A 56,629-nucleotide genomic window follows, 5' to 3' on the forward strand; every position below is an offset into this window, starting at 1 on the left:
TCGAGGCAGAGCATGGCGACCACGTCACCGCTGTTCTCGGAGGTGGTCATCCGGTCGCCCGGCCAGGGCGAGACGGACTGCTCGTGCCGCACGCCGTGGGCGAAGTCGGGCCGGACGTTGAAGACGCCGGTCTGCACCAGACCGGGGCGCACGCAGTTGGCGACGATGCCGTACGGCGCGAGCTCGTACGAGAGGTACTCGGTGAGCGACTCCAGGGCGGCCTTGGCGGCCGCGAACAGCCCGGCCCGGGGGATGATCCGGGTGGTGGTGGAGTTGGTGATGGTGATGAACCGGGCGCCCTCGCGGTCGCGCATCAGCGGGAGGGCGTACTTGGCCAGCAGCCAGGTGGCCCGGGCGTTGGTGTCCTGGACGAACTGCCACTGGCCGAGGGTGGCGTGCTCCAGGCTGCTGAACTTGGTGGCGGCGGCGTTCGCGACCAGGATGTTCAGGCCGCCGTGGCGTTCACCGATCTCCCGCATCAGGTCCTCGATCGCCTCGGGCTCGCCGAGGTCGGCGCGGTGCAGGCTGACCGTGGTGCCGCGGTCGGCCAGTTCGGCGGCGAGCTCCTTGGCCGGGCCCTCGCGGTCGACGTAGTTGACGGCGAGGGTGGCTCCCCAGTCGGCCAGCTTGCGGCTGATGCCGGCGCCGATGCCGCGCGAGCCTCCGGTGACCAGGGCCACCCGGCCCTTCAGCGGCTGGTACGGGCTTCCCATCAGTTCTCCCCCTTGGTCGTGGTGGTGGTCGGTGCGGCGGCGCGGCGCAGGATCAGCACGCCCATCCGGCCGATCGCGTGGGTCCGGCCGTCCTCGTCGAAGACCCGGCGGGTGGTGTCCACCAGGCCGAGCCGGTCGTCGATCTCGACCGCCCGGTCGGTGCTGGTGGTGAACCAGAACGGCGTGTCCGGGTAGAGCGGCCGGACGAAGTCCCAGCCGAGCGTGCGCATGCCGACGATCGCGGCGGGCGAGCCGTGCCGGACGACCCAGCCCGAGGTGATCGAGTGGATGAATCCGCCGGGCACGATCCGCCGCCGGCGGTCGGTGCCCTCGGCGAAGCTGTCGCTGTCGTGCACGGGGTGCTTCTCGCCCATCAGGTCGAGCAGTCGGTCGAGCAGGTCGCTGCCGAAGACCACCGGGCCGAACCGGCGGACGGGGGCCTCGGCGAGGTCCTCCCAGTACTTCACGTCGCCCACGGCTCCCCCGTCAGGTCCTGGTGCGGGCGGCGCGCATGACCAGCCGGCCGCCGTCCACGGTGAAGGTCTGGCCCTGGATGTAGTCGGCCTCGTCGCCGGCCAGGAAGGCCACCAGGCCGGAGACGTCCTCGGGCAGGCCCCAGCGGGTGCCGGAGCCGTCCGTGCCGAGCTGGTCGGCGACCGCGTCGGTCATCTCGGTGCGCACCTTGCCGGGGGCGACGGTGTTGATCCGGATGCCCTTGCGGCCGACCTCCATCGCCAGGCCGCGGGTGAGCGCCTCCAGGCCGCCCTTGGAGGCCGCGTAGGCGGTCTGCCCGGGGCCGGGGATGCGGACCGAGTTGGAGGAGATGTTGACGATGCGGCCCCAGCCCTGGTCCAGCATCGCCGGGAGCACCGCGCGGCTGGTGAGGAAGGGCCCGGTGAGGTTGGTGCGCAGGACGCCCTCCCACTGGGCGGTGCTGGTCAGTGCGAGCAGCCGGTCGTCGATCACCGCCGCGTTGTTCACCAGGACGTGCAGGGCGCCCTCCCGGTCGAGCACCCGGTCGACCAGGGCCCGTACCTGGGCCTCGTCGGAGACGTCCGCGCGGTGCGCGTGCGCCCGGCCGCCGGCCGCCTCGATCTCCTTCGCGACGGCCTCCCCGGCGCCGCTCGCCGTGCGGTGGACCAGGTGGACCGTCAGGCCGTCGGCGGCCAGCCGGCGGGCGATCGCCGCGCCGATGCCGCGCGAGCCGCCGGTGACCAGGGCGACCCGGGGCCCGGCCGAGGCCGTTCCGGTGCGGGTGGCGTCAGACACTCGCGTCCGCCCCGATCACGGCGAGAATGGATTCGACGCTCCGGTTGTGCTTCTCCGCTCCCTCGTTCCAGGCGTCGAGGTCGAAGTCGGCGCCGAGCCGGCGGGTGATTTTCCGGCTGAGCTGGAGCAGGTCGAGCGAGTCGAGGCCGAGCTCCTCGACCACGGAGTCGGCCGGTTCGACGACCCGGTCACCGAGGCCCGGCTTTACGTCCTTGATCAGCTCGACGAGGATCTCGAAATTGCTGCTCGACGTGTCCGTCATGACATTCCTCCGAAGAGTTCGGGTAATCCTTCCGCGGTACGCAGCAATGCCAACAGGCCCGGAATACTTGCGCAAGCGCCGTCCGGCGGTCCCTTCCCGGACGGCGGCTTCGCAGCCGCCCCACCCCGGGGAGGAAAGCGCGGGGTCAGCCGCCGGAATTGTTTCCACCGGATTCCGGACGCATTGAATCAGAGCGATCCGGACGGTCGCTTTCGACATCCGCCGATCCGTAAAGATAGGGCAAATGCCATTGACCTCAGCTCATGCCCCCACCTAGCGTGGACGGGCCTGCCGGAGAACTGCGGCAGGGCATTGCGGAACGTGCACGACCAGTTTCCCGCCGGCTCCGCGCCGCACGGTATTTACCACTCCGTGACCGGCCGCCGGCTCCCGATCGCCGTGACACTGAATCGTCGGCCGCGCGCCGCGCGGCCTCCGAGCTGGACAGGAGGAGTCCGGTGGGGCGCAGCAAGGACTCCGTGGCAGAGTCGGCCCCGCACTACGAACTGGCCCAGTGGCTGCGGTCGCTGCGACGCACCGCGGGGCTGACGTACCGGCAGATGGCCGAGCTGATCGGCCGGCACGGCTGTTCCGCGGTGACGCTCTCCCGGGCCGACGGCGGCACCCAACTGCCGCGCCGCACCGTGGTGGAGGCGTACGCGGCCGCCTGCGGGGCGTCCCGCCGGGAGGCCCGGCTGCGGTGGGAGCGGGCGGCGGTCCGAACGGGCGGCGGGCGCGACCGGCCGCGGCCACCGACGCCGGGTCCGGCGCCCCGGGGGCGGCGGCTGGAGTTCGTCTACGAGCCCGCGCACCTGCTGGAGGCGATGCACCGGCTGCGGCTGACGGCCGGCCGGCCGTCGCTGCGAGAGTTGCAGGACCGGGCGCGCAGCCGGGGGCTGGGGCCGCTACCGCGCAGCACGCTGGCGGACGTCCTGGCCGGGGTGCGGATGCCCTCGGAGGCGCTGCTGGTCTCCTACGTCCGCGCCTGTGGTCAGCCGGACCACGCGGTCGGCGCCTGGCGGGCGGCCTGGCTCCGGGCGATCGGCCGGTCCGCGGCCGACGGGCCGGGCGCGGCCCGGTCTCACCCCGCCGGGGTGGCGGCCGGGGACGCGGCGGCTGGCGCGGGCGGCGCGGCGGCGGCCACGGCCCTGCGGTAGAGGTCGCCGACGGTCTTGTCGAAGGTGGCGCTGTACGAGGTGTCGTCGCTGTCGCCGCCCTGCTGGTAGCCGCCGATGACGCCGATCACCCGGCCGTCGGTGGCGTCGATCCAGGGGCCGCCGCTGGTGCCGCCGGGGAACGAGGGGCAGTCGATGCGGCGCTGGTGGGCGCTCTGCCGGGTGGTGGCGTTGGCGCACAGGATCGGCGCCTCGGATTCGTCGGGGTAGCCGTACAGCCGGACCCTGGTGGTGGCGGAGGCGTCCAGGCCCAGGGTGTTGCCGCCGACCACGTCCTCGATCTCGCGGCCGCCCAGTGGCGCGACCTGGAGGACGGCGTAGTCCTGGTCGGCGTCCCCGTCCTCGTCCCAGCCCTCGGTGGTGAACACCTTGAGCACCTGCCAACTGCCGTGCGGTGCCTTGCCGTCGCGGTAGCCGGGGACGAAGTGCAGGCCGCTCGCGCCGGAGACGCAGTGGGCGGCGGTGAGGATCAGGTCCCTGCTGTCGCTGTGGATGACGCTCGCCGTGCAGGAGTGGTGGCCGGCGGCGATCGAGCCGGCGAAGAGCGCGCCGACCCGGTCGGCCTCGTCCCCGGCCTGCGCGGTGTCGGTGCTGCCGTCGCCGCGGTAGAGGGTGGCCTTCTCCCCGGTGTGGTCGGTGCCCGTGGAAGGGATGGTGACGGAGCGCGGGGCCGGGTCCGTGGTGCCCGGCACCTCTCCGGGGGCCTCGGCGGAGGGGGTGGCCGTCGGCGGGGGCGACGCCTGGGCCGCGTCCGCGGAGAGATCGGCGGAGGCGGCCGCGGTGGCCGTCTGGTGCCGGCCGGAGGTGGTCGCCCTGGCGGCCAGCGTGCCGGCGCCGGCGATCGCCCCGGCCAGGCCCACGGCGATCGCGGCGGTCACGGCGACCGGCCGGTTCACCCGCCGCCGGCGCCGCTTCCCCTGACTGGCCATCAACTCTCCCCACTCCTGCCCGGTGTGCGCGTCGGCGCCGCCGGTCCTCGCATGTCACGGCCGGTGCGCCGCGTACATTCAAAATATGGGCTGCCGGGCTGGGAGAAGTGTGATTCACCCCTGGGAGACACGTGAGAATCGGCGCGGGCCGGGCCGCTCACGCAAGATCACCGTAGCGCCCCGCCCGGGGCGTGATCCGGGCGGGGCGCACCCCGGGACGGGGGCGCGGGCAGCCGCGGGCCGGGACGGGCGCGGCTCAGGCGAGCACGTGCGCCGTGGACTCGGCGTCCTGCCCGGTGGCCTCGCCGGGGGCCGGCCGGTGGTCGATCAGCAGGAACGCGATGACCGCCGCGGCCAACAGGATGCCCATCGCCACCGCCGTGGCGACGGCGTAGCCGTGCACCGCGCCCTGCGCCTGGACCAGTGGATCGGCCGCGTCGCGGGAGGCCAGGTACGTGGTGGTCACGCTCGCCGCGATCGTGTTCAGCAGCGCGATCCCGATCGAACCGCCGACCTGCTGGGACGAGTTGATGGTGGCGGAGGCGGCACCGACCTCGTTGGGCGCGACCCCGAGGGTGGCCAGGCTCATCGAGGGCATGAACACCAGTCCCATACCGAGTCCGAGCAGGATCTCGGCGGGGAGCACCATGGTGCCGTACGGGCTGTCGACCTTCATCTGGGTCAGCCAGGCCATGCCGCCGGCGGCCAGCAGCAGGCCCGGGACGATCAGGTTGCGGGACGGGATCCGGGTCATCAGCCGGGCCGCGATACCGGTCGAGCTGATGATGATCGCGCCGACCATCGGGAGGAAGGCGACGCCCGCCATCACCGGCGAGTAGTGCTTCACGACCTGGAGGTAGTAGGTCAGGAACAGGAAGAGGCCGAACATCCCGACCACCGCCAGGCCGACCGACAGCGCCGCGCCGCCGCGGTTGCGGTCGGCGACGATGTGCGTCGGCAGCAGCGCGTGCGGGGTGCGCCGTTCGACCAGGGTGAAGATCGCCAGCAGGGCCACGCCGCCCAGCAGGCAGGTCAGCACCAGCCAGTCGCTCCAGCCGCGGGACTCCGCCTCCGACGTGCCGAAGACGATGGCCAGCAGGCCGCCGCAGCCCAGGAACGCGCCCGGCAGGTCGAGCCTGATCCGGTGGCTCTTGTCGATGTGGTCGCGCTTGAGCATGTAGGAGGCGCCGACGGCGGCCGCGATCGAGACGGGGACGTTGACGAACAGGCACCAGCGCCAGTCCAGGTACTCGGTGAGCAGGCCGCCCGCGATCAGGCCGATGCCCGCGCCGGCACCGGCGATCGCGCCGAAGATGCCGAAGGCCGTCGCGCGCTCGCGGGGGTTGGTGAAGGTGTTGGAGAGCAGGCCCAGCGCCGAGGGCGCGAGCAGGGCACCGAAGGCGCCCTGGAGGGCCCGGGCCGCGAAGAGCATCATCGGGCCGGCGGCGAAGCCGCCGAGCGCGGAGGCCGCGGCGAAGCCGAGCAGGCCGATGGTGAAGGTCCGTTTGCGGCCGAAGAGGTCACCGATCCGGCCGCCGAGGAGCAGCAGGCCGCCGAAGGCGAGCGTGTAGGCGGTGATCACCCATTGTCGGTTGCCGTCGGATATGCCCAGGTCCTGCTGCGCCGACGGCAGCGCGATGTTCACGATGGTCGCGTCGAGGACGATCATCAGCTGGGCGATCGCGATCACTGCCAGCGCCCACCAGCGGCGTGGGTCCGCCGCCTGGACGTCTGGGGTGGGCTGAGAGGACACCGTGGGCCGCCTTCCGGAGGGAACTGGGCTTGGGCGCGCGCAGCGCTCCTTACCAGGGAAGCTCTCGGACGGGCGATGGGCAAGGCGATTTATCTGGTTTTGATAGAGAATGTCTATTTTTGGGACCATAGTCCTAGTTCCGGTCCCGGCCCCACCGGGTACGCGCCGGGCCGACCCGGGACACGAACCCGGGACACCACGGGCCCGGAACGCGCGACGGGCCGCCCCGGCGGCACCGGAAGGTGCCGGGGCGGCCCGTCGACTGCGTCACAGCGCGCTGAGCTCCGCGACCAGGTCGTCCAGACCGAGCGAGCCCTGCGAGAGCGCCGCCATGTGCCAGGCCTTGAGGTCGAACTCCTCGCCGCGCCCCTCGGCCGCGGCCCGGGCGTTGGCCCGGCCCTGGAGCCAGGCCCGCTCGCCCAGCTTGTACCCGATCGCCTGGCCCGGCAGTCCGAGGTAGCGGATCAGCTCGCTGTCCAGGAAGTCCGTCGACAGCCCGCAGTACTGGCCGAAGAACTCCCGGGCGTCGTCCGGCAGCACCGGCAGGCCGGGCTTGAACGGGGAGTCCGCCGGGAAGTCGAGCCCGACGTGCATGCCGATGTCGACGATGACCCGCAGCGCCCGCATCATCTGGGCGTTGAGGTAGCCGAGCCGGTGGCCGGGGTCGGTCAGGTAGCCGAGCTCGTCCATGAGGCGCTCCGCGTACAGCGCCCAGCCCTCCAGGTTGGCGCTCACGCCGCCCAGGGTGACCTGGTACGTGGAGAGCCGGTCGGCGACGTACGTCCACTGCGCGATCTGCAGGTGGTGGCCGGGGACACCCTCGTGGTACCAGGTGGAGACCAGGTCCCAGACCGGGAAGGAGTCCCGGCCGAGCGTCGGCAGCCAGGTCCTGCCGGGGCGGGAGAAGTCCAGCGAGGGGCCGGTGTAGTACGGCGCGGCGGCGCTGCCGGCCGGCGCGAGCCGGGACTCGACCTCGACCAGCGGGTCGGCCAGGTCGAAGTGGGTGCCCTGGAGGTCGTTGATCGCCTGGTCCATCAGGCCTTGCAGGTACTCGCGGGCCTCCTCGGCGCCCTTGATCGCCGGGCCGTCAGTCTCCAGCCACTTCATGGCTTCCATCGGAGTGGCACCCGGACGGACCTTCTCGGCCTCCACCCGCATCTGCGCCGCCAGGTCGTGGAACTGGCCCCAGGCCCACCGGTACGCCTCGTCCAGGTCCAGGTCGGCGCCGGTCCAGTAGCGGACCCAGCGGGCGTAGCGCTCGCGGCCGACCTGGTCGGGCGTCCCGGCGGCGGCCGGCGCGTAGACCTCGGCGAGCCAGCCGCGGAACTCGGCCAGCGCGGCGGTGGCCGCCACCGCGGCGGCGGACAGCTCCTCGGCGAGCTGCTCCGGCGCGTCCTGGACGAAGCCGCCGAACCAGCCGCCGGGGACGTCCCCGGCCACCCACTCGTCGAGCTGGCCGATCACCGTGGTGATCTGGCGCGGGCCGGACAGCAGGCCGCGCTCGGCGCCCGCGGCCAGGCTCTCCCGGTACTGCTGCACCGCGAGCGGCACCCGGGCCAGCCGGCGGCCGATGATCCGCCACTCCTGCTCCGTCCCGGAGGGCATCAGGGTGAAGGCCTCGCGGACGTTGTGCACCGGGGAGCCCAGGTTGCGCAGCGAGCGCAGGTGCTCGCCGGCCTCGTGCACGGCGAGCTCGGCGGTCAGCCGCTCGCGCAGCAGCCGGGCGCAGCGCAGCTCGGTGTCGTCGAGGCCGCCGGTGGCCTCCACGGCGTCGAGGTCGGCCAGGGTGCGGCGGGCGAGGTCGGCGAGCGCGTCGCTGCCGGCCGGGGAGAGGTCGGGGAGCCGGTCGTCCTCCAGGTTCAGCCCGAGGTAGATCGCGGTCAGCGGATCGAGATCGGCGAGGGCGTGCACATAGGCGTCGGCGATACGGCGCGGGGTGGGGCCGTTCTCGTTTGAGGTGATCAGTTCATCAGCCATCCGGCCATCCTTTCGCAGCCGGTGGCAATTTCAAGACCTTCCCGCCTCGGGGTTGCCCGGGAGTGCTTCCGGCGGTGGCGGGCTGACGGCCGGTCCGGTCAGCGCCGCCGGCCGCGCCACGACCGCCAGGCCACGGCCGGATCCCAGGTGGGACGGCCGACGGTGAACGGGTGGAAGGCCAGGCCGATCAGGACGGAGCAGAAGTGCCCGAGGTCGGTGAAGGTGTGCGACACCACCAGCGGCACCAGGTAGAAGCCGATCAGGGCGCCGCCGTACAGCAGCCGCCAGCGGCCGGCGAAGCGGTAGGTGAGCACCCCCTCCACCCCGGCGAGGGCGTAGGACACCCCGACGTCCACGGTGTCCGCCATGCTGGCCGGCAGCCGCCCGGTGCCGACGCCCAGGGCGACCACGCCCTCCGAGATCAGGGTGGCCAGGACGTGCGCGGTGAGCGCGACGGTGAGCCAGCGGGCCGTGCCCAGCCACCGCTCGACCGGGACGTGGACGAGGTTGAAGACCACGAAGTAGAAGAAGAAGTCGGCCTGTTCGGTCCAGATCGCGCTGGCCACCAGGGCACGGACCGGACGGCTGCGGAGCTGGTCGAGGTTGGTGCTGCGCCGGGCGAGGAACCAGTCCAGGCTGCTGGGTTCCATCGTGGTGACGATCAGACTGGTGATCGCCAGCAGCAGCAGCCACACGTACGTCCCGGGCGCCGCCCGGATCCACCGCCACACCGCCCGCAGGGCCGGCCCGGCCCGGTCGCGCACGACCCGCACCGCCCGTCCGGCCCGGCGCCGCCCGGACCTCCGCATAGCACCGCTCCTCCGCCCGGACCGCGTGACGCTCTGTCACATGATGCGGCGGCGGGCCGCACCGCCGGCCGGCGACCCGCCGGGCCGGGCGGGTCCTGATCGCCCGCTCCGGCCCCCTCCGCAACCGGCCCCGGCGCACTACGCTGACCGGCATGGCAGCGCCCACAGCACCTCCCACCGCCCCGGCCGGCTCCTCCGGCCCCGTCCGCGGCGCGGCTCCCGCCGCCGGCCCGGACGGGGAGCGGCCGCGGCGGGCCGGCTACCGCCGGCTGCCCGTGCAACAACGCCGGGAGCAGCTGATCGCCGTCGCCCTGGCGCTGTTCGGCTCGCGTCCGCCGGAGGAGGTCACCCTGGACGACGTCGCCGAGGCCGCCGGAGCCTCCCGACCGCTGGTCTACCGGTACTTCGCGGGCGGCAAGCAGCAGCTGTACGAGGCCGCGCTGCGCACCGCGGCGGAGGAGCTCACCAGCCGCTTCCGGGTGCCCTCCCGGGGCACCCCGACCGAGCAGCTGGCGGCGGTGCTGGACCGGTACTTCGCGTTCGTCGCCGACCACGACGCCGGCTACGGCGCGTTGCTGCGCGGCGGCTCGGTGGTGGAGACGGCACGGACCTCGGCGATCGTCGACGACGTGCGCCGGGCGGCGCTCAGGCGCACGCTGCGTCACCTCGGGGTGCGGGACGCCGGGCCGCGGCTGACCCTGCTGGTGCGGTCGTGGATCTCGGTGGTGGAGGCCTCGGCGCTGAGCTGGCTGGACGAGGGGCGCCAGATCCCGCCGGACTCGCTCCGGGACTGGCTGGTCGACCAGTTCGTGGCGATGAGCGCGGCCACCGCCGGCCACGATCCGCAGACGGCCCGGATGCTGGCCGGGCTGCTGGAGCTGGAGCCGCCGGGCGGGTCGGCGGACGCGCTGATGGCGCGGCTGCGGGACCTCGGCGCGCCGGGGCCCGGCTGACCGCTGCGGGTGGTCGGCCCCGGGGGTCCGCGGCGACGGCCCGGCCCCGTGCCCGGGCCGGGACGCGGCGGTTCTGCCGCCGGAGGTGCGGTCGGGCCGCGGTCGGACGGTGATCAGGCCTTGCCGAGCACCTGCCGCTGCCGGCCGAGACCGTCGACCTCCAGCTCGACCACGTCGGCGGGGCGCAGGAACGGCGTGCCGGGGTGGCCCAGCGTCACGCCGGCCGGGGTGCCGGTGATGATCACGTCGCCCGGTTCGAGCACCATGAACCACGACAGGTAGCGGACGATCTCCAGCACCGGGAAGACCATCTCGGCGGTGGTGCCGTTCTGCCGCAGCCGCCCGTTCACCCAGAGCCTGAGCCCGAGCGCCTGCGGGTCGCCGACCTCGTCGGGCGTGACCAGCCAGGGGCCGAGCGGGGTGAAGGTCTCGGCCGACTTGCCCTTGTCCCACTGGCCGCCGCGCTCGAACTGGAAGGCCCGCTCGGTGACGTCGTTGACCGCCGCGTAGCCGGCGATCACCGCGGCGGCCTCCCGGTGGTCCTCCAGGTACCGGGCGGTGCGGCCGACCACCACGGCCAGCTCCACCTCGTAGTCGGTCTTCTCGCTGCCGCGGGGCACCAGCACCTCGTCGTCGGGGCCGACCACGGTGTTGCTCGGTTTGAGGAAGAGCACCGGTTCCTCGGGCAGTCGGGCGCCCGCCTCGGCGGCGTGGTCGCGGTAGTTCAGGCCGATGCCGACCACCTTGCCGGGCCGGGCCACCGGGGCGCCGATCCGCCGCCCCGCGAGGTCCGTCCGCGGCAGCTCGCCGGCCTCCACGGCGGCGGCCAGCGCGGCCGGGTCCAGGGCGGCGAGGAAGGCGCCGTCGATGTCCGCGGTCCGGCCGGAGAGGTCGTACGCGGTGCCGTCCCGGCCGAGCACCACCGGACGCTCGGCGCCCGCAGGGCCCACACGGAGGAGCTTCACTGCCCATCACCACCTGGTTCGTCGCATGTCCAAGGGGAGGCCGCACACCTCTCCCGTCCTTTGCGTCCGAGGTATATCAACGCCGGTGACCTGCGAACCAGTGGGTGAGTCTCGGCGAATTCCTATCAATCCGCACAGGTCGGCCGGACGGCGAATCAGGTGGCCGCACCCTTGACAACGGCCCGCCGGTCAGGTCTCGCGCTGCGGCCGGTAGTCGGCCTCGGCGACGCCGAACGTCCAGGCCACCCCGGCCCGGGCGGTCCGGGTGCCCGGCGGCACCCGCAGCCAGTAGGTGCGGAAGGTGCCGTCCGGCTCGGCGGTGGAGTTCACCACCTCCACCATCACCACCGGCTCGTCGTCCGGCAGCTGGATCCGCCACAGCACCCCGGTCCCGTCCCGGTGCAGCGGCTCGGCGCCGGAGTCGGCCAGGTAGCGCTCGTAGCCGTAGTGCTCCAGCATCACCCGGCGCAGCTCGGCGTTCTCCTCGCCGCGGATCCGCTCCGGGGTGACGTCGGCCAGGCCGTCCAGGAAGTCCGGCGGGACCGGCATCCCGCGCCAGGCGTGCAGCGCGAAGCCGTCCGGGTAGGCCAGCGCGGGGCCGTCCGCCCGGTCCAGGCGGCCGGCCTCGTCGCGGTGCAGTTCGGTGGGACGCTCGCAGACCAGCGCCACCTCCTCGTACGGCCACCACCAGCCGGCACCCGCCGCGATCTCGGCCAGCGGCTCCAGGGCGCCGAGGGTGCCGACCGCGTCGAAGGCCGCCAGCCACGGGGCGTCCTGCGGGCCGAGCACCGCGTCCAGCAGGGCGAGGCGGACGGCCGCCCGGGCGGTGCGGGCGCCGTCCCGCACCTCCTGCTCGTCGTCCTCGGCCGGGGCGGGCGCCAGCCGGTCGAGCACCGCGTCCCGGATCCGGCCGGACAGCGCGCGGGTCTGCGGCCACAGCTCGCCACCGGTCAGCGCCCAGAGCTCCGCCCAGCCGGCGGCGCCCAGCTCGCTGTGCACCCGCTGCCGGGCGGCCTCCCACGGCCGGGTCCGCACCGCCTCCCGGACGCTCACCGCGCCGCCGGCCCCGCCCGGCAGGGCCCGCGCCGGGGCGGTCGGCAGGCCCTCGGGAGTGGTGCCGCGCAGCGCCAGCGCGGCGAGCACCGCCTCCAGCGGCGAGCCGAACCACACCACGGCCGAGGGCTCGGCCAGGCCCGCCGCCCGGTAGGCCGCGCCCACCGCCCGCTCGACCGCGGGCCGGTCTGACCGGCCGGTGCCCGCCGCGACCCCGCGCCAGCGGGCCACCGCCTCGCGGGGCGAGGACAGTTGCTGAACCACCATCGAACTCTCCGTTCCGTCTCGCCGGGTACCGGCCGCTCAGTCCGCCACGACCCGGACGGCGCCCGGGGTGTACTCGCGCTGGCGCACCACCCGGTACCAGCCCTTGGGCAGCACGATCACCGCGTGCTCCTCGTGCACCACCCGGCCGCCCTCGGGCAGCCGCAGCCACGCGGTGCCGAACGGGCCGGTCTCCCGGCGCAGTTCGCCCGGGCCGACCACGGCGTGCGCGTGGCCGGTCACCTCGCCGAGGGCCAGCACCAGCCGGCCCCGCGGGTCGCGCGGCTGCGCCGCCAGCCCCGCCACCACGGAGGGCACGGCGCCCTCCGCGACCGGCACGATCAGCACGTCACCCTGGCGGTACATCAGGCCTCCCGCGGTCGGTCCGACGCGGTGTCGGACGCCCGTCCCGAACGCTAGGGCGGGGGTCTGACAACCCGTCCGGCCCGGGCCGCGGGCGCGGCGCCGGCGCGGGTGACCCGCCGGTGGGCATCGCCCGGTCGCACGGCTGTCGGCGCGGCCTGGTAGACAGGTCCGACCCCGCCCAGCCACAGGAGCAGCGCATGGCCATCTCCCAGCACATCGAGCACTTCCACGGCCTCCCGGTCTTCGGCCTCGTCCCCGCGCTGGACGAGGGGGCGGAGCTGCCCGACGCGGCCGCGGTCGCCTGGAAGATCGGCCTGGAGTACGACTCCGAGGAGACCTTCGAGCAGCGCTGGCGGCAGTTCCTCGACACGGTGGACACCGACCGGGTGCGCGCGGTCGTGGTCGGCGCCTGGTGGCAGGAGGACCAGGAGCCCGCGGAGGCCACCGTCCGCCTGATCGCGGAGAGCGCCGGGCGGCTGCCGGCGCTGCGGGCGCTGTTCTTCGGCGAGGTCACCTTCGAGGAGTGCGAGATCTCCTGGATCCAGCAGTCCGACGTGACCCCGTTCCTGACGGCCTTCCCGGCGCTGGAGGAGCTGGTGGTCCGCGGCGCCGGCCAGGACTGGGACGGCAAGGGCGGCCTGTCGGTGGAGCCGGTCCGCCACGCGGCGCTGCGGGTGCTGCGGATCGAGTCCGGCGGCCTGCCCGGCTCGGTGGTCCGAGCCGTCGGCGCCTGCGACCTCCCCGCGCTGGAGGAGCTGGAACTCTGGCTCGGCGTCGACCAGTACGGCGGCGACGCCACCCTGGAGGACCTCGCCCCGATCCTGGACGGCGTGCGGCTGCCCGCGCTGCGCCGGCTCGGCCTGCTCGACAGCCTCGCCCAGGACGCGATCGCCGCGGCCGCCGCGCAGGCCCCGGTGGTGGCCCGGCTGGAACACCTCGGCCTGTCGATGGGGATGCTGACCGACGAGGGCGCCGGCGCCCTGCTGGAGGGCCAGCCGCTGACCCACCTGCAGTCGCTGGACCTGCACCACCACTACCTCGGCGAGCAGATGCAGCAGCGTCTCGCCGAGGCCCTGCCCGGCGTGCGGGTCGACCTCTCCGAGGCCGGCCGGCCGGACGAGCGGTGGCGGTACGTGGCGGTCTCCGAGTGATCCTCCGGCCGTCCTCGCCCGGGCGCGCCGCCGTCGCCCGGGCCTGGTAGACAGGTCGTCCCCTCCCGCCGCCGCACCGAGGAGCAGCGCATGTCCGTCGGCCGTCACGTCCGGACCTTCCACGGTCTGCCGGTGTTCGACTTCACCACCGGCCACACCGGCCACACCGACCTGCCCGAGCCCGACGCGGTGGCCTGGCGGATCGCCGTCCCGTACGACGCGGGGCACGGCTTCGAGCGGCTCTGGGCCGACTTCCTGGCCGCCGTGGACACCTCCCGGGTGCGGGCCGTGGTGATCGGCCCCTGGTGGGCCGGCGGCTACGACGGGCTCGCCCCGGCGATGGCCGCCCTGCTCGACGGTGCCGGTCGGCTGCCCGGACTGCGGGCGCTGTTCCTCGGCGACGTCACGTCCGAGGAGTGCGAGATCTCCTGGCTCCGGATGTGCGACGTGACCGGCGCGCTGACCGCCTTCCCCGCCCTGGAGCGCCTGGTGGTGCGTGGGAACGCCGGCCTCGCGCTCGAACCGGTCCGGCACCCCGCGCTGCGCTCCCTGCGGTTCGAGTCGGGCGGCCTGAGCCCGGCCGTGGTGGCCGCCGTCGGCGCGAGCGACCTGCCCGCGCTCGCCGAGCTGGAGCTGTGGCTCGGCGTGGAGGAGTACGGCGGCGGCGCGTCCGTCGGCGACCTGGCGCCGATCCTCGACGGGGTGCGCTTCCCGACCCTGCGCCGCCTGGGGCTGGAGAACTCCGAGATCCAGGACGAGATCGCCGCCGCCGTCGCCCACGCCCCGGTGGTCGCCCGGCTGGAGCACCTCAGCCTGGCCATGGGCGTCCTGACGGACGAGGGCGTCGGCGCGCTGCTGGAGGGCCAGCCGCTGACCCACCTGCAGTCACTGGACCTGCACCACAGCTTCCTCTCCGAGCCGGTGCGCGAGCGCCTCCAGGAGGCCCTGGCCGGGGTGAAGCTCGATCTGGCGGAGTCGGACGACGACGAGGACGAGGAGGACCGCTACGTGGCCGTGGCCGAGTAGCGGGCACACCCCGATGGCACACCCCGCACCCCCCACACCCCCTGCACCCGCACCCGCACCCGCACTGGCCGTTCTCGGCAACCCGGGCCACCGGCGGGTCACCCTGTTCGCCGCCGCGGCCCGCGCCGCCGGGCTGCCCGAGCCGGCCGTCCTGCCCTGGCGGGACGTGCTGCGCGGCTCCCACCGGATCGCGCCCGGCACACTGCTGCGGATCGAGTCCCCCGGCGAGGACGGGACGGTCGACCGGCTGCTGCGCGGGCCCGCGCTCGGCGACGGCTGGGCGCCGACCCGGGTGGAGGGCGGCGCGGCCTGGTACGCGGGGCTGACGGCCGCGCTCGACCGGGTGGCCGGGGCGGTCCGGGCCGCGCCGGGGGCCCGGCTGCTGGGGGATCCCGACGAGATCGCCGTGATGTTCGACAAGCGCCGCACGCACCGGTTGCTGGCCGGATCCGGGGTACCGGTGCCACGCGCCCTGCCGGGCCCGAGCCCCGCCGGCTGGGCCGAGCTGACGGAACGGCTCTCCGCGGCCGGGCTGCGCCGGGTGTTCCTCAAGCCCGCCCACGGGTCCTCGGCCTCCGGGGTGGTGGCGCTGGAGTTCGGTCCCCGCGGGCAGGTCCTGGCGACCACCTCGGTCGAGTCGGCGGACGGGCGGCTGCACAACTCGCTGCGGGTGCGCCGCTACCGGTCCCCGTCCGAGATCGCGGCCCTGGTCGACCTGCTCGCGCCGGACGGGCTGCACGTCGAGCAGTGGGTGCCCAAGGCGTCCCAGGGCGGCCGCGCCGCCGACCTGCGGGTGGTGGTGGTCGCCGGCCGGGCGACCCACGTCGTGGTGCGCACCAGCACCCACCCGATGACCAACCTGCACCTCGGCGGCGCCCGGGGGGACACCGGGCTCGTCCGCGCGGCGGCCGGCCCGGCCTGGCCCGGCCTGCTGGAGACCGCCGAGCGGGCCGCGGCCTGTTTCCCCCGTTCCCCGATGGTCGGCGTCGACCTGCTGCCGGTGGCGGGCTGGCGGCGCGGCCTGGTCGGCGAGGTGAACGCCTTCGGCGACCTGCTGCCCGGCCTCACCGGCCTGCCGGGCGGTCCGGCCGAGGGCCTGGACACCTACGGCGCCCAGATCGCCGCCCTGCTCGCCGACCGGCACCACCACGCACCACCGACCGGAGCTTCGCGATGACCCCTCGGACACCCGACATGAACCAGGTGGTCGGCAGCCACGACCTGCTCCTGGTCACCCTCGACACGCTGCGCTTCGACGTGGCCGAGGAGCTCGCCGCCGCCGGGCGGATCCCGCACCTGGCCGCGGTGCTGCCCGGCGGCCGCTGGGAGCGCCGGCACTCCCCCGGCAGCTTCACCTACGCCGCCCACCAGGCGATCCTGGCCGGCTTCCTGCCGACCCCGGCGAGCCCGGACGGGCCGCACCCGCGGCTGTTCGCGGCCCGGTTCGCCGGGTCGGAGACCACCGAGCGGCGCACCTGGGTCTTCGACACCGCCGACCTGCCGTCCGCGCTGGCCGCCGCCGGCTACCGGACGGTCTGCATCGGCGGGGTCGGCTTCTTCAACAAGCAGGGCCCGCTGGGCTCGGTGCTGCCCGGCCTGTTCCAGGAGAGCCACTGGGAGCCGGAGATGGGCGTGCCCTCGCCGACCTCGTTCGAGGCCCAGGTCGCCCGGGCCGAGCGGGTCGCCGCCGAACAGCCGGACGGCCGGCCGCTGTTCCTCTTCCTCAACGTCTCCGCACTGCACCAGCCGAACTGGTTCCACCTGCCCGGCGCCACCCGGGAGAGCGGCGACACCCGGGCCAGCCACGCCGCCGCGCTGGAGTACGTGGACGCGCACATCGGCCGGCTGTTCACCGCGATGAGCCGCCGCCGCCCGTGCTTCGCGATCGTCTGCTCCGACCACGGCACCGCGTACGGGGAGGACGGGTACACCGGCCACCGGATCGGCCACGAGGTGGTCTGGACCGTCCCCTACGCCCACTTCACCCTCCCCGCCGCCGAAGGGCCCACCGCATGAGCACCGCCGTCGAGGCGCCGCGGCCGTACCAGTCGTACGTCTACGCGTACCCGCACAAGACCGCCTACCGGCCGTTGCCCGAGCGCCCGGCGCTGGACGGGCTGTGGGCGGGCGAGCCGCAGCACGCGCTCTCGCTCTACCTGCACATCCCGTTCTGCGAGGTGCGCTGCGGCTTCTGCAACCTCTTCACCAGGATCGGCAGCCCCGAGGGCCTGACCACCGCCTACCTGGACGCGCTGGAGCGGCAGGCCGGCGCCGTCCGTCAGGCGCTCGACGAGGACGCCCGGTTCGCGCTGGCGGCCTTCGGCGGCGGCACCCCGACCTACCTCACCGCCGCCGAGCTGGAACGGCTCTGCGACATCGCCGAGCAGCGGATGGGTGTCGACCTGCGCGCGGTGCCGCTCTCGGTGGAGGCCTCCCCCGACACCTCGACGGCCGACCGGCTGGCGGTGCTCGCCGAGCGCGGCACCACCCGGCTCAGCCTGGGCGTCCAGTCCTTCCTGGACGAGGAGGCCCGCTCGGCCGTCCGCCCGCAGAAACGGGCCGCCGTGGAGGCCGCGCTGGGCCGGATCCGGGCGGCCGGCTTCCCGGTGCTCAACATCGACCTGATCTACGGCATCGACGGCCAGACCCGGGCCAGCTGGCTGCGCTCGCTCGACGCGGCCCTGGCCTGGCGGCCGGAGGAGTTGTACCTCTACCCTCTGTACGTCCGGCCGCTGACCGGCCTGGGCCGGCGGCCGGCCGAGGAGTCCGGCGCCGGCTGGGACGCCCAGCGCCTCGACCTCTACCGCACCGGCCGCGACCACCTGCTGGCGAACGGGTACGAGCAGGTGTCGATGCGGATGTTCCGCCGGCTCGGCTCCCCCGCCGCGGGCGAGAGCGAGTACGCCTGCCAGACCGACGGCATGGTCGGTCTCGGCTGCGGCGCCCGCTCGTACACCTCCCGGCTGCACTACTCCTTCGACTACGCGGTCAACGCGACGGAGGTCCGCGGCATCATCGACGCGTACGTGGCCACCGAGGACTTCCGGCACGCCGAGCACGGCCGCCCGATGAACCGGGACGAGAGCCGACGCCGCCACCTGATCCAGTCGCTGTTGCAGGCCTCCGGGCTCGAACTCGCCGACTACCGGGCGCGGTTCGGCGCCGGACCGGACGAGCACTTCCCCGCCGAGCTGGCCGAGCTGGACACCCGCGGCTGGCTCGACCGGACGGGCCCCGCCCTGGTGCTGACCCCCGAGGGGCTGGCCCACTCCGACGCGGTCGGCCCGCTGCTCTTCTCGGCGGAGGTCCGCGCCCGGATGGCCGCGTACGAGGCGAAATGACGGTCTTCCTGGGCCTGCCGGGGCAGGCCGCCACCGCGCCGCGCCCGGCCGGGCCGCCGGAGCCGATGGACCTGACGGTGCTGTACCGCGGCCCGCTCGCCTCCTGCGACTACGACTGCCCCTACTGCCCGTTCGCGAAGCGCCGCGACACCCCGGACCAGCTGCGGGCCGACCGGGCCGCGTTGGAGCGGTTCGCCGGCTGGGCGGCCGGGCAGCGCGGCGACACCCTCTCGCTGCTGTTCACGCCCTGGGGCGAGGGCCTGGTCCGCTCCTGGTACCGGCGCGTGCTGGCCGAGCTGAGCCGGCTGCCGCACGTGCGCCGGGTGGCGATCCAGACCAACTTCAGCTGCCGCACCGACTGGCTGGCCGACGCCGACCTGGACACCCTGGCGTTCTGGATCACCTACCACCCGGGCCAGGTGACCCCCGAGCGCTTCCTCGCCAAGTGCCGGGAACTGACCGCGCTCGGCGCCCGGTACAGCGTCGGCGTGGTCGGCGAACCCGAGCACCTGGCACCGGCCCGGCGGCTGCGCGCCGAGCTGCCGCCCGAGGTCTACCTGTGGGTCAACGCCGCCGACGGGCGGACGTACACCGACCCGCAGGCCGCCGACTGGACGGCCCTGGACCCGCTCTTCGGCTACAGCCGCGACCCGCACCCCAGCGGCGGCCGGCCGTGCCGCACCGGCGAGTCCGTCATCTCGGTCGACGGGGACGGCACCGTGCGGCGCTGCCACTTCGTCCGCCCGCCGCTGGGGAACCTCTACGACGGCTCCTACCGGGCCGAACTGCGCCCGCGGCCGTGCCCGCTGCCGGTCTGCGACTGCCACATCGGCTACGTGCACCTGGAGAGCCTGCCGCTCTACGACGTCTTCGCGGGCGGCGTCCTGGAACGCGTCCCGCGGGCCGGGGCGCGGGGCCCGCTCAGCCGACCTTGGGCAGGCCGGGCGGGTTGATCTCGGAGGTCTGGACGGCCTCGTTCTCCAGACCCCAGCGCTTCAGCACCTGGCCGTAGGTGCCGTTCCTGACGACCTCGTTGACCGCCTCGTTGAGTGCCTTGACCAGGCCGTTGTCCTTCTTCGTGGTAGCGGCGATCTTGCCCAGGACCTGGTCGCCCGCCCCGGAGTAGGTGCCGATCACCTCGGTCTCGCCGGTCTGCGCCGCGTGGAAGGCGGAGGTCGGGTTGGGGCCGAGGTAGGCGTCGATCCGGCCGGAGGAGAGCGCCAGGTAGTAGTCGGAGGAGTTCTGGAAGTACTTGATGTCGACCGGCTTCAGACCGGCCTTGACGTTCGCCTCGTTCCAGGCGATCAGCAGCTTCTCCTGGTTGGTGCCGGAGGCGACGGCGATGGTGTGCCCCGCGACGTCCCTGGGCCCGGCGACCTTCCAGCCGGAGCCCTTCTTGGCCTCGAACCCGAGGATGTCCAGGCGGTAGGTGGCGAAGTCGTACTTCTCCTTGCGGGCCTCGGTCACCGTGATGTTGGTGATGCCGACGTCGTACTTGCCGCTGTCCAGGCCGACGAAGACGTTCTCCCAGGAGACCGGGTTCAGCTCGACCTTGAGCCCGAGCACGTCGCCGATCAGGTACGCGAGGTCCGGCTCGGCCCCGATGACGGTCTTGTCATCGGTGGCGTGGAAGTCGAGCGGCGGCACGGTGCCCAGGGAGTCGACCACCTGGAGGGTCCCTCTCTTCCTGATCTCCTCCGGGACGAGCGCGGCGATCGCGTCCACCTTCGCGGTGGTGACCCGCTTCTGGTCGGCCGTCAGGTTCACCGTGACGCCGTTCGGCGCCACGCTGCCCTTGGTGCCGCCGAGGTCGGCGGAGGCGTTCGAGGAGGATCCGCAGGCGCCGAGCACCAGCGAGACGGACAGACCGGTGGCGGCGACGAGGGCGCGACGGGGTAGGGACATGGCGGAACTCCGTTCGGGGGAAGGGGTGTTACCGGACGATGAGGCGACGGGAAGGGGGTGTCACAGGACCTTGGACAGGAAGGCCCGGGTGCGCTCGTGCTGCGGGTTGTCCAGGACCTCGGCGGGCGGGCCCTGTTCGACCACCACCCCGCCGTCCATGAAGACCACGGTGTCCGCCACCTCGCGGGCGAAGCCGATCTCGTGGGTGACCACGATCATCGTGGTGCCGCTGTGGGCCAGGTCCTTGATGACGTCCAGCACCTCACCGACCAGTTCGGGGTCGAGCGCCGAGGTGGGCTCGTCGAACAGCAGCACCTTGGGCTCCAGCGCCAGCGCGCGCGCGATCGCGACCCGCTGCTGCTGGCCCCCGGAGAGCCGGCGCGGGTAGGCATCCGCCTTGTCGGCCAGGCCGACCCGGGCGAGCAGGTCGAGCGCCCGGGCCCTGGCCTCGGCCTTGGGCACCCCGAGCGCGCTGACCGGGGCCTCCACCAGGTTCTCCACCACGGTGAGGTGCGGGAACAGGTTGAAGTTCTGGAAGACGAAGCCGAGGTTGGTGCGCTGGCGCAGCACCTCGCGCTCCTTGAGCTCGTACAGCCGGTCGCCCGCGCGGCGGTAGCCGATCAGCTCCCCGTCGATCGCGACGTAGCCGCGGTCGAGCTTCTCCAGGTGGTTGATGGCCCGCAGCAGGGTGGACTTCCCGGAGCCGGACGGCCCGAGGATCACGGTCACCGAGCCCGCCTCGGCCCGCAGGTCGACCCCGCGCAGCACGTCGAGGCGGCCGAAGCTCTTGTGGACGCCGCGGACGTCCACCATGGTCGTGGTCATGAACGGCCTCCCGGGGCTGCGGAGAGCCGGCTCTCCTGGATCTGGCGGACGAAGGCGCGGGCGCGCTGGAGCGGGGTCGGCGGCGGAGTGCGCTCGGCGCCCCGGGCGAAGTACCGCTCGATGTAGTACTGGCCGATCGACAGCAGCGTGGTCAGCAGCACGTACCAGGCGGTGGCCACCATCAGCAGCGGCACCACCCGTCCGGTCCGGCCGTAGATCACCTGCACCTGGTAGAAGAGCTCGCCGATCGCCATCACGTAGACGATCGAGGTGCCCTTGAAGAGCGAGATCACCTCGTTGGCGGCGTTCGGCAGGATGCCGCGCATGGCCTGCGGCAGGACGATCCGCCAGGCCTGCCGCAGGCGCGGGATGCCGAGCGCGGCGGCGGCCTCCAGCTGCCCGGCGTCGACCGAGATGACGCCGGCCCGGATGATCTCGGCGGCGTACGCGGCCTGGTGCAGCGCGAGCCCCAGGACGGCGGCGCCCAGCGCGCCGAGCACGTCCATGGTCTCGAAGTGCCACAGCGTCGGGCCGAACGGGATGCCGACGCCGAGCCGCTTGTAGAGGTAGGACAGGTTGAACCAGAAGACCAGCTGGACGATCAGCGGGATCGACCGGAAGGCCCAGATGTACGTCCAGGCGATGGTCTGCAGGATCGGACTGGGCGAGAGCCGCAGTGCCGCCACGACCGCTCCCAGCGCGAACCCGAGGACCGTTCCGTAGAAGGTGAGTTGGAGGGTGGTCCAGACGGCGCGCAGGATGCTGTCGGTGGTCAGGAAGGCGTTGAAGGTCTCCCAGTCCCAGCCGGGGTTGGTGGCCAGCCCGTGCAGGAACTGGGCGACCAGCACGACGGCGGCGGCACCGGCGAACCAGCGCCAGGGGTGCCGGGCGGGGACGACCCGCAGGCCGGCGTCGGATTCCTCCGGGGGCGGCGCGGGGGTGACGGGGACGACAGGGGACGTGGTCGTGGTGACGGTCATGGTGACCGGTTCCTCTGTTCGGGCCGGCTGCCGGCCGGCGGGCGATGACACGGGATCACGGGTGCTCGGGCGGGCTGATCCTCGACTCGGTGATCGCCGAGTCGGTGGTGCCCCACTTCCGGAGGATCCGGGTGTAGGTGCCGTCCTTGATCAGCTGGTTGACGGCCGCCTGGAAGGCCGGGGTCAGCGGCGAGCCCTTCTTGAACGCGAAGCCGACGTCGAGCCGGTGGAACTCGCCCAGGAACTTCGTCCCGGACGCCTCCTGGCCGGCCTGGTAGCGCAGGCCGTTGATGGTCGACATCACCACGTCGACCCGCCCCTGCTGGAGACCGGTCAGCACCGCACCGCTGTCGGCGAAGGCCCGCACCTCGTACGGCTTCCTCCCGGCGTCGGTGCAGACGTTCTTCCGGCTGTTCAGCGTGGTCTCGAAGGTGGTGCCGACCCCGGTGCCGATGGTCAGGCCGCAGAGCTGGACCAGGTCGGTCACCGGCTGGATCGCGGTGTTGTCCCGCTTCACCGCGAAGCCCTGGCCGTCGTCGATGTAGGTGACGAAGTCGATGGTCTTCAGCCGGGCGGTGGTGACGCCGAAGTTGCCGGTGCCCACGTCGTACTTGCCGCTGTCCAGCGCCGGGAGGATGGTCTCGAAGGACGCCTCCTCGCGCTGGACGGTGATGCCGAGGACCTTGGCGACCGCGTCCGCGAAGTCCACGTCGAGCCCCGCCGCCTTCTTGGTGGCCGGGTCCGGGTAGAAGGCGCTGGGCGGCGCGCCGCCCGCGCCGCCCAGCCTGAGGGTGCCCGCCCTGCGGACCTCCTCCGGCAGCAGCGCCGCGATCGAGTCCACCTTCTGCTCGGCCGCCACGACGTCCTGGCTCGCCGCGGCGACGGCGGAGGCCCCCGGGGCGTTGGGCGAGGCGGACGTCGGGGCCGAGCTGCAGCCGGCCAGGACCACGGCGGTGGCGGCGGCCAGGACTGCGGGGAGTACGCGTCTCACGGGGTCGTGCCTCTCAGTGGTGTGCGGTGAGGTGGGCGGTGGCGTGCGCGGCGAGGTGGGCGGTGGCGTGCGCGGCGAGGTGAGCGGTGAGGTCCTTCTCGAACGGCAGCGGGCCGAGGGCCGGCGCCGGGTCCGCGGCGGGGTCGAACAGCGGGGTGTAGCCGGTCGCCAGGTAGAGGCCCTTGGCCTCGGGCTGGCGCGGGCCGGTGGTCAGGTGGATCCGCCGGTAGCCGGCCGCTGCGGCCGCCGCCTCCAGCTCGGCCAGCACCCGGCGGGCCAGCCCCCGGCGGCGGTGCGCCGAATGCGTCCACATCCGCTTCACCTCGGCGGTGGACTCGTCGTAGCGCCGGAAGGCGCCACCGGCGACCGGCGTGCCGCCCTCCAGCAGGAGCAGCAGCAGACCGTGCGGCGGCGTGAACTCGGCCGCGGAGTACCGGGCCATCTCCTGGCGTCCGCCCGGGCCGTACCGGGTCACGTACTCCTCGGTGAGCTCGCGGACCAGCGGCTCGGTCAGCGGGTCGTCGAGCGCGACCCGTCTGACCTCGACCGGCGGCGTGCTCACGCCTGCACCGCGATCAGCTGCTGCCGCTCGCGGCGCCGGGCGGCCTCGTCCTCGGCGGCGAGCCGGGCCGCCGCCGCCGCGTCCCGTTTGGCGACCTCCTCGCGGACGATCGGGATGACGTGCCGGCCGAAGTCGACGGCGTCGCCGATCAGGTCGTAGCCGCGGGCGGAGAGGATCTCCACCCCCAGGTCGTAGTAGTCCAGCAGGGCCTCGGCGACCGTCTCCGGCGTGCCGACCAGCGCGTTGGAGTTGCCGGCGCCGCCGGTGGCCGCGGCGGTCGGGGTCCACAGCGCCCGGTCGTAGCGCTCGCCCTTGCCGGCGATCTCGATCAGGCGCTGCGAGCCGGCGTTCTCCGGTCCGCCGGCCGGCCGTCGGCGGACCAGGCCAGGGGCGGACTGCCGCGCCCGGATCGCGTCGACCGTGCGGTGCGCCTTCTCCCAGGCCAGTTCCTCGGTCGGGGCGATGATCGGCCGGAAGGCGACCTGGATCCGCGGGGTGTCGGTGCGGCCCGCCGCGGCGGCGGCCTCCCGGACCCGCTCGATCTGCTCGGCGGTGGCGGCCAGCGGCTCGCCCCACAGGCAGAACACGTCCGCCTCGGCCCCGCCCGCCGCGTAGGCGGCCGGTGAGGAGCCGCCGAAGGAGACGGCCGGCCGGGGCTGCTGGACGGGGAACACGTCCGAGACGAAGTCGTTGAACCGGTAGTACTCGCCCTCGTGGTCGAACGGCTCGTGCGAGGTCCAGGCCTTCTTGACGATGCCGATGTACTCGCGGGTGCGGGCGTAGCGCTGGTCCTTCGTCAGGAAGTCGCCCTCCCGCTGCTGCTCGTGGTCGTTGCCGCCGGTGATGAAGTGCACGGTGAGCCGGCCGTCGCTGATCCGGTCGAGCGTGGCGAAGGTCTTCGCGGCGAAGGTCGGGTACGAGACGTTGGGGCGGTGCGCCAGCAGGATCTGCAACCGCTCCAGCCTGGCGGCGAGGAAGGCGGCGGACGGCGCCGGGTCCGGCGCGCCGGCGCCGTAGGCGAACAGCACCCGGTCCCAGCCGTGGTCCTCGTGGGCGCGGGCCAGGCGCAGGGTGTAGTCGCGGTCGAAGGCGGCGGTGGTGCGGGCGGAGGTTTCCGAGCCGTCGCCGGTGGCGGCGATGCCGAGGAACTCGACGGGCATGGTGCGGGCCTTCCTGGAGGGCGCGGGCACGCCGGAGGCGGCCCCCGGCGCGGGGGCGTGCGGGCAGGCGGGGGCGCGGCGGAGGTGGGGAGGAACCGTCGGACGGCGGAGTGTGACGGACGGTCGGTCAGGAGAGGGGGCGGCGGCAGCGCACGCCTGTCGATCCGTCGGACATGGCGGCTTCCCGGCCCGCGACGGGGCAATCGAGGGAGGTCTCCGAAGGAGAGCAGGGCCGGTCAGGCGGCCCGCTGCCGGGTCAGCCGCAACACGCCGCGGACCACACCCGACCGAAGTCGATGTGGCCGCGCGTGACCAGACGCTGCTCGGCATTCATGGCGCAAGTTGAGCAGCGAACCTCGGAGTTCGTCAACCACCGCCCGCTGGACGGACGTTCCCGGCCCGCCGGACCCGGCCGCCGGCGGGTGGGATCCCTTGACATTCCGGTGCCGGGCCCGCGTACGATCGGGGCGGAGTGAGTGCGTACCGCGGAGCCGGCGAACTGTGCCGCCTCCCGGCCGTGTTGAGGGACTCGGCGCGCGCGTGACGGACGGCGGCCCCTGCCTGCCCGCCCGCACCTGGAGCCCCTCCATGGCCACGCCGCCCGACGTCCTGCCGCCGAACTCCGCCTCCCCACCGACCGACCCGGACCGCCCGGACCGCCCGACTCTCTCCGCCCTCCCGGCCGGACCGTCCGCACCGGTCACCGACCCCGACACCGCCGGGCTGCCGATCGTGCCGCGCCGCCGCCCCGGCCGGCTGGTCGCCGCCGCCGTCGCGCTGCTGCTCTTCGGCATGGTGCTCAACTCGCTGGTCCGCAACCGGGCGTTCCAGTGGGAGGTGGTCGGTCAGTACCTCACCACCACCTCGATCACCACCGGCCTGCTGCTGACGCTGTGGCTGACCGCCCTGGTGATGGTCCTCGGCTTCGCCCTGGGCACCCTGCTGGCCCTGGCCCGACTGTCGGACAACCCGGTGCTCACCTCGCTGAGCTGGGGTTTCGTCTGGGTGTTCCGGGCCACCCCGCTGCTGGTGCAGCTGCTGTTCTGGTTCAACATCGGCGCGCTCTACCCGCACCTCGGGGTGGGCATCCCGTTCGGCCCCGAGTTCCTCACCGTACGGACGGTCAACCTGCTCGGCCCGGTGCTGACCGCCGTGATCGGACTCACCCTGCACGAGGCGGCGTTCGCCGCCGAGGTGGTCCGCAGCGGCATCCTCTCGGTCGACCAGGGGCAGCTGGAGGCCGCCGCCTCGCTCGGCCTCGGCCGGCGCCGGGTGCTGCGCCGGATCGTCGTGCCGCAGGCGATGCGCTCGATCGTGCCGACCGCCGGCAACATGCTGATCGGCACCCTCAAGGGCACCTCGATCGTCAGCGTGCTCGCCGTGCAGGACCTGCTCTACTCGGCGCAGCTCGTCTACAACCAGACCTACCAGGTGATCCCGCTGCTGATGGTGGCCACGCTCTGGTACGTCGGCGTGACCAGCGTGCTCTCGGTCGGCCAGTACTACCTGGAGCGCCACTTCGCCCGCGGCGCCACCCGGGACGGGCTGCCGCCGACCCCGCTCCGGCGGGCCGCGGCCGCCCTGCGCCGGCTGAACCCCGGTGCGGGCGGGGCCGGTCGGGCACCCCGGTGAGCACCGGCGCGGCCGGTCACCCCGGCGGGCCCGCCGGCTGTCCGAGGGCGAGGGCGGTGACCTGCTCGGCCGTCAGGTGGTCGGGCGCGGAGTAGATCCGGTCGGCCAGCCCCTTCAGCCCGGTGCGGCGCTCCAGCTCGCTGACGCAGGCCAGGGCCTCCCGGTCGGTGTCGAAGTCCCAGACCGTCAGCCGGTGGACCACCGCGACCGCCTCCACCCAGCCGAGCCCGGGCGGCGCCCCCGGGGTGCGGCCCCAGCGCTGCACGTACCGGCCGAGGGTCAGCCGGGCCTCGCTCAGCAGCAGGTGGTCCTCGCCCAGCACCTGCTGGATCCGCGGGACCAGCTGCACCAGCTGCTGGACGCCGCCGGCGAGGTCGCCCACCGCCACGGTGTGGGCGGCCACGTCGATCCGGGCCCGCAGCACCCGGATGTCGTCCTCGCCGACCGCGGCCGTCAGGGCGGGCAGCAGCTCGTGCAGGCGGCGCAGCGCGGCGGCCGGGTCACCCGCGCGGCCGACCTCGGCGGCCAGGTCGAGCCGGGCGCTGAGGGTCTCCGGGTCGCCGGTGCCCAGTGCCTGGGCCATGTCCAGGATGACCTGCTCCAGCAGGTGGATCGCCGCGCCGGGGTCGCCGGCCTCGCCCTGCCACCGGGCCACCTCCCGCCAGGTGGACAGGGTCTGGCGGTCGTACCGGCCGAGTTCGGCGACCATCTCGCGGGCCACCGCCTCCAGCAGCTGGGCGGCGCCGTCCGCGGTCCGGGCGGCCGGTGCGGCGGCGCGCAGCCGGACCAGCAGGGCCCGTACCTCCGGGACGGCCGCGGGCGGCGGCTCGGCGGGGCCGAACTCCCCCGGGGGCACATCGGTGGGCGGCATCGGCTGGCTCACTCCTCGGACGGCAGGCAGGGCGGACGGTCGGCATTCTGTCGCGCGCGGTGGTGCCGGTGCCACCCCCCTCCGCCCCGCCGGCCGCAGTGCGAGGATGGGCGGCAGGGGCACGGCAACGGTGCGGCCCCACCCAGCAGGAGGTGTCAGCCATGGCCAAGCAGGCCCCGCAGAGCGACCCGGTGCAGGACGCACCCGAGGTGGGCGCCCCCAAGCACGCGGCAGCCGGCCTGACCGCCGTCGCCAAGAGCCTGCAGATGGCCGGGGAGCAGATGAGCGCCCGGCGGACGCTGGCCACCCTGCGCAAGGTCAACCAGCCGGACGGGTTCGACTGCCCCGGCTGCGCGTGGCCCGAGCCCGGGAAGACCCACACCGCGGAGTTCTGCGAGAACGGCGCCAAGGCGGTCGCCGAGGAGGCGACCGAGCGCCGGATCACCGCCGGATTCTTCGCCGCCCACCCGGTGTCGGAGCTGGCCGGACGCTCCGGCTACTGGCTCGGCCAGCAGGGCCGCCTCACCGAGCCGATGCTGCTGGAGGAGGGCTCCGACCACTACGTGCCGGTGTCCTGGGAGCGCGCCTTCGCGGTCGTCGCGGACGAGCTGAAGGCGCTGGACACCCCGGACGGCGCCGCCTTCTACACCTCGGGCCGGACCAGCAACGAGGCCGCCTTCCTCTACCAGCTCTTCGCCCGGCAGCTGGGCACCAACAACCTGCCCGACTGTTCCAACATGTGCCACGAGTCCTCGGGCTCGGCGCTGACCGAGACGCTGGGCATCGGCAAGGGCAGCGTCCACCTGAAGGATCTCTACCAGGCCGACCTGATCATCGTGGCGGGCCAGAACCCCGGCACCAACCACCCGCGGATGCTCTCCGCCCTGGAGCGGGCCAAGCGGGCCGGCGCCAAGGTCGTCAGCGTGAACCCGCTGCCGGAGGCGGGGCTGGAGCGGTTCAAGAACCCGCAGAACGCCCGCGGCCTGGTCGGTGCGGGCACCAAGCTCACCGACCTCTTCCTGCAGATCCGGCTCGGCGGCGACCTCGCGCTGTTCCGCGCGCTGAACCAGCTGGTGCTGGCCGCGGACGGCGGGGTGGACGAGGCGTTCGTCGCCGAGCACTGCCACGGCTTCGAGGAGTTCGCCGCCGAGGCGGCCGCCACCGACCGCGCCGAGGTGCTGGCCGCGACCGGCCTGCCGTGGGAGCAGATCGAGGAGCTGGCCCGGCTGGTGCTGGCCTCCGACAGGATCATCGTCTGCTGGGCGATGGGCCTGACCCAGCACAAGCACGCCGTCCCGACCATCCGCGAGGTGGTCAACTTCCTGCTGCTGCGGGGCAACGTCGGCCGCCCCGGCGCCGGCGTCTGCCCGGTGCGCGGCCACAGCAACGTGCAGGGCGACCGCACGATGGGCATCTTCGAACGCCCGAGCACCGCCTTCCTGGACGCGCTGGGCAAGGAGTTCGACTTCGAGCCGCCGCGCGAGCACGGCCTGGACTCGGTGGACACGATCCGGGCGATGCGCGACGGCCGGATCGGGGTGTTCTTCGCGATGGGCGGCAACTTCGTCGCCGCGACCCCGGACACCGTGGCCACCGAGGCCGCGATGCGCAACTGCCGGCTGACCGTGCACGTGTCCACCAAGCTCAACCGCTCGCACGTGATCACCGGCGCCCGGGCGCTGATCCTGCCCACGCTGGGCCGCACCGACCGGGACTGGACCGCCGCCGGCGCCCAGTTCGTCAGCGTCGAGGACTCGATGAGCATGGTGCACTCCTCGCGCGGCGGGCTGAGGCCGCCGTCCGACACCCTGCTCTCGGAGGTGGCGATCGTCTGCCGGCTGGCCCGGGCCGCGCTCGGCCCGCAGCACCCGGTGCCGTGGGAGCAGTTCGCCGAGTCCTACGACACCGTCCGGGACCGGATCGCGCGCGTGGTGCCCGGCTTCGAGGACTTCAACGAGAAGGTCCGCCGCCCCGGCGGATTCGTGCTGCCGCACGGCCCGCGCGACCACCGCACCTTCCCCACCGCGACCGGGAAGGCCAACTTCACCGTCAACCCGCTCACCGCGCCCGAGGTGCCGGCCGGGCGGTTGCTGCTGCAGACCCTGCGCTCGCACGACCAGTACAACACCACCGTCTACGGGCTGGACGACCGCTACCGGGGCATCACCGGCGGCCGCCGGGTGGTCCTGGTGAATCCCGAGGACGCGGCCGAACTGGGCCTGGCCGAGGGCTCCTACACCGACCTGGTGAGCGAGTGGCGGGACGGCGTCGAACGGCGGGCCCCGCACTTCCGGGTGGTGCACTACCCGGTCGCCCGGGGCGGCGCGGCGGCCTACTACCCGGAGACCAACGTGCTGGTGCCGCTGGACTCCACGGCCGACATCAGCAACACCCCGACCTCCAAGGCCGTGGTGGTCCGGTTCGAGCCGGACAGCGGGATCTGACCGGACGGCGCACGGCCCGGCCCCCGCGACGGGGGGCCGGGCCCGCGGCGTCAGTCCTGGGCGTGCCCGGTGCCGCTCGGCGAGACCGAGGCGGTGCCCGCGGAGCCCGTACCGGACCCGGAGGGGGTGCCGGTGGCAGAGGCGGCGTCGGTCGGGGTGCCGGTGCCGGTCGACGGCGGAGTCCCGGTGGTCGACGGGGTGCCGGTGCCGGTCGACGGCGTGCCGCCGCCGGACGGCGTCCCGCCACCGGACGGGGTGCCCGAGCCGGACGGCGTCCCGGTGCCGCTCGGGGTGCCGCCGCCGGACGGGGTGCCCGAGGGCGTGCCGCCGGTGGAGGGCGACGGCGACGTCTCCGGCGCGGTCGGCGTGCCGGGGGCGGGCGCCGGCGGGGTCGGCGTCAGGGTGGACGGCTTCGCGGGCGCGATCCGCACCGCGCCGACCTTCACGTCCGGCACCTTCCAGGCGCCGCCCTTGTCGTCGGCGGCCGCGTCCGGGTCGGGCCGCACCACACCGAGGATCGGCATCGCGCCGATCTGGGTCACCTTGACCACGTCACCGGTGTGCGGGGCCTGGACGATCAGGCCGCCGCCGATGTACATGCCGATGTGGGTGGCGCCGCCGTAGTAGACCACCAGGTCGCCGGCCCGGATCTGGTTCAGCGGGATGTGCTTGAGCTGGGCCCACTGCTCCTGGCTGGTCCGCGGCACGGACACCCCGGCGTGGATCCAGGCCTGCGAGGTGAGGCCCGAGCAGTCGAAGACGTCCGGCCCGGCGCCGCCCCACACGTAGTCCTTGCCGAGCTGGGCCAGCGCGTAGGCGACCGCCCTGCGCCCGGCCTCGGACGGTGTGCGCTCGCCCTTGCCGAGCGCGCCGGAGGCGAGGAAGGCCAGCTGCGCCTGGTCGGCCTGCTGCTTCTCCAGCTGCTCCAGTTCGGTGCGCTGGGCGCCGGTCAGCGAGCCGACCAGCGTCTCGACCTCCGCGAGCCGCTTGGCCACGTCCGCCTTGGCCTGCTCCTGCTGGGCCGCGACCGCCTGCTCCTGGGCCAGCGACAGCTCGGCCTGCTGCTGGAGCACGGTCAGGGTGGCCCGGTCCGCCTTGAGGCGGTCCAGGAAGGCCGACTGCGAGCGGCCGGCGGCCTGCAGCAACTCGGCGACCACCACGGCCTCGTACGGGTCACTGGCCATCAGCAGCTCGCCGAGCTCGGAGGCGTGGCCGTTGCGGTACTGGGCGGCGGCCAGCTGCGCGGCGAGGTCGCCGCCGGCGTCCACGGCGGCCTGCTGGTGGGAGATCCGGGTCTGCAGGTCGGTGATGGTGGCCTGGAGCGCGGCCAGCTTGGCCACCGAGCCGTTGTACTGCTCGGTGGCGGCCTCGGCCTGCTGGTAGAGCTGGTGCAGCTGGTCGAGCAGCGGCCCGAGGGTGGCCTTGGCGGCCGCCAGCGGGTCGGCCCCGGGCGCGACGGTGGGCGCGGCGACCGCCGGGCCCGGGTCGGGCGCGGCGTACGCGGCGCCGGCGAGCGGCAGCGAGAGCGCCGCGGCGGCCAGCACCGCCCCGCACCGCAGGGCGGCCCGCACCCACGGCCGGACTCCGGCCGTCTCCATCCGCTGCGCAGCCCCCATCGGCCTGCCTCCCCCGCCTCGCGACCTCCGCCCGGGCGTCCCGCCCGGCCTGCAACGGGCTGATCCTGCCATGTCCGCCCCACACCGGGGCAGGTGGCATCGGTACGTACTGATGAACTTCTCATCTTCGCCGCAGGACAGTGTGAGACAGGTCTCAGCAAACCATGGCGAGGCTGGACATTTCACGCAAACCCGCTGATCAGGCCCGCCCTCTCCACGGTTTCACATCCCCTGCGCAACCTCCGCGACATCATCAGAACCGCAATTCCCGATCCAGTTAACCTTCCGTTCACCAGCCGTCCCTACGGTCGGCCTGACACCAGCGTCAGTCCGACAACTACGACGATTGTTTGGGTATGGAACACATCACGTTCCTGGTGGCCGTTGTGATCATCACGGCGCTCGCCTTCGACTTCACCAACGGCTTCCACGACACCGCCAACGCGATGGCCACCTCCATCGCCACCGGTGCCCTGCGTCCGAAGGTCGCGGTCGCCATCGCGGCCGTCCTGAACTTCGGCGGCGCGTTCCTCTCGGTGAAGGTCGCCACCACCATCTCGGGTGGCATCGTCAACGAGAAGGCCGGCATCCACCCCGAAGTGATCTTCGCGGCTCTGGCCGGCGCGATCCTGTGGAACCTGCTGACCTGGCTCAAGGGCCTGCCGTCCAGCTCCTCCCACGCGCTGTACGGCGGCCTGATCGGCGCCACCGTGGTCGGGGTCGGCATGGACGGCGTCAACTTCAGCGTCGTTGTCAGCAAGATCCTGATCCCCGCCGTCGCCGCTCCGCTGGTCGCCGGCGTGGCCGCCTGGGGCGCCACCAAGCTGGCGTACCTGATCACCCGCGGCGGCACGGACACCACCACCAAGGGCTTCAAGCGGGGCCAGATCTTCTCCTCCTCGCTGATCTCGCTCGCCCACGGCACCAACGACGCCCAGAAGACGATGGGCATCATCACCCTGACCCTGGTCTCGGTCAAGGCGCTGCCCAAGGGCGCGCTGCCGCCGCTCTGGGTGATCGTCAGCGCCGGCGCGGCGATCGCGCTGGGCACCTACATGGGCGGCTGGCGGATCATCCGGTCGATGGGCAAGGGCCTGGCCGACATCAAGGCCCCGCAGGGCTTCGCGTCGGAGACCGCCGCCGCCACGGCGATCCTGACCTCGACCCACATGGGCTACGGCCTGTCCACCACCCAGGTCTGCTCCGGCTCCATCATGGGCGCCGGCCTCGGCGGCCCCCGCGGCACGCTGCGCTGGAGCCTGGTGCGCCGCATGGTCTACACCTGGGGCCTGACCCTGCCGGCCGCCGCCACCGTCTCCGGCATCGCCGCGTTCGTGGCGAGCCAGGGCGACTGGGGCGTGGCCCTGGTCGGCGCCGCGCTGGTGATCGGCTCGGGCTCGATGTGGCTCGTCTCCCGCCGCCAGCCGGTCAGCGCGGACAACGTCAACGACGTCACCCCGGTCGAGGTCGAGGTCACCCCGACCCCGGCCAACCCGACCCCCACCACCACCGCCGTCGCGGCCTGACGGCGAGAGGCAGCCAGTCATGAGCATCAAGTGGGCCGCACTCGGCCAGACCGCGGGCTTCAGCCTGCTGATCACCCTCGCGGTGGTCGTCGTCTTCGCCCTCGGCAATCTCGCGCTCTCCCGCCGGGAGGCCGCGCTGGAGGCCCGGCAGGCCGGCACCCCCGGGGCCGGCAGCGGCAACCTGGCGCTGGCCGGGGCCGGCGTCTGCTTCGCCGCCTGCGCGGGCGTGGTGCTGTACGGGATCTCGCTGATCGCGGGCTGATCCCCCCGTCGCCGCCAGGGCCTGTCCGACAGGCCCTACGCCGAAGGGCCCTCGGAGCCGTTGCTCCGAGGGCCCTTCGGCCTGCCGGGGGTCAGTCCGCGAACAGCTCCGTGGCGGGCCGGGCGGCGGGCTCCGCGGCCGCGTCGTGGGTGGTGCGCAGCGGCACCTCGCGGATCAGGAGCACCACCAGGAAGGCGATCAGCGCGAACGGCGCGGCGACCAGGAACACCAGGCCGACCCCGTGCCCGAAGGCGTCGGTGACCAGCGGCACCAGGGGCGCGGGCAGCCGGTGCAGGTCCGGGATCTGACCGCCGCCGAGGGCGGCGCCCGGGCCCGGCACGACGTGCGCGGCGGCGAGGTTCTGTGCGAGGTAGTGCGAGACCCGGTCGGCGAGCAGGGCGCCGAGCGCGGAGACGCCCATCGCGCCGCCCATGGTGCGGAAGAAGGTGACCACCGAGCTGGCGGCGCCCAGTTCGTTCCTGGGCACGGTGTTCTGCACGGCCAGGACGAGGTTCTGGGTGGTCAGGCCGAGCCCTAGGCCGGTCAGCGCCATGTACGCGGCCAGCGCCCCGTAGCCGGTGTCAGCGCGGACGGTGCCGAGCAGACCGAAGCCGACGGCGAGCAGCAGCGCGCCGGCCACCAGGTAGGCCTTCCAGCGGCCGTACCTGGTGATCAGCCGGCCGGCCACCGTGGAGGAGATCGCCAGGCCGAGGATCATCGGCAGGGTGAGCAGCCCGGCCATGGTCGGCGACTCCTCCTTGGCCAGCTGGAAGTACTGGCTGAGGAAGGTGGTCGCACCGTACATGCCGACGCCGATCAGCACGCTGGCGACCGAGACCAGGGCGACGGTGCGGTGCCGGAACAGGTCGAGCGGGATGACCGGTTCGGCGGCCCGGCGTTCGACCCGGACGAACAGCACGGCCAGTGCGAGCCCGCCGCCGACCATCGCGGCGGTCTGCCAGGACAGCCAGGCGTAGTCCTTGCCGGCCAGGCTGATCCAGATCATCAGCAGGCTGACCGAGGCGGTGATCAGCAGCGCGCCGAGGTAGTCGATCCGCACCCGGCGGCGGGGCGCCTCGGGCAGGTGCAGGGTCCGCTGGAGCACCAGGATGGCGATCAGTGAGAACGGGATGCCCACGTAGAAGCACCAGCGCCAGCCGAGCCAGTCGGTGTCCACGATGACACCGCCGATCAGCGGGCCGCCGATGGTGGCGAGGGCGAAAACCGCGCCGAAGTAGCCGCTGTAGCGGCCGCGCTCGCGGGGCGGGACCATCGCGGCGAGGCAGATCTGGGCGAGGGCGGTGACGCCGCCGGCGCCGACGCCCTGGAGCACCCGGCAGGCGATCAGCTCGCCGGTGTTCTGGGAGAGCCCGGCCAGCGCCGAGGAGACGATGTAGATCACCAGGGCGATCTGGACCAGGAGCTTCTTGCTGACCAGGTCGGAGAGCTTGCCCCAGATCGGGGTGGAGGCGGTGAGGGAGAGCAGCGCCGCGGTGATCACCCAGGTGTAGGCGGACTCGCCGCCGTGCAGGTCGGTGAGGATCCGCGGCAGCGCGTTGGAGACGACGGTCGAGGAGAGCACGGCCACGAAGAGGCCGAGCAGCAGGCCGGAGAGGGCTTCGAGGACCTGTCGGTGGGACATGGGGGTCGTCGGCATACGGATCCTTCGACGGGAGTTTTGTTGCGTTTAGCAACCATACGGAGAAAAGGTTGAGTAAGGCAACTTTTTCCGCTCCCGACCCCCCTGGCGACACATCCCCGAAACTACTTCATGATATGAAGTATCCATCCGCTTTGTCCCGCCACCCAAGGAGCATGCGATGGCTGAGCCCGCATCAGGTTTCCTCGCCGAACTCAAGGACGCGGTGACACCCCGGGCCGCCCTGCTGGTGATCGGCGTCCTCCTGCTCCAGCTCGGCTTCATCACCTCCTACGTGGGTGCCCTGCACCACCCGGCGCCGCACCAGCTGTCGATCGCGGTGGTCGCCCCACCGCAGGTCGCCCCCAAGCTGGTGGCCGGCCTGGACTCGGTCCCCGACGACGCCGTCCGGAGCTCCACCGCGGCGGACCGGGCCGCCGCCGAGGAGCTGATCAGGGACCAGAGGATCTACGCCGCCTGGATCTTCGACCCGGCCGGCACCCGGGACACCCTGCTGGTCGCCGACGCCCGCGGCCCGGCCGCCGCCCGCGCCGCCGAGGAGATCGTCACCCGGGTCGAGCAGACCCAGAACCGCACCGTCGCCGTCGAGGACGTCGTCCCGCTGGCGGCCGGTGACGCCGAGGGTCTGTCCTCCTTCTACCTGGTGATCGGCTGGTGCGTCGGCGGCTACCTGGTCGCCTCGATCCTCGGCATCAGCGCCGGCGCCCGGCCGGCCAACACCCACCGGGCACTGATCCGGCTCGGCACGCTCGCGGTCTACTCGGTCGCGGCCGGGGTCGGCGGCGCACTGATCATCGGCCCGGTGCTGAACGCCCTGCCGGGCTCCACCTGGGCCCTGGTGGGCCTCGGCTCGCTGGTGGTGTTCGCGGTCGGTGCGATCACCATGGCGATGGAGTGCCTGTTCGGCATCGTCGGCATCGGCCTCGCGGTGCTGGTGTTCGTGGTCCTCGGCAACCCCAGCGCCGGCGGGGTGTTCCCGCCGCCGCTGATGCCGCCGTTCTGGCGGGCGATCGGCGCCTGGATCCCGAACGGCGCCGGCACCGACGTGGCCCGCTCGATCGCCTACTTCGGTTCCACCAACATCGCCGTGCCGCTGCTGGTCCTGGCCGTCTGGGCGGTGGTCGGCGTGGCCGTCACCCTGCTCGCGGTGGTGCGCCGGCCGGGGGCCCGGCCGGAGGCCGTCACGGCCTGACGCGCACCCGCTGGGCGGTGGACGGCTCCGGACTGACCCTGGCCGAGAGCCGGGTGAAGACGAAGCGGTTCATCGCCCAGTAGCGGAAGATCATCGCCAGGAAGGTCCCGAGGATCATGCCGCTGACGAAGTCGGCGACCTCCTCGGCCAGCGGGCCCACGCCGGGCTCGCGCAGGTCCAGGACGTACCGGGAGACCACCAGCGGCAGGTCGTTCACCACGATCGCCAGCGCGCTCACCACGCAGTACAGGAGGGCCTCGCGCTGGCGCCCGGCGGCCCGGAACGACCACTGCCGGTTCAGCACGTACGACACGACCGTCGCCACCATGGTCGCCACGGTCAGCGCGATCACCGGCTTGGACGCCAGCACGGTCAGCCGCAGGCCGTAGTTCATCGTCGTGGCCAGGACGAAGCACGTACCGCCCACCACCAGGAACTTCACCAGCTTGCGGTGTTTCACCAGGAACGGGCGGTACCGCTTCGGCACTCGGGCCAGGGCTCGCTGGGTCGGTGACGGCACCCCGGCAGTATCGCACGTCACACCCCGGGGGCCGGGGCGGGCGGCTCAGCCCCCGGTGATCCGCAGCACGCCGGTGGTGGTGCCCTGGAGCACCACCCGGCCCGGCGCGATCGACCCGACCATCTGCAGGGTGTCGAAGAGGAATCCGCTGCCCAGCCACCGGGTGCGCACCACCGCGCCGGTCTCCGGGTCGATCTCGGCGTAGGAGTAGGGGTCGAGCAGCGAGGTCGCCGTGGTCCCGGGGACGACCGGGTCGCGCAGCACGGTGTGGATCAGCCCGTCCGCGGTGGAGAGCCGGGGCACGGCCGCCGAGCGCACCCGGTTGTCCCACGCCAGGTCGCAGCCCGAGCCGTCGGCGCGGACGTCCACCCGGCTGAGGCCGCCGCGGAAGGCGTCCGAGGCCGGCACGCTGGGGCCCGCTCCCTCCGGCAGCTTCGGGTACGGGTAGCCGTAGGTGCTCGCGACGAACACGGTGGTGCCGGCGGCGATCGGCGAGTTCTCGCTGCCGCTGCCGCCGGAGGTGAGCACGGGCACCGAGCAGACCTGCTCACCGGTGCCCGTCCGGTAGACCAGCAGGTGCACGGTGGGGGCCGCGTTGTCGACGATCGTCAGGTAGTCGCCGCCGGTGCGCGGCCCGAAGAAGGTCGGGGTGGAGCCGGTGCCCCAGCTGAGCTGCCCGGGCTTGCGCCCCGGCCCCCGGTCGTACGGCTGCCGCCAGGCGATCCGCGGAGTGCCGTCCGCGCCGGCGGTGAGCAGGTAGGTGGCGTGGGTGGTGGAGACGGCGGTGCCGGCCGGCGCGGTGGAGATGGAGTTGGCGATCTGCTCGCCGGCCGGCAGGGCCAGTGCGCGGACGGTGCCGGTCCGGTCGTCGGCGGTGCCGACCACCCCGTGGCCGGTGGCGAACCAGACCCGCCCCTGCCAGTCCGGGGAGAGGCCGGTGACGGCGTCGCCCTCCGGCACCGCGGCGGTCGACGTCGAGTCGACGGCTCAGGTGCGCGTGGCGGTGCATACCGCCAGCCTCCCTTTCTGACGGCCCGTCTCACAAGAGCCGTCTCACCCTGCGGGCGCACGACCGCGGGGGCGCCGGCTGCCGCCGGCGCCCCCGGGCAGACCCTCCGTCAGGCGGCCACCAGCACCTCGGCCGGCTCCAGGGCCAGCTTCAGCACCTCCCGGACGTCGGAGACCGGATGCACCGTCAGCCGTTCCAGCACCTCGGCCGGGACCTCGTCCAGGTCCGGCTCGTTGCGCCTGGGGATGATCACCGTGGTGATCCCGGCCCGGTCGGCGGCGAGCAACTTCTGCTTCACCCCGCCGATCGGCAGCACCCGTCCGGTCAGCGAGACCTCGCCGGTCATCGCGACGTCCGTGCGCACCTTGCGGCCCGACAGCAGCGAGGCCAGCGCGGTGGTCATGGTGATGCCCGCGCTGGGCCCGTCCTTGGGGACGGCGCCGGCCGGCACGTGCAGGTGGATGCCCTGCTCGCGCAGCCCGGTGACCGGCAGTTCCAGTTCGGCGCCGCGCGAGCGCAGGAAGGAGAGCGCGATGTGCGCGGACTCCTTCATCACGTCGCCCAGCTGCCCGGTGAGGGTCAGTCCGGTCGAGCCGGTCACCGCGTCGGCCAGCGAGGCCTCGATGTAGAGGACGTCGCCGCCCGCACCGGTGACGGCCAGTCCGGTGGCCACGCCCGGGACGGCGGTGCGCCGCTCGGCCGGCTCCTGGGCCGACTCGGGGACGTGGTGCGGCCGGCCGATCAGCGCCCGCAGGTCGTCCGGGCCGATCGCGACCGGCAACTCGCGCTCGCCCAGCTCGCTCTGCGCCGCGACCTTGCGCAGGATCCGGGCGATCGAGCGCTCCAGGTTCCGCACGCCCGCCTCGCGGGTGTACTCGCCCGCCAGGCGGCGCAGCGCGCCCTCGCCGACGGCGGCCTCCTCCGGGGTGAGCCCGGCCTTCTCCAGTTGCCTGGGCAGCAGGTGGTCGCGGGCGATGACGACCTTCTCGTCCTCGGTGTAGCCGTCCAGCCGGACCAGCTCCATCCGGTCGAGCAGCGGCTCGGGGATGGCCTCCAGCACGTTGGCGGTGGCGAGGAAGACCACGTCGGAGAGGTCAAGCTCGACCTCCAGGTAGTGGTCGCGGAAGGTGTGGTTCTGCGCCGGGTCCAGCACCTCCAGCAGGGCCGCGGCCGGGTCGCCCCGGTAGTCCGAGCCGACCTTGTCGATCTCGTCCAGCAGCACCACCGGGTTCATCGACCCGGCCTCCTTGACCGCCCGGACGATCCGGCCGGGGATGGCCCCGACGTAGGTGCGGCGGTGGCCGCGGATCTCCGCCTCGTCGCGGACGCCGCCGAGCGCGACCCGGACGAAGGAGCGGCCCATCGCGCGGGCCACGGACTCGCCCAGCGAGGTCTTGCCGACGCCGGGCGGGCCGACCAGGGCCAGTACCGCGCCGCCCGCCCGTCGCCCGTCGCCGCCCTCGGTCGGGGCGGTGCGCGCCGCCCCGTCCGCTCCGGGGCCGCCGGTCCGGCCGAGCCCCTGGTCGGCCCGGCGCTTGCGGACGGCCAGGTACTCGACGATCCGGTCCTTCACGTCGGCGAGGCCGGCGTGGTCGGCGTCCAGCACGGCGCGGGCACCCGCGATGTCGTAGGCGTCCTCGGTGCGCTCGTTCCAGGGCAGCTCCAGGACGGTGTCCAGCCAGGTGCGGATCCAGGAGCCCTCGGGCGACTGGTCGGAGGAGCGCTCCAGCTTGTCGACCTCCTTGAGCGCGGCCTCCCGCACCTTGCCGGGCAGGTCGGCGGCCTCCACCCGGGCCCGGTAGTCGTCCTCCTCGTCGGCGGGGTCGCCGTTCAGCTCGGCCAGCTCCTTGCGGACGGCCTCCAGCTGACGGCGCAGCAGGAACTCCTTCTGCTGCTTGGCGACCCCCTCCTCGACGTCCTTGCGGATGGTGTCGTTGACCTCCTCCTCGGCGAGGTGGTCGCGCAGCAAGGTCAGCGCGTACTCCAGGCGGGCCACCTGGTCCGACTCCAGCAGCACCTTGAGCTTCTGCTCGACGGTGGCGAAGGGGGCGTAGCCGATGTTGTCCGCGAGCTCGCCGACGTCGTCGATCTGGGCGACCCGGTCGACGATCTGCCAGGCGCCGCGCTTGCGCAGCCACTGGGTGGACAGCGCCTTGTACTCCCTGACCAGTTCGGCGGCGCGACCGGCCACCGGGAGGCCGGGGTCGGACTCGCGGAAGGGGGTGGTCTCCACCCACAGCGCGGCGCCGGGCCCGGTGGTGCCGGAGCCGATCCGCACCCGTCGGACGGCCCGGACCAGGGCGGCCGGATCGCCGTCGGCCAGCCGCCCGACCTGCTCGACGGTGGCCAGGGTGCCGACCGCGCCGTACGAGCCGTCCAGTCGCGGCACCAGCAGCACCTGCGGTTTGCCCGCCCCGCGCGCGCCGGCCCGGGCGGCCTCGACGGCCGCGCGCACCTCGGTGTCGGAGAGGTCGAGCGGGACGACCATGCCGGGAAGCACGACCTCGTCGTCGAGCGGCAGCACGGGCAGAGTGAGCGGAGTGGACGTCGATGCCATGATCTCTCCCCAGTCAGCGAAGTTGAGTTGACCTGACTAAGGTTTGGCGCGAGCCGATTGTTCCCCGCCCGATGTTCGCCCTGAGCGATCGGCGGGAGAGCGGGCGGACGTGGAGCTGGAGTAGAAGGGGGACCCGGCGGTCAGACTTCGGAGCGCGCGGGGGCAGTGCGCCGGGTCGGCCAGACGCGCGCCCACAGCGGCTCCGTCCGCAGGCCCGGGCCGCGGCGCAGCCGGCCCCACAGTGCGATGCCGACCAGCAGCGCGACCGGGTGGCCGACTCCGGTGACCAGGTCGTGGTCGGTGAGCAGCTGGTTGCCGACGAGTGCGCCGGCGACGCCCAGCGCGACCACCCGGCCCGCCGCGGGCAGCAGCCCGGCGAGGGCGCCGAGGCTGGTCAGCACGCCGTAGCTGACACCGATGTCCAGCGCGTCCAGCGCGTCCGTCCCGAGACTCCCGCCGGCCACCGCGGCGACCACGACCGCCTGGGAGACCAGGGTGGCCGTGACGTGCCCGGCGGCGAACACCGCGGCGGCCCGCAGCCCGCCGACCCGGCGTTCCAGCGGGGCGACGGTGGCGAGGAAGGCCCAGAAGTACGGCATCCACACCGGCCCGGCCACCCACGCCCCGCTCAGCAGCAGGGCGGAGACCGGGCGGACGAGCAGGTTGTGGGCGTCGCTGCTGGAGGCCGCCTGGAGCCGCTGGACCAGATCGGGGTCGCCGAAGCGCGCGAACAGCGTGGTGCCGAGCAGCAGGGCGAGGTAGCCGAACGCGAAGGGGTTGCGCACCGGGGTGGGCAGCAGGCGCAGCAGGGCGCGGCAGCGGTCGGCGCCGGTCACGGCGGAGCGGCCGTCGGTGTCCGTCATCGCGCCTCCGTCCGCGGGCCGGTCGTCCTACTCCCCCTCAACGCCCGTTCGAGCGCCGGTGATCCCACCGAAGACTTGTCGTGGTCACGATACGTCGACTCCCTGGGAGTCCGCTGGGGATCCGCTGAGAATTCATCAGGTCCCGGCCGCCGGGCCGCCGCCGCACTGGTACGGACCAACCCTCTGTTTACGGACGAGTAGCTTCCCGCCCCGGACTGATCATCCGATTGGACGGCATACGTACCGTCATGGGGGTGGATTTCGGCCGGGTAAGGTATCGCCCCGTGCCCGGTCCGGTTCCGGACCGGTTCCGGCCCGTGGGCCGGAAATGTCCGGTCCACCTGCCGAAACGGGCACGGTGTCCGTACCCTGCGTGGAGTACGGAGAGGTACGACGGCCCACACGGCGTACCACCCGCTCCCGCACCTTCGGCGGAAGGGTGCACGGCGGATCCGGCAACCCGGGCGAAGCCCAGACGGAAACAAGACGACTACGAGCGGAGCCCCGCCACCCCCACAGGTGGCCGGCCCGCAGCCCTGGGGGCGGTGGCGTGACCGTGACAGAAATGCAGCAAGAGAACACCGGCAGCAACCCGGTGGGCACTCAGCGACGAGTACTCGTCGTCGAGGACGAGCCCACCATCGCCGAATCCATCGCCGCCCGGCTGGGCGCCGAGGGGTTCAAGGTCGCCGTGGCCCACGACGGCCCCGGCGCGGTGGACGGCTTCCACACCTGGCAGCCCGACCTCGTCGTGCTCGACATCATGCTTCCCGGCTTCGACGGCCTGGAGGTCTGCCGCCGGATCCAGGCCCAGCGCCCGGTGCCGGTCCTCATGCTGACCGCACGCGACGACGAGACCGACCTGCTGGTCGGCCTCGGGGTCGGCGCGGACGACTACATGACCAAGCCGTTCTCGATGCGCGAGCTGGCGGCCCGGGTCAACGTGCTGCTGCGCCGCGTGGAGCGCGCCCAGCAGGCGGCCAGGACGCCGGCCCTCGGCAGCCTGCGCTTCGGCGAGCTGGAGATCGACCACGTCCAGCGCCGGGTGCGGCTCGGCGCGGGCGACGTCCACCTGACGCCGACCGAGTTCGACCTGCTGGCCTGCCTGGCCGCGCAGCCGCGCGCGGTGCTCACCCGCGAGCAGCTGCTCGCCGAGGTCTGGGACTGGACGGACGCCTCGGGCACCCGCACGGTCGACAGCCACGTCAAGGCGCTGCGCCGCAAGATCGGTGCCAGCTGGATCCGCACGGTGCACGGCGTCGGGTACGCCCTGGAGGCACCGCTCTCCTAGTCGGCCGCGCCGACGACTTGGGCCACCGGGGGGCCCAGGTCGTACTGTCGCGCCCGGCGGACCTCCGCACCCGCGCGGTGCGGGACGACGTCAGGGACACCATGACCTTTCCACAGCAACGCAGCGGGGACGCCAAGGCCGCCCCGCCCCCCAACCTGGCCACCCGCGCCGTCCTGAGGGTCTGGGCCGACATCCGGCCGCTCGACCCGGTCCGCTCGATCAAGGGCAAGCTGGCCCTGCTGGTGATCGTCTCCGTGGTGCTGGCCACCGGGATGGTCGTGGTCGCGATCCGGTCCGAGACCCAGATCCGCATCATCATGATCTTCTCGATCATCGCCTCGCTGCTGTTCATGCAGTTCCTGGCCCACGGCCTGACCGCGCCGCTGCGCGACATGACCGCGGCCGCCCGGGCGATGGCCGACGGCGACTACAGCGCCCGGGTGCACGTCGCCTCCCGCGACGAGATCGGCGAGCTGGCCGCCACCTTCAACCGGATGGCCGGCGACCTGGAGGCGGCCGACCGGCACCGCCGCGAGCTGATCGCCAACGTCTCGCACGAGCTGCGCACGCCCATCGCCGCGTTGCGCGCCGTGCTGGAGAACGTGGTGGACGGGGTGGTCCAGCCCAGTCCCACCACCCTCGGTGCCGCGCTGGAGCAGACCGAACGACTCGGCCGCCTGGTCACCCATCTGCTCGACCTGTCCAAGCTCGACGACGGGGTCGTCCCGCTGGACGCCCGCCCGTTCGAGGTCCAGCCGTTCCTGGACGGGGTGCTGCGCGGGGTGACCGTCGACGGCGCGACCGCGGGCGGCGCCTACGGCCGGCGCGGCGACCTGCGGCTGCGGCTGGACGTGAAGCCCGGCGGGCTGAGCGCCGTGGCCGACCCGGAGCGACTGCACCAGGTGGTCGCCAACCTGGTCGACAACGCCTGCAAGCACTCCCCCGCCGGTGGCACGGTGACCGTCCGGGCCCGTCCCGGCGAGGCGCCGGGCGCCCTGCTGCTGACCGTCGAGGACCAGGGCCCGGGGATCCGGGTCGAGGACCGCGAGCGGGTGTTCGAACGCTTCGGGCGGGCCGGCAGCGCCACCGCCCAGGGCCCGGGCAGCGACGGCGGCACCGGACTGGGGCTGGCGATCGCGCGCTGGGCGGTCGATCTGCACGGCGGCGAGATCCGGGTGGCCGAGGCCAACCGCGGCTGCCGGATCGAGGTCACCCTGCCGGGTGAGGCGCGGGTGCCGGCCTGACGTCCGCACGCCGCCTCCGCAGGGTTGTCACAGAACTGGGACACAGCGGGCGCGGGGCCCGGTCGGATCCGCCCACTCCGGGCCTGAACTGGGTTTTTGTCCGACTTGATGACAGTATGGACGGGTGAATGGTGTGCTCGAGTTCCCATACTTGACGGGTTTCTAACGCACACATTCGGCCAAATTGCAGCTCGGCACTGTGATCTGGGCGACGCCTGGCCCCCGGGGACTGCGCGATCACTGGTCAGGGGCGTAGCCTTAATCCCCGCTGTCCACCATCCCAAAAGGAAGCGGAAGAGGGCGGTTGCCCCGTGTCGCCACACCCAGAAACCCCCAGCAGCTCGGCAAGCTCCACTGGCTTCGGCCCCAATGAGTGGCTCGTCGACGAGATCTACCAGCAGTACCTCCAGGATCCCAACTCGGTCGACCGAGCCTGGTGGGACTTTTTCGCCGACTACAAGCCCGGTACCGAGGTGACTTCAGTGACCCAGGCCGCAACCCCGGTCGGCCCCACGCCGACCACCGTTGCCGCTCCCGCTGCCCCTGCCGCTGCCGTTCCGGTCGCGTCCGCCCCCGCTGCCCCGGCCGTCGCGCCGGTCCAGCCGGCGCCCGCGCCCGTCGCCGCAGCCCCCGCCGCGCCGCCGGCGCCGAAAGCCGCACCGCCGGCCCAGGCCGCCGCTCCGGCCGCCGACGGGCCCGAGCTCGTCCCGCTGCGTGGCCCGGCCAAGGCCGTCGCCACCAACATGGACGCCTCGCTGGAGGTCCCGACCGCGACGTCGGTGCGCGCCGTTCCGGCCAAGCTGCTGATCGACAACCGCATCGTCATCAACAACCACCTGCAGCGCGCCCGCGGTGGCAAGGTCTCCTTCACGCACCTGATCGGTTACGCCCTGGTCCAGGCCATCAAGGCCAGCCCGGGCATGAACCACAGCTACCAGATCAAGGACGGCAAGCCGTTCCTGGTGAAGCCGGCCCACGTGAACCTGGGCCTGGCCATCGACCTGGTGAAGCCCAACGGCGACCGCCAGCTCGTGGTCGCGGCGATCAAGAAGGCCGAGACCCTCGACTTCTTCGGCTTCTGGCAGGCCTACGAGGACATCGTCCGCCGGGCCCGCGCCAACAAGCTGACGATGGACGACTTCACCGGCGTCACCGTCTCGCTGACGAACCCCGGCGGCATCGGCACCGTGCACTCCGTGCCGCGCCTGATGCAGAACCAGGGCACCATCGTCGGCGTCGGCGCGATGGAGTACCCGGCCGAGTTCCAGGGCTCCTCCCAGGAGACCCTGGCCCGCCTGGGCATCTCCAAGACCATGACGCTCACCTCGACCTACGACCACCGGGTCATCCAGGGCGCGGCGTCCGGCGAGTTCCTGCGCACGATCCACCAGCTGCTGCTGGGCGGGCACGACTTCTACGACGAGGTCTTCGAGTCCCTGCGGATCCCGTACGAGCCGGTGCGCTGGGCGACCGACGTCGCCACCACCCACGACGACGAGGTCAACAAGACCGCGCGCGTCATGGAGCTGATCCACGCGTACCGTGTGCGCGGCCACCTGATGGCCGACACCGACCCGCTGGAGTACAAGCAGCGCAAGCACCCCGACCTGGACGTCGTCCAGCACGGCCTCACCCTGTGGGACCTGGAGCGGGAGTTCGCGGTCGGCGGCTTCGGCGGCCAGCGCATGATGAAGCTGCGCGACATCCTCGGCCTGCTGCGCAACACGTACTGCCGCACCGTCGGCATCGAGTACATGCACATCCAGGACCCGAAGCAGCGCAAGTGGCTGCAGGAGCGCCTGGAGAAGCCGTACTCGAAGCCCGAGCGCGAGGAGCAGCTGCGCATCCTGCGCCGGCTGAACTCGGCGGAGGCGTTCGAGACCTTCCTGCAGACCAAGTACGTCGGCCAGAAGCGCTTCTCGCTGGAGGGCGGTGAGTCGCTGATCCCGCTGCTGGACGCGACCATCGACGCCGCCGCCGAGCACCGTCTGGACGAGGCCGTCATCGGCATGGCCCACCGTGGCCGCCTCAACGTGCTGGCGAACATCGTCGGCAAGCCGTACTCCCGGATCTTCGGCGAGTTCGAGGGCAACCTCGACCCGAAGTCCATGCACGGCTCCGGTGACGTCAAGTACCACCTGGGCGCCGACGGCACCTTCACCGGCCTGGACGGCGAGACCATCAAGGTGTCGCTCGCCGCGAACCCGTCCCACCTGGAGACGGTCGACCCGGTCGTCGAGGGCATCGTCCGCGCCAAGCAGGACGTCCTGGACCAGGGCGGCACCTCCTTCCCGGTGCTGCCGATCCAGATCCACGGCGACGCGGCCTTCGCGGGCCAGGGCGTGGTGGCCGAGACGCTGAACATGTCCCAGCTGCGCGGCTACCGCACCGGTGGCACCATCCACCTGGTCGTCAACAACCAGGTCGGCTTCACCGCCGCCCCGGCCAGCAGCCGTTCGTCGATGTACTGCACCGACGTGGCGCGGATGATCGAGGCCCCGATCTTCCACGTGAACGGCGACGACCCGGAGGCCGTGGTCCGCGTCGCGCGGCTCGCCTTCGAGTTCCGCCAGACGTTCCACAAGGACGTCGTGATCGACCTCATCTGCTACCGCCGCCGCGGTCACAACGAGGCCGACAACCCGTCGTTCACCCAGCCGCTGATGTACGACCTGATCGACAAGAAGCGTTCGGTGCGCAAGCTGTACACCGAGGGCCTGATCGGTCGCGGCGACATCACCATGGAAGAGGCGGAGCAGGCGCTCCAGGACTTCCAGGGCCAGCTGGAGAAGGTCTTCTCCGAGGTCCGTCAGGCCGCCGGCGCGCAGCAGCCCGCCACCAACGGCAAGCCGGTCGCCGACTTCCCGGTCAACATCCAGACCGCGATCTCCGAGGAGACCGTCAAGCGGATCGCAGCCTCGCAGGTCAACCTGCCGGACTGGCTGACCGTCCACCCGCGCCTGCTGCCGCAGCTGCAGCGCCGCGCGGCCTCGGTCGAGGACAACACCATCGACTGGGCCACCGGCGAGACCCTCGCCATCGGCTCGCTGCTGATGGAGGGCCACCCGGTCCGCCTCGCCGGCCAGGACAGCCGCCGCGGCACCTTCGGCCAGCGCCACGCGGTCCTGATCGACCGCAACAGCGGCGAGGACTACACCCCGCTGCTGTACCTGACCGAGGACCAGGCCCGCTACACCGTCTACGACAGCCTGCTGTCGGAGTACGCGGCGATGGGCTTCGAGTACGGCTACTCGCTGACCCGCCCGAACGCGCTGGTCATGTGGGAGGCGCAGTTCGGCGACTTCGTCAACGGCGCGCAGACCATGGTGGACGAGTACATCGCGTCCGCCGAGCAGAAGTGGGGCCAGCACTCCGGCGTCACCCTGCTGCTGCCGCACGGCTACGAGGGCCAGGGCCCGGACCACTCGTCCGCCCGCCCGGAGCGCTTCCTCCAGATGTGCGCGCAGGACAACATGACGGTCGCGATGCCGACCTCGCCGTCGAACTACTTCCACCTCCTGCGGTGGCAGGTCCACAACCCGCACCACAAGCCGCTGATCGTCTTCACCCCGAAGTCGATGCTGCGTCTGAAGGCGGCGGCCTCGGCGACCTCGGAGTTCACCTCCGGCTCGTTCCGCCCGGTGATCGGGGACCACTCGGTCGACCCGGCGAACGTCCGCAAGGTGGTGATCACCTCCGGCAAGTTCTACTACGACCTGGAGGCGTCCCGCACCGAGCGCGGGGTCACCGACACCGCGATCGTCCGGGTCGAGCGGCTCTACCCGCTGCCGGTGGCCGAGCTCCAGGAGGAGCTGGGCCGGTACGGCGAGGACGTCCAGTTCATCTGGGCGCAGGAGGAGCCGGCCAACCAGGGTGCGTGGCCGTTCATCGCGATGAACCTGGTGGACCACCTCCAGGTCGTCGTCGGCCGCAGCGCCAACGGCGGCGCCGCCCGCCTGCGGCGGGTCGCCCGCCCGGCCTCGTCGGCCCCGGCGGTCGGCTCGGCCAAGCGGCACGCCGCCGAGCAGCAGGCCCTGCTCGACGAGGTGTTCAGCCTCTGAACGGCTGACGCCTGATCAGTACGGCCCGGGCCCGGGCCCCGCTCCGGCGGGGTCCGGGCCCGCGTGCGTCCCGGGACGGCCGGGGCCGGCCCGGCCGCGGCCCGGACGCCGCGCGATCGGAGCATCCGTCAAGGCCACAGCTCTGCAACCAAATCGGCAACTCGCCGGGACGTCGACCTGACGCACCGATAGGTTGGGCCCGCACGCTGCCCCCCGTGCCCGCACCGGGCGGCGGCGAGGACGACTTCCGAGCCCAGGGGGACAGCACCGTATGACTGCCGACACGCCGCGGGACTCCGCCGCGCCACTTCCGCCGATCTTCCAGCCGCTGCACCCCGAGGACCCGCGGGAGGTCGGCGGCTACCGCCTGTTCGCCCGGCTGGGCGCGGGCGGCATGGGCCGGGTCTACCTCTCGTACACCCCGGGCGGCCGGCCGGTGGCGCTGAAGGTGGTCCGTCCGGAGTTCGCCGAGGACGCGGAGTTCCGCCGCCGGTTCGCCCAGGAGGTGACCAACGCGCAGCGGATCCACGGCCTGTACACCGCCCAGGTGATCGACTCCGGGCTGGACGCCGACGCGCCGTGGCTGGTCACCGCGTACGTTCCGGGGCCCTCGTTGCAGCAGGTGATCCGGGAGCACGGCGCGCTGCCGGTGCGGACGGTGCTGCTGCTGATCGGAGGCATCGCCGAGGCCCTGCAGGCGATCCACAGCGTCGAGGTGGTGCACCGCGACCTCAAGCCGGCCAACGTGCTGATCGCGGGTGACGGCCCGCGCGTGATCGACTTCGGGATCGCCCGCGCGGCCGACGCCACGGCGCTGACCGGCACCGGGTTCCGGATCGGCTCACCCGCCTTCATGTCCCCCGAGCAGGCGCAGGGCAAGCCGGTCACCCCCGCCACCGACGTCTTCGCGCTCGGCGCGCTCGCCGCGTACGTCGCGGGCGGCACCCCGCCCTTCGGCGAGGGCCCGGAGACGGCGGTGCTCTACCGGGTGGTGCACGAGGAGCCCGTCCTGGACGGCGTCCCGGAGGGGCTGCGCGAGCTGCTGGCCCGCTGCCTCGCCAAGCTGCCGGAGGACCGCCCGCGGCCGGTCGAGATCATCGAGGCCGCCCGCAACCACCCGGCGGTCGGCGGCCAGCTGCGGTTCGCCGACGACTGGCTGCCCCGGCAGATCAACACCGAGATCACCCGCCGCTCGGACCTGCCGAGGACCCCGCCGACCCCGCTGCCGGTCCCGCCCGCCGCGCCGCCGGCGCCGCCGACCCTGCCGCCGACCGCGCCCACGCTCGCCCCGACGGCGCACCAGACGGCGCACCAGGGCCCGCACCCGACCGCGGCCACCGCCGCGTACACCGCCCCGGCCGGGCCGGTCGCCCCGCCGCAGCCGGCCGCCGGCGCCTTCGGTCCGCCGCTCGGCGCGTTCGGTCCGCCGCAGCCGGCCGCCGAGACGCCGACCGGCCCGACGCCGACCGTCCAGCTGCACCAGCAGCCGTCCTTCGACACCCCGCCGCCCGGGCCGGTGGTGCCGCCGGCCCGGGCGGCCGACCCGGAGCCCCGCCGCAAGGGGGTCTCCTGGAAGGCGCTGCTGACGGTCGCCCTGGTGATGGCGCTCGGCGGCACCGTCGGCGGGGTGGTGCTGATGAACAAGCTGAACGACAAGGGCGGTTCCTCGAACACCGCCGCGCAGGGCGGCTCCGGGGCGGCCACCCCCGCGGCCCAGAGCCCGTCCCCGCGGAGCGCCACCAGCCCGTCCTCGCAGGACGGGATCGGGAGCGTCACCTCCCCCTCGCCCAAGGCGAAGGCCAGCGCCGGCGCGAGCGACGCCGCCTCCGCCTCCCCCTCGCGGCCGGCCAAGTACACGATGGTGTACGAGAACCGCGAGCTCTCCAGCCCCGACTCCAGCCACAGCTTCGACCTGGCCAACGGCAACGTGGTGCCGGACTCCGCGTCGCCGACCTGGGCCCTGTCGCCCTCCTACGACGACTTCGACTGGTCGTCCGGGACGAGCGACGTCTACATCACCCGGGAGCAGTCGCTGGCCCCCGAGGCCTGCTCGGCGGCGATCGACCAGCACCCGGCGGCCGACCTGAAGTACGACGACCTGCCGCCCGGCCGGATCTTCTGCCTGCGCAACCGGGCCAACGGCGGCGTGGTGGTCGGCAAGGTGGTGGAGCAGGGCAACAAGAGCACCGGCGCGGTGAAGGTCTCGTTCACCTACTACCGCAACGACAGCTGACCGACCCCGACTATCCTGACCTGGTCAGATCCCACCGGACCGGAGCGCACCGTGTACTTCACCGACCGCGGCATCGAGGAACTGCAGAGCCGGCGCGGCGACGAGGAGGTCACCTTCGAGTGGCTGGCCGAGCGCCTGCGCGAGTTCGTCGACCTCAACCCGGACTTCGAGATCCCGGTCGAGCGGCTGGCCACCTGGCTGGCCAGGCTCGACGACGAGGACGACGAGTGAGTGGCTGAGCCGCTGACGAACGGCCCGGGAGGCAACCGCCTCCCGGGCCGTTCGCGTGTCCGTGGGCGGAACCGCTTGACTTCGCCGATTCGCGATATATCGTGTTGAACAGAGGAACGCGATACATCGCGAACGGGAGGCGGGACGGAAATGGCCCAGTGGACGATCGGTGAGCCCGACGAGATCGGCTTCGACGAGACGGTCAGGACCCTGCACGTACGACTGGTCGGCGGCGCGGTCAAGGTGGTCGCCACGGACGGTCCGGCGCTGCTGGAGGTGACCGAGGTCAGCGGGGAGCCGCTGCTGGTCACCCTGGAGGACGGCGTGCTGACGGTGGCCTACAAGGACCTCGGCTGGCACGACTTCGGCGAGACGGTGAAGTCGGTGCAGTCGGTCAAGGAGTTCTTCGGCTCGCTGCGCCGCGGGCGCCGGGCGGAGGTCACGCTGGCCGTGCCGGCCGGCACCGAGGTCAAGGTCGGCACGGTCTCCGCCGAGGCCACCGTCTCCGGGATCAGCGGCGGGGTCGGCGCCCACAGCGCGAGCGGCGGCGCCACCCTGGTCGGCCTGACCGGCAGGGTGCTGGCCAACACCGTCTCCGGCGACGTGACCGCCCAGCGGGTGGCCGGCGAGCTCAAGGTCAACACCGTCTCCGGGGCGATCACCCTGGTGGCCGGCGCCGCCGAGCGGATCCTCGCCAACTCGGTCAGCGGCGCGGTCACCCTCGACCTGGACGTGGCCACCCCGACCGACATCAAGGTCACCACGGTCAGCGGCCAGGTCGGCGTCCGGCTGCCCTCGGTCGCCGACGCCAAGGTGGAGGCCGGCTCCACCAGCGGAGACGTCTCCAGCACCTTCGAGGAGCTCAAGGTCACCGGCGGTTGGGGCGCCAAGCGGCTCTCCGGCCAGCTCGGATCCGGCACCGGCAAGCTCCAGGTCACCTCCGTCTCCGGCCCGGTGACGGTGCTCCGGCGGCCCGAGGGCGAGGACGACCGCCCCGAGCCGGTCAAGGAGCTCCCGACCGGCCCCGACCTGACGAAGGAGGTCTGAGATGACCCCGGTCTTCGGCCACGGCCGACTGCGCCTGTACCTGCTCAAGCTGCTCGACGAGTCGCCGCGCCACGGCTACGAGGTGATCCGCCTGCTGGAGGAGCGCTTCCAGGGCCTGTACGCGCCCTCGGCCGGCACGGTCTACCCGCGGCTGGCCAAGCTGGAGAAGGAGGGCCTGGTCACCCACAGCACCGAGGGCGGCCGCAAGGTCTACCGGCTCACCGACGCGGGCCGCCAGGAGCTGGCCGACCGTCAGCCCGAGCTCGCCGAGCTGGAGGTGGAGATCGTGGAGTCGGTCTCCCAGCTGGCCGACGCCATCCGCGAGGACGTCCGGGACAACGCCAAGGACCTCCGCGAGGAGCTCTGGGGCGAGGCCAAGCAGGCCGCCGGCAAGGCCGCTCCGGGCGGCGACCCGTGGGCCGGGCCCTGGGGGGACCGTGAGTCCTGGCAGCGCGCCAAGGAGGAGTTCGCCCAGTTCAAGTCCCAGGCCAAGGAGCAGGCCAAGCGCGCCAAGGAGCAGGAGCGGGCCGCGAAGGAGAAGGCCCGGGCCGCCGAGCAGGAGGCCCGCCGGCTGCGCGAGCAGTCCCGGGCCGCCCGCAGTGCGGCGCAGCAGGAGGCGCTGCGGCTCAAGCGGCGGGTGGAGCAGCAGGTCCGCGAGCACACCGCCCGCGGCGACTGGTCGACCGGGCTCGCCGAGGGCCTGGCCGAGCTGACCAAGGGTCTGTCCTCGCTGGCGGACGCGGCCCGCTGGGGCGGCCAGTCGGAGGGCGAGGAGGTCCGGGTCACCAGGATCGACCTGGACAAGGACGCCGACGGGGCCGGGCCGGCCACCACCGAGCTGCCCGGCTGGGCCCGTACCGACCCGGCCGGCGATCCGGCCCGCGAGCTGGAGCGCCTGCTGGACCGCTTCCGCGACCGGGTGCGCGACGCGGCCCGCGACGGCCGGGGCGTGACGCCGACTCAACTCGCCGATTCCCAGGCGGTGCTGGCCTCGGCGGCCGAACGGATCCACCGCCTCCTCGGCTGACGGACCGTCGGCGGAGCGGAACGCGGGGTGTCTCCCGGCCCGGGGCCGGCTGGCACCCCGCGTCCGCGCGCGGGGCCGGACTCAGGGGGTGAGGACGATCTTTCCGAAGACGTCGCCCTCGGCCAGCCGGACGAAACCGTCCCGGGCCTCGGCCAGCGGCAGCACGCTGTCGATCACCGGGCGGATCCCGGCCGTGGCGCAGAGCGAGAGCAGTCCGGCCAGCTCCTCCTTGGTCCCCATGGTCGAGCCGACCACCCTGAGCTCCAGGAAGAAGATCCGGTTCAGCTCGGTGGCCGTGGGGTTGGCGCCCGAGGTCGCGCCGGAGATGACGATCGTGCCGCCGGGCCGCAGCGACTTCACCGAGTGCGACCAGGTCGCCGCACCCACCGTCTCCATCACCGCGTCGACCCGCTCGGGCAGCCGGGCGCCGCTCTCGAAGGCGGCGTCCGCGCCGAGCGCGACCGCGCGGGCCCGCTTGGCCTCGTCCCGCCCGGTGACCCAGACCCGCAGGCCGGCGGCCTTGGCGAGGACGACCAGCGCGGTCGAGACGCCGCCGCCGGCGCCCTGGACGAGCACGGTGTCGCCGGGCTTGACGCCGGCGTTGGTGAAGAGCATCCGATAGGCCGTCAGCCAGGCGGTGGGCAGGCAGGCGGCCTCCTCGAAGCTGAGGCCGGCCGGCTTGGGGAGCAGGTTCCAGGTCGGCACCGCGACCTTCTGGGCGAAGGTTCCCTGGTAACGCTCGGTCAGGATCGAACGAGGCTCACCGGGGCCGACCCCGTGGCCGCTCTGGCCGATCACCGAGTGCAGGACCACTTCGTTGCCGTGCTCGTCGACGCCCGCGGCGTCGCAGCCGAGGATCATCGGCAGCCGCTCGGCGGGCAGTCCGACCCCGCGCAGCGACCACAGGTCGTGGTGGTTGAGGGTGGCGGCCTTGACGGTCACCACGCTCCAGCCCTCGCGGGCCTCGGGTTCCGGGAGGTCCCCGAGTACGAGGCCGCCGAGCGGGTCGGCGGGGTCGATTCGGGCGGCGTAGGCAGCGAACATGATCCGGACGATAGCCGCGACGGCCGGGGCCCGGAACCACGCGGAGGTGTGAGCTGCACCGCGTGTCCGTTCCCCGGCCGTCCGCCGGTCATCCGTGGAGCGGGGTCACAGACGGGCGACGCCCTCGGCCCGGGCCGCCTCGGCGACGGCCTTGGTGACGGCCGGTGCGACCCGCTGGTCGAACGGCGAGGGGATGACCTTCTGCGCCGTCAGCTCGTCGGCGACCACTGCGGCCAGGGCCTTGGCGGCGGCCAGCTTCATGCCCTCGGTGATCCGGGTGGCCCGGACCTGGAGCGCGCCGGCGAAGATGCCGGGGAAGGCGAGCACGTTGTTGATCTGGTTCGGGAAGTCGGAGCGCCCGGTGGCGACCACGGCCGCGTACTTGTGCGCGACCTCGGGGTGGATCTCCGGGGTGGGGTTGGCCATCGCGAAGATGAAGCAGCCCTCGGCCATGGTGGCCACGGCGTCCTCCGGGACGGTGCCGCCGGAGACGCCGATGAACACGTCGGCGCCCTTGAGCGCGTCGTTGAGGGTGCCCTTGACGCCGGTCCGGTTGGTCAGCACGGCGATCTCGGCCTTGACGTCGGTCAGGTCGCCACGGCCCTCGTGGACCACACCGCGCCGGTCGCAGACCGCCACGTCGCCGATGCCGGCGGCGACCAGCATCTTGGCGATCGCGATGCCGGCGGCGCCGGCGCCGGAGATGACGGCGCGCAGGCTGCCGATCTCCCGGCCGGTCACCTTGGCCGCGTTCCAGAGCGCGGCGGTGGTGACGATCGCGGTGCCGTGCTGGTCGTCGTGGAAGATCGGGATGTCCAGCGCGTCCTGCAGCCGGCGCTCGATCTCGAAGCAGCGCGGGGCGGAGATGTCCTCCAGGTTGACGCCGCCGAAGGAGGGGGCGAGCCGGACCACGGTCTCGACGATCTCGTCCACCTCGGTGCAGGCCAGCGCGATCGGCACCGCGTCCACGCCGCCGAACTGCTTGAACAGGATCGCCTTGCCCTCCATCACGGGCAGGGAGGCCTCCGGGCCGATGTCGCCGAGGCCGAGCACGGCGGTGCCGTCGGTGACGACCGCGACCACGTTCGACTTCCAGGTGTAGTCGTTGACCAGCTCGGGCTGCTCGGCGATGGCGGTGCAGACCTTGGCCACACCGGGGGTGTAGGCCAGGGACAGGTCGTCCGCGTCGCGGACCGGGACGGTCGCCCGGATCTCCATCTTGCCGCCACGGTGGAGGGCGAAGACGGCGTCGACGGGATCGACGGTGTCCTGGGTGTTGGGGTGGATGATCTCCGCTGCCACGATGACCTCTTCGTCATGATCAGGCGAGGGCACGGCCGACGGTCGCACGATCCGGCCGGATGACGGAAAACCCGGGTACGCGGGGGGCGTACCCGGTGGCCGGGTCGGGGCGCGGCCGTCGGGCGGCGCCCTCGGATGAGGGTTTCTTGTGTTCTGCGCTGTTCTTCCGGGAGTACCCAGGCGTCACCAGCCGGAGCCGGGAAGGTGACAGACACCGCTTGAGCCTAGGTCGGGCGAAGGCACCGCACCTGTGCCTTTTCGTCCTTGTCACGCTCTGTTCACGGCCTCACGGCCACTTGACGGCACCCGGATCTCGGAAGAACCCGGGATGCCAGTGACGGCAACACCTGCCCAGCGCGCGCACCCGTAGGAGTGAACGCAGACACGGAGGGGAGTCGGTGCCTCGGATCCAGAGTCGACGTCCTCGACTTCCGGTCCTGTGCACCCCGGTCCTGTCGCGAACCGGCGGTCTGTGTTCGTTCGAACTTCGGGGGTCACCCGATACCGGATTCTGACACACCCGAGACCTGGTCCATCAAGGTGGGATGGCAGGATCTGCGAAATCGACCACCGGGACCGGACGGTCGCGCTCCCCCCTCGGGCGGCATCCGAGCGCGCGCCCGCCACCGCCGGCGCACACCCGCGCAACCCGGTGGGACGGCACCACTCCCTCTCCCACAGGAGGAGCAGCTCCCATGCACCACAGTGCCCGCATACCCGGCCGTCTCGGCCGGACCGGCGCTTTCCTCACCATCGGTTCCCTGCTGGTCACCGGCTGCGGTTCGGTCGGCGGCGGTGCCCCCGCCGAGGAGGTCCTGCACGACCGGCTCCCGGACTCGGTCAAGGCCTCCGGCGTGCTGAAGATCGGCTCGGACCTGAACTACGCCCCGGTGGAGTTCAAGGGCGCCGACGGACAGCCGACCGGCCTCGACCCCGAGCTGGCGGAAGCCATCGGCAAGGAGCTCAAGGTGAAGGTCGAATTCCTCGACACCGGCTTCGAGAAGCTGGTCCCCGGGCTCCAGTCCAAGCAGTTCGACATGGCCATGTCGGCGATCACCGACAACCGTCAGCGGCGTGACGGCACCGACGACAGCGGCCAGCAGATCAGCCCCGGTGTCGATTTCGTGGACTACTTCATGGCCGGTACCTCGATCCTGGTGGCGAAGGGCAACCCGAAGAGCATCAAGTCCCTGGACGACCTGTGCGGGCAGACCGTCGCGGTGCAGCGCGGGACCACCCAGGCGGACATCGCCCAGCGCCAGACCGGCGCCTGCGACAAGGGCAAGAAGCCCCTGGTCATCAAGTTGACCGACACCGACGCGGAGGCCCTGGCGATGGTCGCCTCGGGCAAGGCCGCAGCGGACATGAACGACTTCCCGGTGGCCGCCTACACCGTCCAGAAGGGCGTCAACGGCGCCCAGTTCGACGTGGCAGGACAGCAGCTCCAGCCGAACCCGTACGGGATCGCGGTCGCCAAGGACAACACCCAGCTGCGCGACACGCTGGTCAAGGCGGTCAACCGGATCATCCGCAGCGGCGAGTACGACAAGATCCTCGCCAAGTGGGACCTCAAGGACGGCGCGGCGCAGAACGCCGTGGTCAACGGCGGCTGAGTCATGTCCCGGCCGGGGTGCTCGCCTTGCGCACTCCGGTCTGCATACTTATACACAGGGTGACAGGGGCTCGGTATTCGTCCGAATAGCGGACATTGAGGTGCCTCGTTATCCGATTTTGATCTGTAGAGGCGCCCGTTCACCGGAACTCAGTGGCAGGATTCCCCCCAACTCGGTCGCAACGGCCCTCTCCCAGCCCTAGCTGCCGAAAGGCGTCACCAAGCCGAGGAAGTCGATCACTTTCGTCCACCTCGGCGGAGGGTGGCGACAGAAATTCAGGCAGGACCAGCACAACCGAACGACCGGTAGTGGCCGGACTCGGCAATGACGCCGAGCCGCCGGACATGGTGCACCGCTCCCCCCGCGGCGCGCCCCGCCCGACTCTCCTACAGGAGGAGATCCCCCTGATGACCGCCCGCACCCTTCGCCCCCGCCTCGTCGCCGCCGGCGCCGCCCTCGCCGCCGGCACCCTGCTCCTGACCGCCTGCGGCAGCAGCGGTTCGAGCAGCTCGGCGTCCGGGTCCGCCGTGAACCCGAGCGCCTCGGTCAAGGCCGTGACGGCCGACCCTTCGCTGGCCGCTCTGGTCCCCGCCGACCTCAAGTCGGGCGGCAAGCTGATCGTCGGCTCGGACGCCTCCTACGCGCCGAACGAGTTCCAGGACGACAAGGGCACCATCGTCGGCATGGACGTCGACCTGGCCAACGCGGTCGCCGCCAAGCTGGGCCTCAAGGCCGATGTCCAGAACGCCGGCTTCACCGCGATCATCCCGGGCATCGGCGCCAACAAGTACCAGCTCGGCATGAGCTCCTTCACCGACACGAAGGAGCGCGAGCAGTCGGTCGACATGGTCACCTACTTCACCGCCGGCACCGGCATGGCGGTCAAGAAGGGCAACCCCGACAAGATCTCCCCCGACGACCTGTGCGGCAAGAAGGTCGCCGTCCAGACCGGCAC

47 protein-coding genes and 1 pseudogene (2 of these 48 running past the window's edge) are annotated in these 56,629 nt (G+C 73.1%); 22 read left to right on the forward strand and 26 right to left on the reverse strand.

Translation table 11 applies throughout. The features are described 5' to 3' along the window. The 4 genes in view from ACIOFR_RS12620 to ACIOFR_RS12635 are tightly spaced (at most 10 nt apart) and all read right to left on the reverse strand, a layout consistent with a single transcriptional unit that may run on beyond the window. A protein-coding gene (locus ACIOFR_RS12620; protein WP_400995557.1) for an SDR family NAD(P)-dependent oxidoreductase crosses the window boundary here: on the reverse strand, positions 1 to 713 show its 5' portion. 94 nt of this gene lie to the left of the window's left edge; only the first 713 of its 807 coding nucleotides appear in the window; it begins with the start codon at positions 711 to 713; its stop codon lies off the left edge, out of view. Further along, positions 713 to 1,189, reverse strand: a complete 477-nt coding sequence (locus ACIOFR_RS12625; RefSeq protein WP_400995559.1) for a hypothetical protein — start codon at positions 1,187 to 1,189, stop codon at positions 713 to 715. The genes ACIOFR_RS12620 and ACIOFR_RS12625 overlap by 1 nt, the downstream gene beginning before the upstream one ends. Before the next feature lie 10 nt (positions 1,190 to 1,199). Then, positions 1,200 to 1,982, reverse strand: a complete 783-nt coding sequence (locus ACIOFR_RS12630) for an SDR family NAD(P)-dependent oxidoreductase (RefSeq protein WP_400995561.1) — start codon at positions 1,980 to 1,982, stop codon at positions 1,200 to 1,202. Next, entirely contained in the window at positions 1,975 to 2,244 is a 270-nt protein-coding gene (locus ACIOFR_RS12635) for a phosphopantetheine-binding protein (RefSeq protein WP_400995564.1), read from the reverse strand. Before ACIOFR_RS12635 ends, ACIOFR_RS12630 begins: the two co-directional genes overlap by 8 nt. Positions 2,245 to 2,702: 458 nt before the next feature. Between ACIOFR_RS12635 and ACIOFR_RS12640 the strand changes: the two genes are divergently transcribed. Next, on the forward strand, positions 2,703 to 3,401 hold the full coding sequence (locus ACIOFR_RS12640) for a helix-turn-helix domain-containing protein (RefSeq protein ID WP_400995566.1): 699 nt from the start codon (positions 2,703 to 2,705) through the stop codon (positions 3,399 to 3,401). Here the strand turns inward: ACIOFR_RS12640 and ACIOFR_RS12645 are convergent. The 4 genes from ACIOFR_RS12645 to ACIOFR_RS12660 all read right to left on the reverse strand — a co-directional run bounded on the left by ACIOFR_RS12645 (position 3,326) and on the right by ACIOFR_RS12660 (position 8,887). Further along, positions 3,326 to 4,348, reverse strand: coding sequence for a trypsin-like serine peptidase (locus tag ACIOFR_RS12645; RefSeq protein WP_400995568.1), 1,023 nt, complete (start codon positions 4,346 to 4,348; stop codon positions 3,326 to 3,328). The genes ACIOFR_RS12640 and ACIOFR_RS12645 overlap by 76 nt on opposite strands. Before the next feature lie 256 nt (positions 4,349 to 4,604). Then, entirely contained in the window at positions 4,605 to 6,101 is a 1,497-nt protein-coding gene (locus tag ACIOFR_RS12650; RefSeq protein ID WP_400995570.1) for an MFS transporter, read from the reverse strand. 267 nt (positions 6,102 to 6,368) lie between these two features. Further along, on the reverse strand, positions 6,369 to 8,078 hold the full coding sequence (locus ACIOFR_RS12655; protein WP_400995572.1) for a DUF885 domain-containing protein: 1,710 nt from the start codon (positions 8,076 to 8,078) through the stop codon (positions 6,369 to 6,371). A gap of 98 nt (positions 8,079 to 8,176) precedes the next feature. Further along, positions 8,177 to 8,887: a rhomboid-like protein gene (locus tag ACIOFR_RS12660; RefSeq protein ID WP_400995574.1), complete on the reverse strand. Its 711-nt coding sequence runs from the start codon at positions 8,885 to 8,887 to the stop codon at positions 8,177 to 8,179. Positions 8,888 to 9,039: 152 nt separating this feature from the next. Here ACIOFR_RS12660 and ACIOFR_RS12665 point away from each other — a divergent pair, with 152 nt between their 5' ends. Further along, positions 9,040 to 9,840 carry a TetR/AcrR family transcriptional regulator gene (locus tag ACIOFR_RS12665; protein ID WP_400995577.1) on the forward strand — a complete coding sequence of 267 codons (801 nt, stop codon included), beginning with the start codon at positions 9,040 to 9,042 and terminating at the stop codon, positions 9,838 to 9,840. A gap of 113 nt (positions 9,841 to 9,953) precedes the next feature. On the opposite strand, the gene ACIOFR_RS12670 is transcribed toward ACIOFR_RS12665, so the two are convergent. The 3 genes from ACIOFR_RS12670 to ACIOFR_RS12680 all read right to left on the reverse strand — a co-directional run bounded on the left by ACIOFR_RS12670 (position 9,954) and on the right by ACIOFR_RS12680 (position 12,488). Further along, positions 9,954 to 10,805, reverse strand: coding sequence for a fumarylacetoacetate hydrolase family protein (locus ACIOFR_RS12670; protein WP_400995581.1), 852 nt, complete (start codon positions 10,803 to 10,805; stop codon positions 9,954 to 9,956). Between the two features lie 189 nt (positions 10,806 to 10,994). Then, the gene (locus tag ACIOFR_RS12675) at positions 10,995 to 12,125 is read right to left on the reverse strand and encodes a DUF6745 domain-containing protein (protein WP_400995583.1); all 1,131 of its coding nucleotides are present in this window, start codon (positions 12,123 to 12,125) and stop codon (positions 10,995 to 10,997) included. Positions 12,126 to 12,161: 36 nt separating this feature from the next. Then, the gene (locus tag ACIOFR_RS12680; RefSeq protein WP_400995585.1) at positions 12,162 to 12,488 is read right to left on the reverse strand and encodes a hypothetical protein; all 327 of its coding nucleotides are present in this window, start codon (positions 12,486 to 12,488) and stop codon (positions 12,162 to 12,164) included. 197 nt (positions 12,489 to 12,685) lie between these two features. On the opposite strand from ACIOFR_RS12680, the gene ACIOFR_RS12685 reads away from it, so the two are divergent. The 6 genes from ACIOFR_RS12685 (at position 12,686) to ACIOFR_RS12710 (ending at position 18,959) form a co-directional block, all read left to right on the forward strand. Further along, entirely contained in the window at positions 12,686 to 13,639 is a 954-nt protein-coding gene (locus ACIOFR_RS12685) for an STM4015 family protein (protein WP_400995587.1), read from the forward strand. A 90-nt stretch (positions 13,640 to 13,729) separates the two neighbouring features. Continuing rightward, entirely contained in the window at positions 13,730 to 14,665 is a 936-nt protein-coding gene (locus ACIOFR_RS12690; protein WP_400995590.1) for an STM4015 family protein, read from the forward strand. 13 nt (positions 14,666 to 14,678) lie between these two features. Further along, positions 14,679 to 15,842, forward strand: a complete 1,164-nt coding sequence (locus ACIOFR_RS12695) for an STM4014 family protein (RefSeq protein ID WP_400995592.1) — start codon at positions 14,679 to 14,681, stop codon at positions 15,840 to 15,842. Positions 15,843 to 15,859: 17 nt separating this feature from the next. Then, positions 15,860 to 16,681: an STM4013/SEN3800 family hydrolase gene (locus tag ACIOFR_RS12700; RefSeq protein WP_400995849.1), complete on the forward strand. Its 822-nt coding sequence runs from the start codon at positions 15,860 to 15,862 to the stop codon at positions 16,679 to 16,681. Then, entirely contained in the window at positions 16,678 to 18,006 is a 1,329-nt protein-coding gene (locus ACIOFR_RS12705; protein ID WP_400995594.1) for an STM4012 family radical SAM protein, read from the forward strand. The genes ACIOFR_RS12700 and ACIOFR_RS12705 overlap by 4 nt, the downstream gene beginning before the upstream one ends. Before the next feature lie 65 nt (positions 18,007 to 18,071). Then, the gene (locus ACIOFR_RS12710; protein WP_400995851.1) at positions 18,072 to 18,959 is read left to right on the forward strand and encodes an STM4011 family radical SAM protein; all 888 of its coding nucleotides are present in this window, start codon (positions 18,072 to 18,074) and stop codon (positions 18,957 to 18,959) included. Here the strand turns inward: ACIOFR_RS12710 and ACIOFR_RS12715 are convergent. From ACIOFR_RS12715 to ACIOFR_RS12740, 6 genes are read right to left on the reverse strand one after another with little or no spacing between them, the layout of a single operon-like run. Further along, on the reverse strand, positions 18,928 to 19,911 hold the full coding sequence (locus tag ACIOFR_RS12715; protein WP_400995596.1) for an ABC transporter substrate-binding protein: 984 nt from the start codon (positions 19,909 to 19,911) through the stop codon (positions 18,928 to 18,930). The genes ACIOFR_RS12710 and ACIOFR_RS12715 overlap by 32 nt on opposite strands. Positions 19,912 to 19,971: 60 nt before the next feature. After that, positions 19,972 to 20,736, reverse strand: a complete 765-nt coding sequence (locus ACIOFR_RS12720) for an amino acid ABC transporter ATP-binding protein (protein ID WP_400995600.1) — start codon at positions 20,734 to 20,736, stop codon at positions 19,972 to 19,974. Then, on the reverse strand, positions 20,733 to 21,716 hold the full coding sequence (locus ACIOFR_RS12725) for an amino acid ABC transporter permease (protein WP_400995602.1): 984 nt from the start codon (positions 21,714 to 21,716) through the stop codon (positions 20,733 to 20,735). The genes ACIOFR_RS12720 and ACIOFR_RS12725 overlap by 4 nt, the downstream gene beginning before the upstream one ends. Before the next feature lie 55 nt (positions 21,717 to 21,771). Beyond that, complete coding sequence (locus ACIOFR_RS12730; RefSeq protein WP_400995605.1) at positions 21,772 to 22,707, reverse strand: ABC transporter substrate-binding protein; 936 nt, start codon at positions 22,705 to 22,707, stop codon at positions 21,772 to 21,774. Between the two features lie 13 nt (positions 22,708 to 22,720). Next, positions 22,721 to 23,269, reverse strand: a complete 549-nt coding sequence (locus ACIOFR_RS12735; RefSeq protein ID WP_400995607.1) for a GNAT family N-acetyltransferase — start codon at positions 23,267 to 23,269, stop codon at positions 22,721 to 22,723. Then, entirely contained in the window at positions 23,266 to 24,429 is a 1,164-nt protein-coding gene (locus ACIOFR_RS12740; RefSeq protein ID WP_400995609.1) for an LLM class flavin-dependent oxidoreductase, read from the reverse strand. Before ACIOFR_RS12740 ends, ACIOFR_RS12735 begins: the two co-directional genes overlap by 4 nt. A 588-nt stretch (positions 24,430 to 25,017) precedes the next feature. Here ACIOFR_RS12740 and ACIOFR_RS12745 point away from each other — a divergent pair. Then, complete coding sequence (locus ACIOFR_RS12745) at positions 25,018 to 26,061, forward strand: amino acid ABC transporter permease (protein ID WP_400995612.1); 1,044 nt, start codon at positions 25,018 to 25,020, stop codon at positions 26,059 to 26,061. 16 nt (positions 26,062 to 26,077) lie between these two features. Here the strand turns inward: ACIOFR_RS12745 and ACIOFR_RS12750 are convergent, their stop codons facing one another. Next, positions 26,078 to 26,932: a hypothetical protein gene (locus ACIOFR_RS12750; protein ID WP_400995614.1), complete on the reverse strand. Its 855-nt coding sequence runs from the start codon at positions 26,930 to 26,932 to the stop codon at positions 26,078 to 26,080. A gap of 161 nt (positions 26,933 to 27,093) precedes the next feature. Here ACIOFR_RS12750 and ACIOFR_RS12755 point away from each other — a divergent pair, with 161 nt between their 5' ends. Further along, entirely contained in the window at positions 27,094 to 29,376 is a 2,283-nt protein-coding gene (locus ACIOFR_RS12755; protein WP_400995616.1) for an FdhF/YdeP family oxidoreductase, read from the forward strand. Between the two features lie 50 nt (positions 29,377 to 29,426). Here ACIOFR_RS12755 and ACIOFR_RS12760 read toward each other — a convergent pair whose 3' ends face one another. Next, on the reverse strand, positions 29,427 to 30,992 hold the full coding sequence (locus ACIOFR_RS12760) for a C40 family peptidase (protein ID WP_400995618.1): 1,566 nt from the start codon (positions 30,990 to 30,992) through the stop codon (positions 29,427 to 29,429). Positions 30,993 to 31,348: 356 nt separating this feature from the next. Here ACIOFR_RS12760 and ACIOFR_RS12765 point away from each other — a divergent pair, with 356 nt between their 5' ends. Then, positions 31,349 to 32,518, forward strand: coding sequence for an anion permease (locus ACIOFR_RS12765; RefSeq protein ID WP_400995620.1), 1,170 nt, complete (start codon positions 31,349 to 31,351; stop codon positions 32,516 to 32,518). Positions 32,519 to 32,537: 19 nt separating this feature from the next. Further along, positions 32,538 to 32,780: a hypothetical protein gene (locus tag ACIOFR_RS12770; RefSeq protein WP_400995622.1), complete on the forward strand. Its 243-nt coding sequence runs from the start codon at positions 32,538 to 32,540 to the stop codon at positions 32,778 to 32,780. 91 nt (positions 32,781 to 32,871) lie between these two features. On the opposite strand, the gene ACIOFR_RS12775 is transcribed toward ACIOFR_RS12770, so the two are convergent. Further along, positions 32,872 to 34,437 carry an MDR family MFS transporter gene (locus ACIOFR_RS12775; protein ID WP_400995625.1) on the reverse strand — a complete coding sequence of 522 codons (1,566 nt, stop codon included), beginning with the start codon at positions 34,435 to 34,437 and terminating at the stop codon, positions 32,872 to 32,874. Between the two features lie 163 nt (positions 34,438 to 34,600). Here ACIOFR_RS12775 and ACIOFR_RS12780 point away from each other — a divergent pair, with 163 nt between their 5' ends. Beyond that, positions 34,601 to 35,632 (forward strand): DUF3533 domain-containing protein, encoded by a 1,032-nt coding sequence (locus ACIOFR_RS12780; protein WP_400995627.1) that lies wholly within the window; start codon positions 34,601 to 34,603, stop codon positions 35,630 to 35,632. Here the strand turns inward: ACIOFR_RS12780 and ACIOFR_RS12785 are convergent. The 4 genes and pseudogenes from ACIOFR_RS12785 to ACIOFR_RS12800 form a co-directional block, all read right to left on the reverse strand. After that, entirely contained in the window at positions 35,622 to 36,152 is a 531-nt protein-coding gene (locus ACIOFR_RS12785; RefSeq protein WP_400995629.1) for a GtrA family protein, read from the reverse strand. The two genes, ACIOFR_RS12780 and ACIOFR_RS12785, sit on opposite strands and share 11 nt — an antisense overlap. A 45-nt stretch (positions 36,153 to 36,197) precedes the next feature. Continuing rightward, positions 36,198 to 37,115 (reverse strand): annotated as a pseudogene (locus tag ACIOFR_RS12790) (hypothetical protein); the annotation flags it as partial. Positions 37,116 to 37,270: 155 nt separating this feature from the next. After that, positions 37,271 to 39,718: an endopeptidase La gene (gene lon, locus ACIOFR_RS12795; protein ID WP_400995632.1), complete on the reverse strand. Its 2,448-nt coding sequence runs from the start codon at positions 39,716 to 39,718 to the stop codon at positions 37,271 to 37,273. Positions 39,719 to 39,858: 140 nt separating this feature from the next. Further along, on the reverse strand, positions 39,859 to 40,581 hold the full coding sequence (locus ACIOFR_RS12800; RefSeq protein WP_400995634.1) for a rhomboid-like protein: 723 nt from the start codon (positions 40,579 to 40,581) through the stop codon (positions 39,859 to 39,861). 565 nt (positions 40,582 to 41,146) lie between these two features. Between ACIOFR_RS12800 and ACIOFR_RS12805 the strand changes: the two genes are divergently transcribed. The 7 genes from ACIOFR_RS12805 (at position 41,147) to ACIOFR_RS12835 (ending at position 51,715) form a co-directional block, all read left to right on the forward strand. Next, complete coding sequence (locus tag ACIOFR_RS12805; protein ID WP_400995636.1) at positions 41,147 to 41,872, forward strand: response regulator transcription factor; 726 nt, start codon at positions 41,147 to 41,149, stop codon at positions 41,870 to 41,872. 101 nt (positions 41,873 to 41,973) lie between these two features. After that, a complete protein-coding gene (locus ACIOFR_RS12810; RefSeq protein ID WP_400995638.1) occupies positions 41,974 to 43,116 on the forward strand; it encodes a sensor histidine kinase in 1,143 nt (380 codons plus the stop codon). A gap of 311 nt (positions 43,117 to 43,427) precedes the next feature. Continuing rightward, entirely contained in the window at positions 43,428 to 47,177 is a 3,750-nt protein-coding gene (locus ACIOFR_RS12815) for a multifunctional oxoglutarate decarboxylase/oxoglutarate dehydrogenase thiamine pyrophosphate-binding subunit/dihydrolipoyllysine-residue succinyltransferase subunit (RefSeq protein ID WP_400995640.1), read from the forward strand. Between the two features lie 271 nt (positions 47,178 to 47,448). Further along, positions 47,449 to 49,410, forward strand: coding sequence for a protein kinase (locus tag ACIOFR_RS12820; RefSeq protein WP_400995643.1), 1,962 nt, complete (start codon positions 47,449 to 47,451; stop codon positions 49,408 to 49,410). A gap of 51 nt (positions 49,411 to 49,461) precedes the next feature. Continuing rightward, positions 49,462 to 49,641 carry a DUF6104 family protein gene (locus tag ACIOFR_RS12825; RefSeq protein WP_400995646.1) on the forward strand — a complete coding sequence of 60 codons (180 nt, stop codon included), beginning with the start codon at positions 49,462 to 49,464 and terminating at the stop codon, positions 49,639 to 49,641. A gap of 150 nt (positions 49,642 to 49,791) precedes the next feature. Beyond that, a complete protein-coding gene (locus tag ACIOFR_RS12830) occupies positions 49,792 to 50,688 on the forward strand; it encodes a DUF4097 family beta strand repeat-containing protein (protein WP_400995649.1) in 897 nt (298 codons plus the stop codon). 1 nt (position 50,689) lies between these two features. Continuing rightward, entirely contained in the window at positions 50,690 to 51,715 is a 1,026-nt protein-coding gene (locus tag ACIOFR_RS12835; protein ID WP_400995652.1) for a helix-turn-helix transcriptional regulator, read from the forward strand. Positions 51,716 to 51,796: 81 nt separating this feature from the next. Here the strand turns inward: ACIOFR_RS12835 and ACIOFR_RS12840 are convergent, their stop codons facing one another. Both ACIOFR_RS12840 and ACIOFR_RS12845 read right to left on the reverse strand, forming a co-directional pair. Next, the gene (locus tag ACIOFR_RS12840; RefSeq protein WP_400995654.1) at positions 51,797 to 52,759 is read right to left on the reverse strand and encodes a zinc-binding dehydrogenase; all 963 of its coding nucleotides are present in this window, start codon (positions 52,757 to 52,759) and stop codon (positions 51,797 to 51,799) included. A gap of 105 nt (positions 52,760 to 52,864) precedes the next feature. After that, entirely contained in the window at positions 52,865 to 54,061 is a 1,197-nt protein-coding gene (locus ACIOFR_RS12845) for an NADP-dependent malic enzyme (RefSeq protein WP_400995657.1), read from the reverse strand. 695 nt (positions 54,062 to 54,756) lie between these two features. On the opposite strand from ACIOFR_RS12845, the gene ACIOFR_RS12850 reads away from it, so the two are divergent. Together ACIOFR_RS12850 and ACIOFR_RS12855 are read left to right on the forward strand one after the other, a co-directional pair. Next, complete coding sequence (locus tag ACIOFR_RS12850; protein WP_400995660.1) at positions 54,757 to 55,674, forward strand: ABC transporter substrate-binding protein; 918 nt, start codon at positions 54,757 to 54,759, stop codon at positions 55,672 to 55,674. Positions 55,675 to 56,081: 407 nt separating this feature from the next. Beyond that, positions 56,082 to 56,629 carry the 5' portion of an ABC transporter substrate-binding protein gene (locus ACIOFR_RS12855; RefSeq protein ID WP_400995662.1) on the forward strand. It continues 388 nt past the right edge of the window, so the window shows 548 of its 936 coding nt (coding positions 1–548); its start codon is at positions 56,082 to 56,084; its stop codon lies beyond the right edge, outside the window.

This window comes from Kitasatospora sp. NPDC088346, assembly GCF_044740765.1.
In the GTDB taxonomy this organism is placed as follows: domain Bacteria; phylum Actinomycetota; class Actinomycetes; order Streptomycetales; family Streptomycetaceae; genus Kitasatospora.

What these genes read in the sequence shown, in the direction of transcription:
- ACIOFR_RS12680 (WP_400995585.1), bottom strand. Translation starts at nt 12,488, where the DNA reads ATGTACCGCCAGGGTGACGTGCTGATCGTGCCGGTCGCGGAGGGCGCC.
- ACIOFR_RS12685 (WP_400995587.1), top strand. Translation starts at nt 12,686, where the DNA reads ATGGCCATCTCCCAGCACATCGAGCACTTCCACGGCCTCCCGGTCTTC.
- ACIOFR_RS12715 (WP_400995596.1), bottom strand. Translation starts at nt 19,911, where the DNA reads ATGTCCCTACCCCGTCGCGCCCTCGTCGCCGCCACCGGTCTGTCCGTC.
- ACIOFR_RS12830 (WP_400995649.1), top strand. Translation starts at nt 49,792, where the DNA reads ATGGCCCAGTGGACGATCGGTGAGCCCGACGAGATCGGCTTCGACGAG.
- ACIOFR_RS12755 (WP_400995616.1), top strand. Translation starts at nt 27,094, where the DNA reads ATGGCCAAGCAGGCCCCGCAGAGCGACCCGGTGCAGGACGCACCCGAG.
- ACIOFR_RS12660 (WP_400995574.1), bottom strand. Translation starts at nt 8,887, where the DNA reads ATGCGGAGGTCCGGGCGGCGCCGGGCCGGACGGGCGGTGCGGGTCGTG.
- ACIOFR_RS12635 (WP_400995564.1), bottom strand. Translation starts at nt 2,244, where the DNA reads ATGACGGACACGTCGAGCAGCAATTTCGAGATCCTCGTCGAGCTGATC.
- ACIOFR_RS12840 (WP_400995654.1), bottom strand. Translation starts at nt 52,759, where the DNA reads ATGTTCGCTGCCTACGCCGCCCGAATCGACCCCGCCGACCCGCTCGGC.
- ACIOFR_RS12665 (WP_400995577.1), top strand. Translation starts at nt 9,040, where the DNA reads ATGGCAGCGCCCACAGCACCTCCCACCGCCCCGGCCGGCTCCTCCGGC.
- ACIOFR_RS12750 (WP_400995614.1), bottom strand. Translation starts at nt 26,932, where the DNA reads ATGCCGCCCACCGATGTGCCCCCGGGGGAGTTCGGCCCCGCCGAGCCG.
- ACIOFR_RS12850 (WP_400995660.1), top strand. Translation starts at nt 54,757, where the DNA reads ATGCACCACAGTGCCCGCATACCCGGCCGTCTCGGCCGGACCGGCGCT.
- ACIOFR_RS12700 (WP_400995849.1), top strand. Translation starts at nt 15,860, where the DNA reads ATGAACCAGGTGGTCGGCAGCCACGACCTGCTCCTGGTCACCCTCGAC.
- ACIOFR_RS12770 (WP_400995622.1), top strand. Translation starts at nt 32,538, where the DNA reads ATGAGCATCAAGTGGGCCGCACTCGGCCAGACCGCGGGCTTCAGCCTG.
- ACIOFR_RS12820 (WP_400995643.1), top strand. Translation starts at nt 47,449, where the DNA reads ATGACTGCCGACACGCCGCGGGACTCCGCCGCGCCACTTCCGCCGATC.
- ACIOFR_RS12645 (WP_400995568.1), bottom strand. Translation starts at nt 4,348, where the DNA reads ATGGCCAGTCAGGGGAAGCGGCGCCGGCGGCGGGTGAACCGGCCGGTC.
- ACIOFR_RS12725 (WP_400995602.1), bottom strand. Translation starts at nt 21,716, where the DNA reads ATGACCGTCACCACGACCACGTCCCCTGTCGTCCCCGTCACCCCCGCG.
- ACIOFR_RS12705 (WP_400995594.1), top strand. Translation starts at nt 16,678, where the DNA reads ATGAGCACCGCCGTCGAGGCGCCGCGGCCGTACCAGTCGTACGTCTAC.
- ACIOFR_RS12760 (WP_400995618.1), bottom strand. Translation starts at nt 30,992, where the DNA reads ATGGGGGCTGCGCAGCGGATGGAGACGGCCGGAGTCCGGCCGTGGGTG.
- ACIOFR_RS12655 (WP_400995572.1), bottom strand. Translation starts at nt 8,078, where the DNA reads ATGGCTGATGAACTGATCACCTCAAACGAGAACGGCCCCACCCCGCGC.
- ACIOFR_RS12745 (WP_400995612.1), top strand. Translation starts at nt 25,018, where the DNA reads ATGGCCACGCCGCCCGACGTCCTGCCGCCGAACTCCGCCTCCCCACCG.
- ACIOFR_RS12775 (WP_400995625.1), bottom strand. Translation starts at nt 34,437, where the DNA reads ATGCCGACGACCCCCATGTCCCACCGACAGGTCCTCGAAGCCCTCTCC.
- ACIOFR_RS12810 (WP_400995638.1), top strand. Translation starts at nt 41,974, where the DNA reads ATGACCTTTCCACAGCAACGCAGCGGGGACGCCAAGGCCGCCCCGCCC.
- ACIOFR_RS12720 (WP_400995600.1), bottom strand. Translation starts at nt 20,736, where the DNA reads ATGACCACGACCATGGTGGACGTCCGCGGCGTCCACAAGAGCTTCGGC.
- ACIOFR_RS12675 (WP_400995583.1), bottom strand. Translation starts at nt 12,125, where the DNA reads ATGGTGGTTCAGCAACTGTCCTCGCCCCGCGAGGCGGTGGCCCGCTGG.
- ACIOFR_RS12710 (WP_400995851.1), top strand. Translation starts at nt 18,072, where the DNA reads ATGGACCTGACGGTGCTGTACCGCGGCCCGCTCGCCTCCTGCGACTAC.
- lon (WP_400995632.1), bottom strand. Translation starts at nt 39,718, where the DNA reads ATGGCATCGACGTCCACTCCGCTCACTCTGCCCGTGCTGCCGCTCGAC.
- ACIOFR_RS12690 (WP_400995590.1), top strand. Translation starts at nt 13,730, where the DNA reads ATGTCCGTCGGCCGTCACGTCCGGACCTTCCACGGTCTGCCGGTGTTC.
- ACIOFR_RS12805 (WP_400995636.1), top strand. Translation starts at nt 41,147, where the DNA reads ATGCAGCAAGAGAACACCGGCAGCAACCCGGTGGGCACTCAGCGACGA.
- ACIOFR_RS12780 (WP_400995627.1), top strand. Translation starts at nt 34,601, where the DNA reads ATGGCTGAGCCCGCATCAGGTTTCCTCGCCGAACTCAAGGACGCGGTG.
- ACIOFR_RS12835 (WP_400995652.1), top strand. Translation starts at nt 50,690, where the DNA reads ATGACCCCGGTCTTCGGCCACGGCCGACTGCGCCTGTACCTGCTCAAG.
- ACIOFR_RS12765 (WP_400995620.1), top strand. Translation starts at nt 31,349, where the DNA reads ATGGAACACATCACGTTCCTGGTGGCCGTTGTGATCATCACGGCGCTC.
- ACIOFR_RS12695 (WP_400995592.1), top strand. Translation starts at nt 14,679, where the DNA reads ATGGCACACCCCGCACCCCCCACACCCCCTGCACCCGCACCCGCACCC.
- ACIOFR_RS12800 (WP_400995634.1), bottom strand. Translation starts at nt 40,581, where the DNA reads ATGACGGACACCGACGGCCGCTCCGCCGTGACCGGCGCCGACCGCTGC.
- ACIOFR_RS12740 (WP_400995609.1), bottom strand. Translation starts at nt 24,429, where the DNA reads ATGCCCGTCGAGTTCCTCGGCATCGCCGCCACCGGCGACGGCTCGGAA.